This window comes from Microbulbifer sp. JSM ZJ756 (assembly GCF_044383805.1).
Lineage (GTDB): Bacteria > Pseudomonadota > Gammaproteobacteria > Pseudomonadales > Cellvibrionaceae > Microbulbifer > Microbulbifer zhoushanensis.
Genome location: NZ_JBISER010000004.1, coordinates 173,015 through 230,073, shown reverse-complemented (window position 1 = coordinate 230,073; position 57,059 = coordinate 173,015). Strand labels below are relative to the sequence as shown.

General features: G+C 62.6%; 50 protein-coding genes (2 of these 50 running past the window's edge). 27 read left to right on the top strand and 23 right to left on the bottom strand.

Annotated features, from left to right (window positions below; translation table 11 throughout):
• On the bottom strand, positions 1–342 hold the 5' portion of the coding sequence (locus ACH6CX_RS09130) for a hemerythrin domain-containing protein (protein ID WP_334078633.1). It extends 225 nt beyond the left edge of the window; 342 of the gene's 567 nt are visible here — the first part of the coding sequence; its start codon is at positions 340–342; its stop codon lies beyond the left edge, outside the window.
• Between the two features lie 404 nt (positions 343–746).
• Here ACH6CX_RS09130 and ACH6CX_RS09125 point away from each other — a divergent pair, with 404 nt between their 5' ends.
• The 13 genes from ACH6CX_RS09125 to ribA all read left to right on the top strand — a co-directional run bounded on the left by ACH6CX_RS09125 (position 747) and on the right by ribA (position 11,655).
• Positions 747–1,238: an outer membrane beta-barrel protein gene (locus ACH6CX_RS09125; protein WP_334078634.1), complete on the top strand. Its 492-nt coding sequence runs from the start codon at positions 747–749 to the stop codon at positions 1,236–1,238.
• A gap of 230 nt (positions 1,239–1,468) precedes the next feature.
• Positions 1,469–2,734: a serine hydroxymethyltransferase gene (gene glyA / locus ACH6CX_RS09120; RefSeq protein WP_233006346.1), complete on the top strand. Its 1,266-nt coding sequence runs from the start codon at positions 1,469–1,471 to the stop codon at positions 2,732–2,734.
• Positions 2,735–3,082: 348 nt separating this feature from the next.
• Entirely contained in the window at positions 3,083–4,183 is a 1,101-nt protein-coding gene (locus ACH6CX_RS09115; RefSeq protein ID WP_237062717.1) for an extracellular solute-binding protein, read from the top strand.
• Between the two features lie 100 nt (positions 4,184–4,283).
• Positions 4,284–4,748 (top strand): transcriptional regulator NrdR, encoded by a 465-nt coding sequence (gene nrdR, locus ACH6CX_RS09110; RefSeq protein WP_233006344.1) that lies wholly within the window; start codon positions 4,284–4,286, stop codon positions 4,746–4,748.
• On the top strand, positions 4,745–5,878 hold the full coding sequence (ribD, locus tag ACH6CX_RS09105) for a bifunctional diaminohydroxyphosphoribosylaminopyrimidine deaminase/5-amino-6-(5-phosphoribosylamino)uracil reductase RibD (protein WP_233006343.1): 1,134 nt from the start codon (positions 4,745–4,747) through the stop codon (positions 5,876–5,878). Before nrdR ends, ribD begins: the two co-directional genes overlap by 4 nt.
• Positions 5,879–5,904: 26 nt before the next feature.
• On the top strand, positions 5,905–6,567 hold the full coding sequence (locus ACH6CX_RS09100; protein WP_233006342.1) for a riboflavin synthase: 663 nt from the start codon (positions 5,905–5,907) through the stop codon (positions 6,565–6,567).
• Between the two features lie 59 nt (positions 6,568–6,626).
• Positions 6,627–7,739, top strand: coding sequence for a bifunctional 3,4-dihydroxy-2-butanone-4-phosphate synthase/GTP cyclohydrolase II (ribBA, locus tag ACH6CX_RS09095; protein WP_396675332.1), 1,113 nt, complete (start codon positions 6,627–6,629; stop codon positions 7,737–7,739).
• Between the two features lie 81 nt (positions 7,740–7,820).
• Complete coding sequence (ribE, locus tag ACH6CX_RS09090; protein WP_396675331.1) at positions 7,821–8,291, top strand: 6,7-dimethyl-8-ribityllumazine synthase; 471 nt, start codon at positions 7,821–7,823, stop codon at positions 8,289–8,291.
• Between the two features lie 126 nt (positions 8,292–8,417).
• Positions 8,418–8,861, top strand: a complete 444-nt coding sequence (gene nusB / locus ACH6CX_RS09085) for a transcription antitermination factor NusB (RefSeq protein WP_233006339.1) — start codon at positions 8,418–8,420, stop codon at positions 8,859–8,861.
• A gap of 11 nt (positions 8,862–8,872) precedes the next feature.
• Complete coding sequence (gene thiL, locus ACH6CX_RS09080) at positions 8,873–9,850, top strand: thiamine-phosphate kinase (RefSeq protein WP_233006338.1); 978 nt, start codon at positions 8,873–8,875, stop codon at positions 9,848–9,850.
• 3 nt (positions 9,851–9,853) lie between these two features.
• On the top strand, positions 9,854–10,348 hold the full coding sequence (locus tag ACH6CX_RS09075) for a phosphatidylglycerophosphatase A (RefSeq protein ID WP_233006337.1): 495 nt from the start codon (positions 9,854–9,856) through the stop codon (positions 10,346–10,348).
• 35 nt (positions 10,349–10,383) lie between these two features.
• The gene (locus ACH6CX_RS09070; protein WP_233006336.1) at positions 10,384–11,022 is read left to right on the top strand and encodes a TIGR02281 family clan AA aspartic protease; all 639 of its coding nucleotides are present in this window, start codon (positions 10,384–10,386) and stop codon (positions 11,020–11,022) included.
• Between the two features lie 15 nt (positions 11,023–11,037).
• Positions 11,038–11,655 carry a GTP cyclohydrolase II gene (gene ribA, locus ACH6CX_RS09065; protein WP_233006335.1) on the top strand — a complete coding sequence of 206 codons (618 nt, stop codon included), beginning with the start codon at positions 11,038–11,040 and terminating at the stop codon, positions 11,653–11,655.
• A gap of 164 nt (positions 11,656–11,819) precedes the next feature.
• Here ribA and ACH6CX_RS09060 read toward each other — a convergent pair whose 3' ends face one another.
• On the bottom strand, positions 11,820–12,893 hold the full coding sequence (locus ACH6CX_RS09060; protein WP_396675330.1) for an L-dopachrome tautomerase-related protein: 1,074 nt from the start codon (positions 12,891–12,893) through the stop codon (positions 11,820–11,822).
• A gap of 211 nt (positions 12,894–13,104) precedes the next feature.
• On the bottom strand, positions 13,105–16,458 hold the full coding sequence (gene pulA, locus ACH6CX_RS09055) for a pullulanase-type alpha-1,6-glucosidase (protein ID WP_396675329.1): 3,354 nt from the start codon (positions 16,456–16,458) through the stop codon (positions 13,105–13,107).
• Between the two features lie 695 nt (positions 16,459–17,153).
• Between pulA and rsgA the strand changes: the two genes are divergently transcribed.
• On the top strand, positions 17,154–18,299 hold the full coding sequence (rsgA, locus tag ACH6CX_RS09050) for a ribosome small subunit-dependent GTPase A (RefSeq protein ID WP_396675328.1): 1,146 nt from the start codon (positions 17,154–17,156) through the stop codon (positions 18,297–18,299).
• 312 nt (positions 18,300–18,611) lie between these two features.
• On the opposite strand, the gene ACH6CX_RS09045 is transcribed toward rsgA, so the two are convergent.
• The 5 genes from ACH6CX_RS09045 to ACH6CX_RS09025 all read right to left on the bottom strand — a co-directional run bounded on the left by ACH6CX_RS09045 (position 18,612) and on the right by ACH6CX_RS09025 (position 25,381).
• A complete protein-coding gene (locus ACH6CX_RS09045; RefSeq protein WP_396675327.1) occupies positions 18,612–20,471 on the bottom strand; it encodes a DUF885 domain-containing protein in 1,860 nt (619 codons plus the stop codon).
• 63 nt (positions 20,472–20,534) lie between these two features.
• The gene (dxs, locus tag ACH6CX_RS09040; RefSeq protein WP_396675326.1) at positions 20,535–22,448 is read right to left on the bottom strand and encodes a 1-deoxy-D-xylulose-5-phosphate synthase; all 1,914 of its coding nucleotides are present in this window, start codon (positions 22,446–22,448) and stop codon (positions 20,535–20,537) included.
• 163 nt (positions 22,449–22,611) lie between these two features.
• Positions 22,612–23,523, bottom strand: a complete 912-nt coding sequence (locus tag ACH6CX_RS09035) for a farnesyl diphosphate synthase (protein ID WP_237062699.1) — start codon at positions 23,521–23,523, stop codon at positions 22,612–22,614.
• Positions 23,524–23,787: an exodeoxyribonuclease VII small subunit gene (gene xseB / locus ACH6CX_RS09030; RefSeq protein WP_233006328.1), complete on the bottom strand. Its 264-nt coding sequence runs from the start codon at positions 23,785–23,787 to the stop codon at positions 23,524–23,526. It lies immediately after the preceding gene.
• Between the two features lie 88 nt (positions 23,788–23,875).
• Entirely contained in the window at positions 23,876–25,381 is a 1,506-nt protein-coding gene (locus ACH6CX_RS09025) for a PQQ-dependent sugar dehydrogenase (protein ID WP_396675325.1), read from the bottom strand.
• Between the two features lie 757 nt (positions 25,382–26,138).
• On the opposite strand from ACH6CX_RS09025, the gene ACH6CX_RS09020 reads away from it, so the two are divergent.
• Positions 26,139–26,705: an HNH endonuclease gene (locus ACH6CX_RS09020; protein ID WP_233006694.1), complete on the top strand. Its 567-nt coding sequence runs from the start codon at positions 26,139–26,141 to the stop codon at positions 26,703–26,705.
• 298 nt (positions 26,706–27,003) lie between these two features.
• On the opposite strand, the gene ACH6CX_RS09015 is transcribed toward ACH6CX_RS09020, so the two are convergent.
• From ACH6CX_RS09015 to ACH6CX_RS08995, 5 genes are read right to left on the bottom strand one after another with little or no spacing between them, the layout of a single operon-like run.
• Entirely contained in the window at positions 27,004–28,002 is a 999-nt protein-coding gene (locus ACH6CX_RS09015) for a D-alanine--D-alanine ligase (RefSeq protein WP_396675324.1), read from the bottom strand.
• Between the two features lie 37 nt (positions 28,003–28,039).
• A complete protein-coding gene (gene mepA, locus ACH6CX_RS09010; protein WP_233006325.1) occupies positions 28,040–28,906 on the bottom strand; it encodes a penicillin-insensitive murein endopeptidase in 867 nt (288 codons plus the stop codon).
• A gap of 44 nt (positions 28,907–28,950) precedes the next feature.
• Positions 28,951–30,045, bottom strand: a complete 1,095-nt coding sequence (hisC, locus tag ACH6CX_RS09005) for a histidinol-phosphate transaminase (RefSeq protein ID WP_233006324.1) — start codon at positions 30,043–30,045, stop codon at positions 28,951–28,953.
• Entirely contained in the window at positions 30,042–31,121 is a 1,080-nt protein-coding gene (locus tag ACH6CX_RS09000) for an FHA domain-containing protein (protein WP_233006323.1), read from the bottom strand. Before ACH6CX_RS09000 ends, hisC begins: the two co-directional genes overlap by 4 nt.
• Complete coding sequence (locus tag ACH6CX_RS08995) at positions 31,112–32,410, bottom strand: S1C family serine protease (RefSeq protein WP_396675323.1); 1,299 nt, start codon at positions 32,408–32,410, stop codon at positions 31,112–31,114. The genes ACH6CX_RS09000 and ACH6CX_RS08995 overlap by 10 nt, the downstream gene beginning before the upstream one ends.
• 1,107 nt (positions 32,411–33,517) lie before the next feature.
• On the opposite strand from ACH6CX_RS08995, the gene ACH6CX_RS08990 reads away from it, so the two are divergent.
• Positions 33,518–34,015, top strand: a complete 498-nt coding sequence (locus tag ACH6CX_RS08990) for a hypothetical protein (protein WP_233006321.1) — start codon at positions 33,518–33,520, stop codon at positions 34,013–34,015.
• Here ACH6CX_RS08990 and ACH6CX_RS08985 read toward each other — a convergent pair whose 3' ends face one another.
• The 4 genes from ACH6CX_RS08985 to ACH6CX_RS08970 form a co-directional block, all read right to left on the bottom strand.
• Positions 34,016–36,580: a serine/threonine-protein kinase gene (locus ACH6CX_RS08985; RefSeq protein ID WP_233006320.1), complete on the bottom strand. Its 2,565-nt coding sequence runs from the start codon at positions 36,578–36,580 to the stop codon at positions 34,016–34,018.
• Positions 36,581–36,767: 187 nt separating this feature from the next.
• The gene (locus ACH6CX_RS08980; RefSeq protein ID WP_237062683.1) at positions 36,768–39,389 is read right to left on the bottom strand and encodes a serine/threonine-protein kinase; all 2,622 of its coding nucleotides are present in this window, start codon (positions 39,387–39,389) and stop codon (positions 36,768–36,770) included.
• A gap of 112 nt (positions 39,390–39,501) precedes the next feature.
• Positions 39,502–40,482: an FHA domain-containing protein gene (locus ACH6CX_RS08975; RefSeq protein ID WP_396675322.1), complete on the bottom strand. Its 981-nt coding sequence runs from the start codon at positions 40,480–40,482 to the stop codon at positions 39,502–39,504.
• Positions 40,483–40,899: 417 nt separating this feature from the next.
• Positions 40,900–41,418 (bottom strand): MarR family winged helix-turn-helix transcriptional regulator, encoded by a 519-nt coding sequence (locus ACH6CX_RS08970; protein ID WP_233006693.1) that lies wholly within the window; start codon positions 41,416–41,418, stop codon positions 40,900–40,902.
• Between the two features lie 371 nt (positions 41,419–41,789).
• On the opposite strand from ACH6CX_RS08970, the gene ectA reads away from it, so the two are divergent.
• From ectA to ACH6CX_RS08940, 6 genes are all read left to right on the top strand, one after another.
• Positions 41,790–42,386 (top strand): diaminobutyrate acetyltransferase, encoded by a 597-nt coding sequence (gene ectA, locus ACH6CX_RS08965; protein ID WP_233006317.1) that lies wholly within the window; start codon positions 41,790–41,792, stop codon positions 42,384–42,386.
• Between the two features lie 88 nt (positions 42,387–42,474).
• Positions 42,475–43,809 carry a diaminobutyrate--2-oxoglutarate transaminase gene (ectB, locus tag ACH6CX_RS08960; RefSeq protein ID WP_233006316.1) on the top strand — a complete coding sequence of 445 codons (1,335 nt, stop codon included), beginning with the start codon at positions 42,475–42,477 and terminating at the stop codon, positions 43,807–43,809.
• 51 nt (positions 43,810–43,860) lie between these two features.
• Entirely contained in the window at positions 43,861–44,262 is a 402-nt protein-coding gene (locus ACH6CX_RS08955) for an ectoine synthase (protein WP_233006315.1), read from the top strand.
• An 87-nt stretch (positions 44,263–44,349) separates the two neighbouring features.
• The gene (locus tag ACH6CX_RS08950; protein ID WP_237062677.1) at positions 44,350–45,798 is read left to right on the top strand and encodes an aspartate kinase; all 1,449 of its coding nucleotides are present in this window, start codon (positions 44,350–44,352) and stop codon (positions 45,796–45,798) included.
• Complete coding sequence (locus ACH6CX_RS08945) at positions 45,786–46,739, top strand: TPR end-of-group domain-containing protein (RefSeq protein WP_233006313.1); 954 nt, start codon at positions 45,786–45,788, stop codon at positions 46,737–46,739. Before ACH6CX_RS08950 ends, ACH6CX_RS08945 begins: the two co-directional genes overlap by 13 nt.
• Positions 46,740–46,845: 106 nt before the next feature.
• A complete protein-coding gene (locus tag ACH6CX_RS08940) occupies positions 46,846–48,267 on the top strand; it encodes a sodium/proline symporter (RefSeq protein ID WP_233006312.1) in 1,422 nt (473 codons plus the stop codon).
• Positions 48,268–48,660: 393 nt separating this feature from the next.
• Here the strand turns inward: ACH6CX_RS08940 and ACH6CX_RS08935 are convergent, their stop codons facing one another.
• The 5 genes from ACH6CX_RS08935 to ACH6CX_RS08915 form a co-directional block, all read right to left on the bottom strand.
• Positions 48,661–49,227 carry a YceI family protein gene (locus ACH6CX_RS08935; protein ID WP_233006311.1) on the bottom strand — a complete coding sequence of 189 codons (567 nt, stop codon included), beginning with the start codon at positions 49,225–49,227 and terminating at the stop codon, positions 48,661–48,663.
• 38 nt (positions 49,228–49,265) lie between these two features.
• Positions 49,266–49,880: a cytochrome b gene (locus ACH6CX_RS08930; RefSeq protein ID WP_396675321.1), complete on the bottom strand. Its 615-nt coding sequence runs from the start codon at positions 49,878–49,880 to the stop codon at positions 49,266–49,268.
• A gap of 180 nt (positions 49,881–50,060) precedes the next feature.
• Positions 50,061–50,732 (bottom strand): hypothetical protein, encoded by a 672-nt coding sequence (locus tag ACH6CX_RS08925; protein ID WP_233006309.1) that lies wholly within the window; start codon positions 50,730–50,732, stop codon positions 50,061–50,063.
• Positions 50,733–50,840: 108 nt separating this feature from the next.
• On the bottom strand, positions 50,841–51,794 hold the full coding sequence (corA, locus tag ACH6CX_RS08920) for a magnesium/cobalt transporter CorA (RefSeq protein WP_237062672.1): 954 nt from the start codon (positions 51,792–51,794) through the stop codon (positions 50,841–50,843).
• A 125-nt stretch (positions 51,795–51,919) separates the two neighbouring features.
• Entirely contained in the window at positions 51,920–52,357 is a 438-nt protein-coding gene (locus ACH6CX_RS08915) for a host attachment protein (RefSeq protein WP_237062670.1), read from the bottom strand.
• Between the two features lie 295 nt (positions 52,358–52,652).
• Here ACH6CX_RS08915 and ACH6CX_RS08910 point away from each other — a divergent pair, with 295 nt between their 5' ends.
• From ACH6CX_RS08910 to ACH6CX_RS08900, 3 genes are all read left to right on the top strand, one after another.
• Positions 52,653–53,081: an Hsp20/alpha crystallin family protein gene (locus ACH6CX_RS08910; protein WP_233006306.1), complete on the top strand. Its 429-nt coding sequence runs from the start codon at positions 52,653–52,655 to the stop codon at positions 53,079–53,081.
• A gap of 95 nt (positions 53,082–53,176) precedes the next feature.
• Positions 53,177–53,596, top strand: coding sequence for a CBS domain-containing protein (locus tag ACH6CX_RS08905; protein WP_233006305.1), 420 nt, complete (start codon positions 53,177–53,179; stop codon positions 53,594–53,596).
• A gap of 291 nt (positions 53,597–53,887) precedes the next feature.
• A complete protein-coding gene (locus ACH6CX_RS08900) occupies positions 53,888–54,457 on the top strand; it encodes an alkylphosphonate utilization protein (protein WP_233006304.1) in 570 nt (189 codons plus the stop codon).
• On the opposite strand, the gene ACH6CX_RS08895 is transcribed toward ACH6CX_RS08900, so the two are convergent.
• Complete coding sequence (locus ACH6CX_RS08895) at positions 54,454–54,870, bottom strand: hypothetical protein (protein WP_233006303.1); 417 nt, start codon at positions 54,868–54,870, stop codon at positions 54,454–54,456. The genes ACH6CX_RS08900 and ACH6CX_RS08895 overlap by 4 nt on opposite strands.
• Before the next feature lie 343 nt (positions 54,871–55,213).
• Between ACH6CX_RS08895 and ACH6CX_RS08890 the strand changes: the two genes are divergently transcribed.
• Positions 55,214–56,224 (top strand): AraC family transcriptional regulator, encoded by a 1,011-nt coding sequence (locus ACH6CX_RS08890; protein WP_233006302.1) that lies wholly within the window; start codon positions 55,214–55,216, stop codon positions 56,222–56,224.
• A gap of 317 nt (positions 56,225–56,541) precedes the next feature.
• Positions 56,542–57,059: the 5' end (the start) of an S-(hydroxymethyl)glutathione dehydrogenase/class III alcohol dehydrogenase gene (locus tag ACH6CX_RS08885; protein ID WP_237062668.1), read on the top strand. Its footprint extends 613 nt past the window's final position; the window shows 518 of its 1,131 coding nt (coding positions 1–518); its start codon is at positions 56,542–56,544; its stop codon lies off the right edge, out of view.

Below are 57,059 nucleotides of genomic sequence, written 5' to 3'. Positions count from 1 at the left end.
GAGGTGGTCCCGTTCCACCGCGCAATCGTTGGCGACGGCATAAAACAACTCTTTCATCTTGCGGGTTTCCCGGGCCAGGCGGCGATGTTCTTCCCGGGCGCGCAGTATCGGTTCCGGCTCCACTCCCGGCTTGGCGAGCAGGATCTCGCAGGTGACATCCTCCACCGGGTGATGCCACTTTTCCGGGTAAATGGCGATGTAATCCAGTGCGTCGATAATCAGGTCGAGGGTTGACGGATCGCGGTCCTCTCGCGTCATTTCCGCCAGCAGCTGTTCGAGGGCATCGAGCACCTGCTGGATATTCCGGTGGTCCTGGCACAGTTGTGCAAAGATGCTGTCCATCGCTATCTCCGTCGCTTGATAGTGGGGCGTTAACGCATTGGGTCGCGCATTGTCATTGTCAGGATCTGTTCAGGTTCTGTTAATTACCGTTATTCATAATGCTGTGGTGGAAGGCTTCGGCGCCATGTCCAGCGATTGCGCCCGTGGGGCGGGTACAGTCTCAGAGCCAAGTTAATGTAGCAGTGAGTATGTCGCTGTATGTGGCTTATGGTGCCGACAGAGTCGGTATCAGGCGAATTGTGACTTTTTTCCGCAGCTGCGGAACGATTACTGCGACAGCCGGGTCTATTGCCGTCCTGGGACCTGTTCACTTTTTTACTGTGAACAGGGAGCTGGCCGGAACGGAGAAAGGCGGATAGAATCCGCGCAAATTTAACCAAGACAACAATTTGGGGATTTTTCCTATGCGTAAATTGGCGACGGGCCTGGCGGCCCTGGCACTGGTTTGTTCTTCTGCAGCGAACGCCGAGGGCGGCTACTGGGGCGCTACTGCCGGCCTGATGACCGTTGACGCGAACACCGTTGACGACCCGATCAACTTCGGCCTGCGCGGCGGTTACACCTTCTCCTCCGGCTGGGGCTTCGAGGGTGAGTTCACCGATTCCCTGATCAGCGGCGAGGCGGATGCCTTTGATGGTCGCGACATCGATGTGGATATCCAGACCCTGGGTGGTTACGCCACTTACCGCTCCTTCGGCGACGTCTACTTCAAGGGCCGCCTGGGCCTGATCTACGAAGACGTGAGCGTTGGTGGCTACAGCAGCGATGACACCGGTATCTCCGTCGGTGGTGGTATCGGCCTGAACCTGAGCCCGAACACCAATGTCGAGTTCGAGTACACCATGATCGAAGAGGACGTGAACTTCTGGTCCGGCACCATGATCCTGACCTTCTGATCCCCTTCGCGGCGCGGCCGGCCACGGCCGCGCCCATCCCTGCCAGCCCTCGCTGCATGCCAGCTGCCGGACCCCCCGGTCAAAAACACCGTTTATCCTCCCCGAAGCCGCATAAATTGGGGCGCAGACCACTTTTCCTTGGTGTACAATGCGCGCCTTTCTACAGTTGTGCTAATGGCTCCTGTGCCCATCGGTGCAGCGTCCACAGCCCGATTTATTGAGGGAAAACCATGTTTGATCCATCAGTCACACTCTCCTCTTACGACCCGGAAGTCTGGGAAGCCATCCAGGAAGAGGACCGCCGCCAGGAAGAGCATATCGAGCTGATCGCCTCCGAGAACTACACCAGCCCGATGGTGATGGAGGCGCAGGGCAGCACCATGACCAACAAGTACGCCGAGGGTTACCCGGGCAAGCGTTACTACGGCGGCTGTGAGTATGTGGACAAGGTGGAAGTGCTGGCGATCGAGCGCGCCAAGAAGCTGTTTGGTGCCGATTACGCCAACGTGCAGCCGCACTCCGGTTCCCAGGCCAACGCCGCGGTTTACCAGGCGCTGTGCGCGCCGGGCGACACCGTGCTGGGCATGAGCCTGGCCCACGGCGGTCACCTGACCCATGGCGCGCGGGTGAACTTCTCCGGCAAGATCTACAACGCGGTGCAGTACGGCCTGAACCCGGAAACCGGCGAGGTGGACTACGAGGAAGTCGAGCGCCTGGCACTGGAACACAAGCCGAAGATGATCGTTGGCGGTTTCTCCGCTTACAGCCGTGTCATGGACTGGGCGCGTTTCCGCGAGATCGCCGACAAGGTGGGTGCCTACCTGCTGGTGGACATGGCCCACGTGGCCGGCCTGGTGGCCGCGGGTGAGTACCCGTCACCGATCCCCCACGCCGACGTGGTGACCTCCACCACCCACAAGACCCTGCGCGGCCCGCGCGGCGGCATCATCCTGGCCAAGGCCAACGAGGAGATCGAGAAGAAACTGAACTCCGCGGTATTCCCGGGCGGCCAGGGCGGCCCGCTGATGCACGTGATCGCCGCCAAGGCAGTCTCCTTCAAGGAGGCCATGACCCCGGAGTACAAGCAGTACCAGAAAAAGGTGGTCGAGAACGCCCGCGCCATGGCCGATACCTTCCTCGACCGCGGCATCAACATCGTATCCGGTGGTACCGATGATCACCTGATGCTGGTGGACCTGATCGGCAAGGATTACACCGGTAAGGATGCGGACGAGGCGCTGGGCCGTGCCAATATCACCGTGAACAAGAATGCGGTGCCCAACGACCCGCGCTCACCGTTCATCACCTCCGGCCTGCGCGTCGGTACCCCGGCCATCACCACCCGCGGTTTTGGTGTGGAGGAAACAAAGCAGCTGACCCACTGGATCTGTGATGTGCTGGACGCACTGGAGCAGGGCGATGCGGAAGCCACCATCGGCGAAGTGAAGCAGAAGGTACTGGATATCTGCGCCAGCTTCCCGGTGTACAAGGGCTGAGCAGCCAAGAGGCGCGGGCGTCGATAGCGCCCGCCGGTGCAGTTCTTGCTAAAAGCGGCCTTTGGGCCGCTTTTTTTATGCTTTTTCCGCCTGATTGCAGACTTTTGTTCTGGAAGATGCAGTCCCCCGGCAATTCTGTTTTAATGGGCCCAATCCTAAAAGCCGAACTCTAATTCGGTTCTTCCCGGCGCACCGTTTGATTTGTGTGTCCGTCGTACTCCGCCCGGATTGGCGGAAGTTTTTTCTGGGGCCCACGCGGTATCGGGCACATGTCTCCGCCGGTGGCCGGACTGCCGTTGGGCGGGGGCCGGTCAATCCCGCAGCGTTGCTGCGATATTGGGGGAGAGTATGCGCACCATCCGACAAGTTTTCGGCGTCCTGTTGCTGGCCACTGGCCTGGTACAGGGCGCGGCCGCGCAGCAGGAGCTGCACCTGGCCAACTGGTCCGACTACATCGGTGAGAACACCATTACCCGTTTCGAGGCCGAGACCGGTATCCGGGTGCACTATTTCGAGTACGACGATATCGAGGAGCTGGAGGACGCCTGGATCAATGGCGGGCGGAAGTTCGACCTGATTGTTCCCAGTACCGAGAACCTCGCGGCCTACATCCAGGCCGGACTGCTCAGCCCGCTCGACAAGAGTCGCCTGTCCGGGCTGGAGAGCCAGGACCCGGAATTTATGCGGCGCCTGCGGGACTTCGACCCGGACAATCGCTACGCCCTGCCGTTTCTCTGGGGCACCGTGGGCATCGGCTACAACGTGGAAGCGGTCAGGGAGGCCTTTGACGGGCGCCTGCCCACCGACAGCTGGGACCTGCTGTTTGACCCCGTGCGCCTGCAGCGGCTGGATCACTGCGGCGTGACGCTGATGCGCTCGCCGGAAGAGATTTTCGATGTGGGGCTCAAGTACATCGGCAAGGACCCCAATAGCATGAGCACCGCGCACCAGCTGATGGTGGCCAACCTGCTGTCGAAAGTACGCCTGCACGTGACCGACTTCGATTCCGGCGAATATGTCGAGAACCTGGCCAGTGGCAGGCATTGCCTGGTACACGGCTGGAGCGGCGATATCCTGCAGGCGCAGGTGGATGCCCGGGAAGCGGGCAAGGAGTTTGAGATCCGCTACGTCACCCCCCGGGAAGGGTTCCCGCTGTGGATCGATACCATCGCCATGCCCGCCAGCGCCGCCAATCAGGATGCGGCCTACCAGTTCATGAATTACCTGCTGCGCCCGGAGGTGATCGCCGAGATCTCCAATGAGCTGCAGTATGCCAACGCCAATACCGCTTCCCGCGACCTGATGGACCCGGAGTTGCTGGCCAATCCCATCGTGTACCCGGACAGCTCCCAGTTGACCAATGCCTGGATGGCGCTGCCCACCGAGAGCCGGGTGCTGACCCTGCGCCATAAGCTCTGGCAGCGGATCATCGAGCGGGAGGACCTCTAGGGAACCGACTGGAGCCCAACCCCCCGGATCCGGCAGGTGGCGCCCCGCTGCGCCGCCTGTGTTAAACTGCCGCCCGTTTTTCTACAGGGCCGAATACCCCATGCACTGTCCTTTCTGCAGCGCGGAAGAAACCAAGGTCGTCGACTCGCGCCTGGTGGCGGAGGGCGACCAGGTGCGCCGGCGCCGCGAGTGCCTCGATTGCCACGAGCGCTTTACCACCTTTGAGACCGCCGAATTGCTCCTGCCCCGTGTCATCAAGCAGAACGGGCAGCGCGAACCCTTCAACGAAGACAAGCTGCGCGCCGGCATCCAGCGTGCGGTGGAGAAGCGGCCGGTCAGCACCGAGCGGGTCGAGTCCGCGGTGGCCCAGATCAAGCACGCCCTGCAGGCCACCGGTGAGCGCGAGTTGCCGGCCATGCGCGTCGGCGAGCTGGTGATGGAGCAGCTGCGGGAGCTGGACCAGGTGGCCTATGTACGCTTTGCCTCTGTATACCGCCGCTTCGAGGATGTCAGTGACTTCAGCCAGGAAATCGAGCGGCTGACAAAGCCGACGGAGCCGCAATGACCCATAGCCCCCAGGCCCTGATGAACCGCGCCGTGCAGCTGGCGGAGCGCGGTCTCTACACCACCATGCCCAACCCCCGTGTCGGCTGTGTGATAGTCGATGACAACGGCGCCATTGTGGGAGAGGGCTGGCACCGCCGCGCGGGCCTGCCCCACGCCGAGATCGAGGCGCTGCGGGACGCCGGCGACCGCGCCCGCGGTGCCACCGCCTACGTCACCCTGGAGCCCTGCAGCCATACCGGCAAGACCGGTCCCTGCGCCCAGGCGCTGGTGGAGGCGGGCGTGGCCCGGGTCGTCTACGGTATGGAAGACCCGAATCCCGCGGTCAGTGGCCAGGGGCTGCAGATATTGCGGGATGCCGGCATCGAGATCGAGGGCCCGCTGCTGGAAGTCGCCTGTCGCGCCCTGAACCCGGGCTTTATCAAGCGCATGACCCTGGGGCTGCCGCTGGTGCGCAGCAAGTCGGCGATGAGCCTCGACGGCCGTACGGGTATGGCCAGTGGCGAGTCGAAGTGGGTTACCGGCCCCGCGGCACGCGCCGATGTGCAGCGCCTGCGGGCGCGCAGCTGTGCGATCGTTACCGGCGTGGACACCGTGCGGTTCGACAACCCCAATATGAATGTCCGCGCCGATGAAATGGCGCTGGAGATGCTCGCCGCCGAGCAGGCGGCGGAAGTGCAGCCGCTGCGGGTAATCGTCGACAGTCACCTGCGCACCCCGGCGCGGGCCTTTATATTGCAGGGCGACGCCCCCACACTGGTGTGCACGACCGCACAGGCCGAGCCGGAGCGCCGTGAGCGGCTGGAAAAGGCCGGGGCCGAGGTGGTCGTCCTGCCGGCGGGCGGCGATGGCCGCGTGGACCTGCTGGCCCTGCTGCAGGAGCTGGCGCGCCGGGAGTGCAACGAGGTGCTGGTGGAGAGCGGTGCGACCCTCTCCGGCGAGTTCCTCTACCGCGGCCACGTGGACGAGATGATCGTCTATATGGCACCCAAACTACTGGGCAGCACCGCCCGGCCGCTGTTCGAGCTGCCCATCGAGCGGATGGGCTCGGTGTTGCCGATAACCATCACCGACATGCGCGCGGTGGGACACGACTGGCGCATTACCGCCACCACTGACATCGAGCGCTAGCGGCGCCCGACTGGAGATTTTCCCCGATGTTTACCGGTATTGTGGAAGCCGTAGGCGAGATCACCGAATTGAAACCCGTGGGCGGCGACCTGCGGGTGCGGGTAAAGAGCGGCAAGCTTGACCTGGGCGACGTGCAGCTGGGGGACAGTATCGCCACCAACGGCGTTTGCCTGACAGTGGTGGACCTGCCGGGCGATGGCTACTGGGCGGATGTTTCCGCCGAGACCATGGATGTCACCAGTGTCAGTAACTGGAAAAAGGGTGACCGGGTCAACCTGGAGAAAGCCCTGACGCCGCAGACCCGGCTGGGTGGCCATATTGTCAGCGGTCACGTGGACGGTATCGGTGAGGTGGTCTGGCGCAAACAGGAGGCCCGAGCCGAGCGCTTCCGCCTGCGCGCGCCGGCGCAGCTGGCAAAATATATCGCCCACAAGGGGTCGATCACGGTGGACGGCACCAGCCTCACCGTGAATGCGGTGGATGGCGCGGAATTCGAGCTGACCATCGTCCCCCACACTCTGCAGGAGACAGTGATGGGCGACTACCAGGCGGGCACCCGGGTCAACCTGGAGGTGGACCTGATCGCCCGCTACCTTGAGCGATTGCTGCTGGGGGACAAGGCCGCAGAGCCGGACAGCGATGGGCTGACCGTAGAGTTCCTGGCGAAACACGGTTTTTACCGGGGCTGAATACCGCGATCCCAGTGGGAAATTGATACCTGCTTGCAGGCGAACACGAAGAGAGATTTATGGAACTGAACACCGTTGAAGAACTGATCGACGATATCCGCCAGGGCAAAATGGTGATCCTGATGGACGACGAGGATCGGGAAAACGAGGGCGACCTGGTGATGGCGGCCGAGCAGGTGCGCGCCGAGGATATCAACTTCATGGCCACCCATGCCCGCGGCCTGATCTGCCTGCCCATGTCCCGGGAGCGCTGCGAGCAGCTGGACCTGCCGCTGATGTCACAGGACAACGGTGCCCAGTTCAGCACCAATTTCACGGTTTCCATCGAGGCTGCCGACGGTGTAACTACTGGCATCTCCGCCGCCGACCGCGCCCGCACCGTGCGCGCCGCGGTGGCGCGCAATGCGAAGCCGCGGGATATCGTCCAGCCGGGGCATATCTTCCCGATCATGGCCCAGCCCGGCGGCGTGCTGAGCCGCGCCGGCCACACTGAGGCCAGCTGTGACCTGGCGCGCCTGGCCGGGTTCGAGTCGGCGGCGGTGATCGTCGAGATCATGAATGAAGACGGCACCATGGCGCGGCGCCCGGACCTGGAGACCTTTGCCAAGGCCCACAACCTGAAAATCGGCACCATCGCCGACCTGATCAACTACCGCGCGCTGAACGAGACCACCGTGGAGTGCACCAACGAGCGCCAGGTGGAGACCGAGTACGGCAATTTCAGGCTGCGCACTTACCTGGACAAGGCGCGCCGCGAGCGCCACTTCGCCTTTATCAAGGGCGAGCCCAGCCCGGAGGAGCCGACGCTGGTGCGGGTCCATGTGGGCAACACCCTGCGCGACGTGCTTACCATCCGCCGCGGCGACGAAAAATACACCCCCTGGACCTTCCGCCGCGCCATGCAGCGGGTGGAAAAGGAGGGCAAGGGTGTGGTGGTACTGATCTGCCACAATGAGACCACCGAGGAGATCGAGGAGAGCATCGACTGGCTGATCAGCGGCAAGCAGCAGCGTCCCAGCCAGGACCTGGTCTACAAGCAGGTGGGCACCGGCTCGCAGATCCTGCGGGACCTCAAGGTGCGCAAAATGCGCCTGATGAGCGCACCTTTCCGTTTCAGCGCCATTTCCGGTTTCGACCTGGAAGTGGAAGAGTACCTGAACGCGGACGATTGATTTGAGCGCCCCCCCTGGGGGGCGAATTTTCGCCTGCGCGGCAGGCGCCTGTAAGACACAAGAACGTATCTGGAAACAACGATGAGCAAGATCAAGGTTATCGAAGGGGATTTCGTCGGCTGCCATGGCAAATATGCCCTGCTGGTGAGCCGCTGGAACAGCTTTGTGGTGGAAAGCCTGAAAGAAGGCGCCCTGGATACCCTGCGCCGCAAGGGCATCAAGGAAGAGGACATCACCATTTACTACGCGCCGGGTGCCTTCGAGTTCCCGCTGGCGGCCAAGAAGCTGGCGGCCAGCGGTCGCTATGACGCCATCATCGCGCTGGGCGCGGTTATCCGTGGCGGCACCCCGCACTTTGAGTATGTGGCGGGCGAGTGCACCAAGGGCCTGGCACAGGTTTCCCTCGACAGTGGCGTGCCGGTGACCTTCGGCGTGCTGACCGTGGACTCCATCGAGCAGGCCATCGAGCGCTCCGGCACCAAGGCCGGCAACAAGGGCTGCGAGGCGGCGGAAACCGCGCTCGAGATGGTGTCTCTACTGGGTAAAGTCTGAAGCCGGGTTACACCGGTTAGTGGATAATCTCGTAGGAGCGGCCCGTGGCCGCGACCGGTAGACGCTGGCATGGAACAGCAATCGCGGCCTGAGGCCGCTCCTACAGTTTTTGAATCGGAATTGATAATGACCGTTACCGCATCCGCGCGCCGCAAGGCGCGCCACTACGCCATGCAGGCGCTGTACCAGTGGCAGATGGCCGGCGCCAGCCTGAATGCCATCGAGGCCGAGTTTCACGCCGACAACGATATGAGCAAGACGGACGTGGCGTATTTCCGCGACCTTTTCCACGGTGTGGCCAAGAACCTCGACGAAGTCGAGGGAGCGTTCGGCCCGCACCTGGACCGCGGTATCGAGGCGCTGGACCCGGTGTCCCGTGCCTTGCTGCGTATGGCCACCTATGAATTGCAGAACCGTATCGACGTGCCCTACAAGGTGGTGATCAATGAGTCGGTGGCGCTGGCGAAGAAGTTCGGCCCCACCGATGCTTTCAAATATATCAACGGCATTCTCGACAAGACCGCCGCAGACGTGCGCGCGGCGGAAGTGAACGCCGACAAGCAGGGCTGAGCATCCTGGCCATGCGCACGCCCCCCGGCGAGTTCGAGATTATCCGCGAGTATTTCGCCGGCGCACCGCGCGGCGAGGGGGTGGTGCTGGGCATTGGCGATGACTGCGCATTGCTGCAACCGCCCGCCGGGGAGCAGCTGGCCACCAGTGTCGACACGCTGGTGGCCGGGCGCCATTTTCCCGACGGTGCTGACCCGGCCCTGCTGGCCGGGCGTGCGTTGCGGGTAAACCTGAGCGACCTGGCGGGAATGAACGCCCGCCCGCTCTGGTTTACCCTGGCGCTGACCCTGCCGGAGAGCGATCCGGACTGGCTCCGCGGCTTTGCCGATGGGCTGTTACAGACAGCGCAAGCCTACGGGATTTCCCTGGTGGGCGGCGATACCACCAAGGGCCCGTTGACGATTACCGTGCAGGTAACCGGCAGCACCTCGGCGCCGCTGCGCCGCGACGGGGCCCGGGCGGGAGACGCGGTGTTTGTCAGTGGGCCACTGGGTGCGGCTGCGGCAGCGCTGCCGGTGATTCTCGGCGAACGCGAGGTGGCCCCGGAGCTTTACCAGCGCGCCCAGCGCGCCTACTACTCGCCGGAGCCGCAGCTGCAGACCGCAGCGGCTGTCGCGGGGCTGGCCACCAGCGCCCTGGATATTTCCGATGGCCTGCTGGGGGACCTGGGCCATATCTGCGCCGCCAGTGACCTGGATGCGGAACTCGATATGGCGCGACTGCCGGTGGACCCCCTGGCCGCCGAGTTGGCGGGTGAGGGGGCACTGGAGCTGGCCGCCACCGGCGGCGACGATTACCAGCTCTGTTTTACTGCCCCGCCGTCGAGGGCGGGCGAGGTGGCAGAGCGCTGCGCCGCACACGGTGCCAGGCCAGTACGGATCGGCACCCTGGTGGCGCGGCCCCGGGGCACACAGGAACGGGCGCGAGTTCGCTGCCTGCTCGATGGCGAGGAGTGGCTGGCAAAACAGCCCGGATACCGGCACTTTTGAACTATGACAGATACCTCCATCCCCCAGCCCACCGCCGCCCAGCTACTGCGCAGTCCCACCATGCTGCTGGCATTTGGCTTCGGGTCCGGCCTGGCGCCTAAAGCCCCGGGTACCTTCGGAACCCTGATGGCGCTGCCATTCTGGTGGCTGCTGCAGCACCTGCCGCCGGTCCAGTACCTGGCGGTGGTGGTAATCAGTGCGGCGGTGGGCTGCTACCTCTGCGGTACCGCCTCGCGGGCCCTGGGGGTGCACGACCACGGCGGCATCGTCTGGGACGAGATGGTGGGCTACTGGCTGACCATGTTCCTGGCGCCGGCGGGATGGGGCTGGGCCCTGTACGGGTTCGTGCTGTTCCGCCTGTTCGATATCGCCAAGCCGCAGCCCATCGGCTGGGTGGACCGCCGGGTGCACGGTGGTGTGGGGATTATGCTCGACGATATACTGGCGGCCGGATACGCGGCGCTGGTGTTGCAGCTGACCGCGGCCTGGATGGGATAGACCGGTTTGCGGACCGGTGAAAGGGGATTGCCACCGTGAAACTTCGTCGCCTGCTTGCCTGTTGCCTCCTGCTCTGCTCGTCACCCCTGTGGGCGCAGCAGGTACAGCTGAAAGCGCTGTTCGGCACCAGCGCCATGCTCGAGGTGGACGGCAGGCAGCGACTGCTCAAGAGCGGCGAGACCTCTCCCGAGGGGGTACGCCTGCTGGAAGCGAATAGCGAATTCGCGCGGGTGAAGGTCGGTGACCGCGAGCAGAAACTGACCCTGGATGCCCCAGTGGCGGCGCGTTATGCGAAGAGCGAGCGGAAGGAAGTGCGCCTGGTGGCGGACAGCCGCGGCCATTTCAGCACCGATGCCTGGGTCAATGGGCTCAGGGTGCCGGTGCTGGTGGATACCGGCGCGACCAGCATCGCGTTCAACTTCCCTACCGCACAACGGCTGGGCCTGGACCTGGAGCGCGCCGAGCCGGTACGTGTGGCCACGGCCAATGGGGTCACCCGTGCCTACCGGGTAACACTTGCCAGCGTCACGGTGGGTAGTATCAAGCTGCACAATATCGAGGCGACAGTGCACGCCAACAACTTTCCCCATATCACCCTGCTGGGCAACAGTTTCCTGAGCCGGCTGGATATGGAACAGCAGCGCGGCATGCTGATCCTGCGCGCGCGCAATTGATGATGAGGTAAGAACTTGACCATTCGCTTTGTGGAATCCTCCAAGCTACCCACCCCCTGGGGCATGTTTGAGATGCACGGGTTCGAGGAGACCGACACCGGCAAGGAGCACCTGGTGCTCACCATGGGTGACCTGGATACCGATGAGCCGGTGCTGGCCCGGATTCACTCCGAGTGCCTTACCGGTGACGCCCTGTTCTCGCTGCGCTGTGACTGCGGTGCGCAGCTGCAGCATGCGCTGCACCGCATTGCGATGGAGGGGCGTGGGGCAGTGTTTTACCTGCGCCAGGAAGGGCGCGGCATCGGCCTGCTGAACAAGATCCGCGCCTACAAGCTGCAGGATTGCGGCGCCGATACGGTGGAGGCCAATGAGCAGCTGGGCTTCGGTGCGGATATGCGCGATTACTCGATCCTGAAGGCAATGCTGGACCACCTGCATATCGGCTCCATCCGCCTCATGACCAACAACCCGCGCAAGGTGAAAGCGCTGGAAGACCTGGGGGTGAAAGTAGTGGAGCGCCTGTCCCACCAGACCGGCCGCAACCCGCATAATATCAAGTACCTCTCCACCAAGCGGGGCAAGCTGGGCCACCTGCTCAACGACGAGGAAGAGGGGGATGGCCAAGAGTCCTGAGCCTTCCCACTGCCTGATGTTTCTGCCGTAGGGGCGGACCTTGTGTCCGCCCGCATCCCCCGCGCTGTAACCCCTGTCCTTGCAAACACTTTTCCGCGGCACTCGCCTGCAGGGCGGGTTTCCTCCCGGCGTTATATTCGCGGCAGCGGTGCTGCCTTCAGCGCTCAGAGGCCCGGCAGCGGCACCCGGTAGATACCGAACTCCATATCGTCGATGGGCCCGGTGACCTCGTGGATGCGGCTGTTGGTGTAATACAGCATACCGTCGTGAATGCTGAAGGTGTCGGCCCAGCGAACCCTGTCACCTTCCACCAGCACATGTGTCTCCCCGGCTGGATCGCGGTAGAGGATTTTATGGTTTTCCAGGTCGGCGAAATACAGGTTGCCCTGCTGGTCCAGGATCATGCCATCGGGGGCGCTGGTCCTCGCCACCCTGCGGACGTGGGCGGCGGCGTCCCCACTGTCTTCCAGGTAACGGGTATCGATTGCATACAGGGTGTAACCGGTCAGGGCGTGGAAATAGAGCACCTTGTCTTTGAGGTCGAGGGCAATACCGTCACTGTGCACCGTATTGTTCCAGCGCTTACCGTCGATGGTCAGGTAGTCCTGCTCCGCCCGTGTGCTCTTGTGATCGTCCAGCACCCGATAGCTCTTCCCCTTGTCCCCATTCTCTCCCTGGGCCAGCTCGTAAACCACCAGCCCCGGGTGGTTGGAATCCGTCATGTAGATGCGGCCCGCCGCCCTATCAATGCGCAGGTCATTGATGTAGGAATCGGGGTGATAGCCGGCATTGCTGAGTAAAAGCACGCGCTCCAGTTTGTTGCTGTCCAGGTCGAGAACGAAAATGCGTGGAGCATCTACCACACCCTGGAATTTCGGGTTGCGTGTATCGAGGACATAGAGTTTGTTGTCATGGGCCACCACGGACTGCACGGCCAGGAAGCAGTCATCCCGGGCAGTGCTGTCTGCCACGCAACGGTTCATGGCGCTATTGGGGTAGGGCAGGTACTCGCCAGTGTCCCGGTCGACCTCTGCGACGGCAAAGGGCACGCCATCCCGCCAGTTCGGTGCATTGGTGAAGATCCTGCCAGCGTCGGTAACGGTGATGCCGGTTGTCTGCACTCCCTGGATGGCACTGACCTTTTCCGCCTGTGTTGGGCCCGTATCGGCGGAGTGGCCATTGGCAGTAAATAGCAGAGTAAAAATGCTGACGGTCAGCAGTCTTCTGAGTAAGCTCATCCGTGATATCTCCGGGCTGTTATAGCGGGGAATCGGTTGGGAAACTGCCTGTCATTTACGGTGGCTTGTGCGCCACTGGATGACCCGGCGACAGCTGCAGCCTGTTGAAATTACAGCATAGCGTCACCCCCGGGCAGCAAAAAGCCCTTCAAGCGCGCAAGAAAAAGGCCGGCGCAATGCCGGCCCTGTGGGGTTGCTGCCTGTCAGTCGGTCAGTGCGAGCCGCGGTAATTGACCAGTACCGCGGTGGTCCGTCCCGGAATCGAGACACTGCCGGACCGGCGATCGAAATCCACCCCGCGCAGGCGCTGGTCTGCGGAGTGCCGCTGGTGTGGGTGCAGCACGAATGGCTTGCCCTGCAGTTCCTTGCTGGAAAACGCCACCGCTTCGTCATCACCGTTGAATAGCACCAGTATCTCCTTGTGGCGGCGATCGAACCGGCCTTCCTCATCCAGCAGCTGCATGGCGATCAGTCCCGGCACCTGGTCCGGTCCCATATTCAGGAACCGCACATGCTCCACCACGGCGTCGGCATCGGGCAGGCGGAACAGCCGCGAGCTGTTGCGAATCGCCAGCTGCTCACGGAACAGTGCAATGGTGTCGAGGCGATGCTTGCGCTGCGGTGCGATATCCGGGTTGGCCAGCAGCGGCGCCATCAACGGCCACTTGTCCTCATTCTTGTCCGCGATCGGCAGGCCCACACCCCAGTTACCGCTGCTGAAACTGAAATCCAGCGCGTTGAACCAGTCACCGGAGTTGTAGCTGTCACGGTCCATGGACTTGGAGCGCAGGAATTCCTGGCCGGCATGGATAAACGGCACTCCCTGGGCAAACAGCACCAGTGAATTGCTGAAGGCCTGCATGCGTACGCGCTCGTCAATAGTGGCGCTGCTGTTGGCCTTGATCTGGATGCCGTCGAACAGGGTTTCGTTGTCGTGGGCAGCGATATAGTTGATTGACTCCTGCGGGTCGCGGGTATAGCCGGTGGGCTGGCCGTTATAGACCAGCTCCGCGCCGGTAATCACGTTGCCGTAGGAATCGATCAGCGGGAAATCCGCCAGGTTGCCGGCCAGGGAAACCCGCACCTTGTCCGCCAGCGTCAACAGGGTGGCGCGTTCGTTGTCACCACCCCCTTCGCCATTGTTAAAGCGGCCATTGGAGTCGGTGTAGAGGCCGGTACCAAAGCCCTGCTCCTCGTAGCCGCCGAAGGGGTTACCGCCGCGCACACTGTCGCGCAGCCGGTCGTTGAAGGTGCCCACACCGGTTCCGGCCATATTCGACTGGCGCGCCTGCTTGAAGCGGGCATCGTTGGCCACCTCACCGAAGTTCCAGCCCTCACCGTAGAGGTAGATGCTGCCGCCGTCGACACCGTCCCGCTGCGGGGTCAGTGCGCCCAGCGCCTCCCTGGTGTTGAGGATATTGTCCAGGCTGTGGTGGCCCATCAGGTCGAAGCGGAAACCGTCCACCTTGTAGTCTCGGGCCCACACCAGCATGGAATCGATCATCAGTTTTTCCATCATGGCGTGTTCACTGGCCGTGTTGGCGCAGCAACTGCTCATTTCCACGCCGCCGTCGCCGTTGCGGCGGTGGTAATAGCCCGGGACGATCTTGTCCAGAACCGAATTCTGGTACTGGCCAAAGGAACTGGTGTGGTTGTAAACCACATCCATTACCAGGCGCAGGCCACTCTTGCCCAGCCCCTGCACCATTTCGCGGAACTCGCGAATCCGCGCGGCGCCATCGGGCGCAGTGCTGTAGCTGCCCTCGGGCACCGTAAAGTGGAGCGGGTCGTAGCCCCAGTTGAAGCCGTCGGCATCGCGGATCGCATTGACCGCCGCCTGTTGTTCCGGGCTATCGGGCGCGTACATGCTGAGGTCCGGTGTCGCCGCCCGCTGTGAGGGATCCTCGTTGACGGTGGCAAAATCAAACGCCGGCAGCAGGTGCACATGGGTCAGGCCGGACCTGGCCAGGCGGCGCAGGTGACGCATGCCATCACTGTTGCGCTGTGCGAATGCGCTGAAAGTGCCCCGCTGCTGTTCGGCAACGGATTCATCCTCGATACTGAAATCCCGCACGTGCAGCTCATAGACGGAGATATCCTCCGGCTGTGCCAGGGCGGGCTTGCGCAGCCGGTCCCAGCCGCGGGGTTTCAGGTCGGCATCGTCCAGGTTGATTACCTGGCTCTTGCCGCTGTTGACCGACAGGCTGAGGGAGTAGGGATCCGTTACCAGGTTGGTCTCGATGTCGCGGCTGAAGTAGGAATAGACCTCAACCTCGTAGAGATAGAACTTGCGGTCCCACTCACTGCTTACCTCGGCGGTCCACACGCCGGTTTCCGGGTCGCGCTGCATGGGGACCACCATGTCCGCGGAGTCCTGGCCGGAGGTGCTGAACAGCTGCAGGTTGAGGGAGCGCGCGGAGGGGGCCCAGAGGCGGAACACAACCCGGTCATCGAGCACCTCGGCGCCGAGCTTGCCGTCGTAAGTGAAGGCGTCATCGAGAGCGCCGGGTAGCTGGATACCAGTGGCATCGCGCAGCTTGCCCTCACTGTCGTACACCGCCAGCGCCAGCTGCTTCTGCACCAGGGATTCGATCGCGGGTGCATCTGCCGGCAGGGTCAGGGCGGTGTAACCGGACAGGTGGCGGAATTTCTCCTGTGCTGCCGCGGGCAGCCCGCCGGTCTGCTGGAGTGCGACGGCACCGTCTCCGCTGACCCCATCGGCACCCAGTACCAGCCCGGCGCTGTCACTGTAATGCAGCATGACGGTGTCACCTTCCCCGATGGAGATATTCCAGGCGAAGGTCTGGCTGTCGACCCAGTGCGCCTTGTCCAGGCCCAGGTCGCCACGGGGAATGCCGTCGGTGCTGACGGTGACCTGGCGGGTACTGGTATCGAAGGCGAAATAGATCTCGTCGCCGTCAGCGTCCACAGTAAAGGGCACATTGCCGCCGTTATTGCCGTAGCTCTCGCTCCAGTTCTCGTCCAGGGCCACCTTGAACTCGTAATTGCCGGCGGGGATCTCGGTGGAGAGGAAGGTGTAGATGCCATCGCCGTCGACATCCTGCATCCAGCTGCGCAGGCAGTCCGGCTGCCAGTCGCCGGGGCAACCGAGCTCGGACTGGAAATTGCCGGCCACGGTGGCGATGGTGCTGTTGACGCTGTCGGTAATCCAGTGGGTCTCGTGATCGTAATAGAACTTAACGTCACGGGGGCTATCCAGCTGCAGCGGGATATTGCCGCCGTTGCGGATGGCGCCCTGGCCATAGTTTTCATCCCAGCTGCTGTTCAGGGCCGTCTTGTATTCGTAGTAGCCGGCGGGCAATGGAAAGCTGCCCTGCCACTTGTTGTCGGCGCTGTCGTAACCCAGCATGCTGGCGGCACACTCCGGCTGCCAGTCACCGGGGCAGCCGATGGGGCCCTGGACAGTGCCGGGGATGTTCACGGCGGCGGGGGCCGGGGTGTCACTGGCATATGCCGGCAGGCTGGTGGCCAGCACACCGGCGGTGATTGCCAGGGCCAGGTGCGCGGGGCGCGCCGGTATCGGGAGGACTCTCGTGGATCGCATAGGTGTGGTTCCTCGGGTTTATTGTTATTGAGGCTTTGTCGTTCTGGATTGAGCGGGGAGTGTCAGGAACTTCCCCCTGTCCCCATTGAACCCCACCCAAACGGCGGCCTCCTCCCACCCCCGGGGGCGGAGGTAATAAGTGGGCCCTTTTGGCGTCTCGTCCCTCTTTTCAGGTGATCGCTGTCACATAATTTTTATAAAAGTGTCACAGGGCGGAAACGGGGTCAGGGGAATATTGTTTGCGAGTAAGGCATTGCATGAATTTCTCTTTGTCTATACTCAGTCCATCTGGTTGTGGCGAGTCGAGAAAGGTGATGCACTCGCTATAGCTGGGTATAAAGGCCGGCGTTTCGCCGGCTTTTTCGTTTCCGCTTCCCCTTCAGAGTTTTTTACGCCCGGCTGCAGGCTTGCGGGCGCCGGCCCCCGGTGCTAATTTCCCACAGGTTATTCCTGTCCACACTTTGCCACGGAGGATCCCAGATGATTGTCGTTACCCTCCGCCGGGCCGTGTAGCGCCAAATCCGTTCCCCGCGCATCCGGGCTGGTGCCTGCACCTGCCTCGCGCCGCGAACCCGCGCTTCCACCCGGCGACAAGTTTCCATCGATTCGCCGGGTTTCCCCTTACCGGAAATCCGCCCGCCACCTTTTCTGGTGTGGCTGACTCGCGCCTGTGCGCAAAAACCGGGTTTACTGCAATGAGCAAATCACTGATTTCACGCCGTCCGCCGATCCGTCACGGCGGTGCTGATAATGGGCGCGCCACGGCACCATCACTTTCCCCGCTGCAACTGCTGGGATGGAAGCCTTTCTTCCAGCAACAACTGGCTCTAGAGGAGCTGGAGGCCTGTGATCCGCTTCGGGTGATGGCCGTACACCGGGACCGGCTGTTGCTGGCCGGGGAGCAGGGCGAGGAAGTCCTGGCCCTGGGCGGCACATTTTTCAACGAGCCGGCGTCCGGTGATACCAGTGGGCAGCGTGTCACCGTGGGCGACTGGCTGCTGCTGGACCGGGAGTCGCGCCGGGCGCAGCGCTGCCTGGAACGGCAGAGCCTGTTCCAGCGCATGGCGCCCGGGGGGCAGCGCACCCAGTTGATCGCAGCCAATGTGGACACTGCGGTGGTGGTGTCCTCCTGCAATCACGACTTCAACCTGTCGCGTATCGAGCGTTACCTGGCGCTGGTACGGGCCACCGGCGCGCGGCCAGTGGTGGTGCTGACAAAAGCGGACCAGTGTGACGCCCCGGGGGATTACCTGGACCGGCTGCGGGAGCTGCCCGATATCCAGGCGCTGGCACTCAATGCCACTGACCCGGACAGCGTGGAGCCATTACGGGGCTGGTGCGGAGTGGGCGAAACAGTGGCTCTTCTGGGATCCTCCGGGGTGGGCAAGTCGACCCTGCTAAATACCCTGAGCGGCGAGCAACAAGCCGCCATTGCCGCTATCCGCGAGGACGACAGCAAGGGGCGCCATACCACCCGCCACCGGGAACTCTACCCGCTACCGGGGGGCGCCCTGCTGCTGGACAGCCCGGGTATGCGGGAGCTGGGGCTCGCCGGTGTGGAGGGGGGACTCGAGGAGGCGTTTGGAGATATCGGGGTACTCGCGTCGCAGTGCCGCTTTGCCGACTGCCGGCACCAGTCGGAACCGGGCTGCGCGGTAATCGCGGCGCTGGACAGCGGCGAGCTGGACGAGCGCAGACTGCACAACTGGCGCAAGCTGGAACGGGAAGTTGCCCGTAACAACCGCACGCTGGCAGAGCAACGCGCCGGTGATAAAGCCCTGGGGCAAATGTACCGGGCGGTGCAGGGGCATGCACGCAACCGCAAGCAGCGCGGGGACTGACAGTCTGCCGGCGCAGGCTCCGGAGCCAGGCCGGCGCAGGTGCGGGCGGATACAAGATCCGCCCCTATCGGTGAATCAGGATTGTAGGGGCGAACCTTGTGTTCGCCCGGTTGCGGCGCCCTCAGATGCTGATGCCCTGCGTCGCGGCCAGCGGCCGCTCCTACGGTCGCGCGGTGGGGTTCCCGGGTGCTACGGCGACCTCCGGGGCGCCCCGGCCCTCGCAGTCGGATACAGGTGAATCGTTGGGCGTAGGGGCGAACCTTGAGTTCGCCCGGGGAGGGGACGGGCGGGATGCCCGCCCCGGGAGGTGGGTTACAGGGAAGCGGCGGCCTGCCCGGCGCTGCTCTTGGTTGTCCCGTTGTTGGCGCGCTGTGAGGCCTGGCTTTCGATCCAGGCGGTCATGCGGTTTTCCAGCACATTCAGCGGTAGGGCACCGGCACCCAGCAGGTGGTCGTGGAAGGCGCGGATATCGAAACTGTTACCCAGCTCCTCTTCCGCCGCGGCCCGCAGCTCCTTGATTTTCAGCTGGCCCAGTTTGTAGGCCAGGGCCTGGCCCGGCCACACCAGGTAGCGGTCGATCTCCACGGTGACATCGTGCCGGGGCTTGGCACTGTTATTCATGAAGTACTCGATCGCCTGCTCGCGGCTCCAGCCCAGCTGGTGCATGCCGGTGTCCACTACCAGGCGCACGGCGCGCCACATGTCATAGGTCAGGGCGCCGAAGCGGCTGTAGGGATCCTGGTACATGCCCAGGTCGTGGCCCAGGCTCTCGGAATACAGGCCCCAGCCCTCGACGAAGGCGGTGTAGCCGCCCAGCCGACGCAGTGGGTGCACACCCTCCAGTTCCTGCGCCAGGGCGATCTGCAGGTGGTGGCCGGGCATCGCCTCATGCACGGTCAGGGCTTCCATCTCCCATTTCGGGCGGCTGTCCAGCGCGTAGGTGTTGGCGAAGAAGACCCCTGCACGGCCAGCCTCGATGGAGCCGGGCATGTAATAGGCGGTGGTCTGGGATTTCTCCGAGTACTCCGGGATTCGCTTCACACCATAGGGCAGGCGCGGCAGTTTGCCGAACAGCTTCGGCAGTTCCCCGTCGATGCGCTTGGCGATATCGCGGTAGTCCCGCATCAGCGCCTCGCGGCTGGTGTGGAAGAAGCGCGGGTCGGTACGCAGGAATTCGGTGAAGGCATCGAAATCGCCCTCGAACCCGGTCTCGGCGATGATCTTCTGCATCTCGCCGCGGATACGCTTTACCTCATTGAGGCCGATGCGGTGGATCTCCGCCGGGCTCAGTGCGGTGGTGGTGTTCTCACGCACCTTGTGGGCGTACCAGCGCAGGCCGTCGGGGCGGCTGGTAAAGGCGGTGTCGGTCACCGCACCGGGGATATAGTCCCGCTCCACAAATTCCGCCATCACGCGCCAGGCCGGTGCCAGCTCGTCGCGGTAGAGGGCGTGGGCGCGCTTTTTCAGGCGCCGCTGCTGGGCGGCGGGGATGCTCGCCGGCATCTCGTTGAACGGCTTCAGCAGCGGGCTCTCGTCCGGGTTCTCCGGGATCAGGGCGCGGATCTGGTCCGGCAGGTCACGCAGGGTGATCTGCGGCGGGGTGATGTTCTGTTCCAGGCCGCGGGCCATCAGCTCCCGCGTCTGCTGTACTAGTGCCGGCAGCTTTTCCAGGCGGGTGAGGATGTTCTCGTAGTCATCGGCATTGCCCCTGGCCATGGCGTTCAGGACCCCGGGCACATTGCGCTGGATGCCGCTCATATGGGTGACCGGCAACAGGTGGTCGCGGAACTGGAAACCCTTCACCTCGGTCAGCAGGTCCTGGTACAGCAGCTGGTAATCCAGTTGCAGTTCTTCCGGCAGCGCCTCCTCGTCGAGCTGGCGGCTGGCAGCGAGCATGCGACGGGTCTGCTCCTGGCGGCGCTTGATACCGTCCAGGGACGCATCGGTCCAGCGGTCGTCGACACCGGGGTAGCCCCGGTAAGTGGCACTCGCCGGGTAGCTCTCCATGATCCAGCGGTAGCGCAGGTCCTGCAGGCCCTTCAGCTGGGCTGCGGCGCCGTCGCCGGGCAGCTCGGCAAAGGCCTCGTCGAAAGCGCGTTCTTCCATGGCTGTGGCGCCGGCCGCGGCACACAGGCCGATGGCGGCAATCAGGGATTTGCGGAAAAGAGACATGGATACCTCGTTGGGAATAGGCGGTCTTGAATAATTATTCTGCGGGGCGGCAGGGACGGCGCACTAAAACGCCGCCGCCTGGCCCTTTATGTTTTTCTCATCGAGCTGTGCCAGCCGGCGGCGGATCTGTTCTTCCATACCATCCGCGTCCAGGCCCACAGCGGCCAGCAGGTCCTTGTGCTTGCCGTGTTCGATGGTCCGGTCCGGCAGGCCCAGCTGCGCCAGTGGCACCATAGTGCCGCGCGCGTTCAGGTACTCGGCCACGGCACTGCCGGCGCCGCCGGCAATGGTGTTTTCCTCCACGGTCACCAACAGCTCGTGTCCCGCTGCCAGTTCATCGATCAGGGCCTCGTCGAGGGGCTTCACCCAGCGCATATCGGCCACGGTCGCGTCCAGGCGTGCGGCCGCTTCCAGGGCCGGGGCCAGCAGGGTACCGAAGTTCAGGATCGCCACCCGGCGACCATCGCGCACCTGGCGCCCGCGGCCAATGGGCAGGGCCTGCATGGCCTCCTCGATACGGACGCCGGTGCCGGTGCCGCGCGGATAGCGCACGGCCGCGGGCCCTTCGTGCTGGTAGGCGGTGAAGAGCAGCTGGCGGCACTCGTTCTCGTCGCTGGGCGCGGCGATCACCATATTGGGCAGGCAGCGCATGAAGGTGAGGTCGAAGCTGCCGGCGTGGGTGGGGCCGTCCTCGCCCACCAGGCCGGCGCGGTCGATGGCGAAGGTGACATCCAGGTCCTGGATTGCCACGTCGTGCACCAGCTGGTCGTAGCCGCGCTGCAGGAAGGTGGAGTAAATGGCCACTACCGGTTTCTGGCCCTCGCAGGCCAGGCCGGCGCCCAGGGTCACCGCGTGCTGTTCGGCGATGGCCACGTCGTGGAACCGGTCCGGGAAGCGCTCGGCGAACTCCACCATCCCGGAGCCCTCACACATCGCCGGGGTGATGGCGACCAGCTTCTCGTCCTGCTCGGCCATATCGCACAGCCACTGGCCGAATACCTGCTGGTACTTGGGCAGCTTGCGCTCTCCGGGCACGGCCACCTGTACCTTGGGTTCCGGCTCCAGCTTGTTCAGCGCGTGGTAGCCCACGGGGTCTTCCTCGGCGGGCCCGAAGCCCTTGCCCTTGGTGGTGACGATATGCAGCAGCTGGGGGCCGCGCTGGCTGCGCAGGTTGCGCAGGGTATGCACCAGGTCGTGGAGGTTGTGGCCGTCCAGCGGGCCCACATAGTTGAAGCCCAGCTCCTCGAACAGGGTGCCGGGGGTGATCATGCCCTTCACGTGTTCCTCGGTACGCCGGGCCAGCTGCCAGGCCTTGGGGATCACGGACAGTATCTTACGGCTGCCCTCGCGCATGCTGAGGTAGGTCTTGCTGGCGAGGATACGGGCAAAGTAGGTGGCCAGGCCGCCGACATTCTTCGAGATGGACATGCGGTTGTCATTCAGCACCACCAGCATATCGCGACCCGTGTGGGCGGCGTGGTTCAGGGCCTCGAAGGCCATGCCGGCGGTCATGGCGCCGTCGCCGATCACGGCCACTACCTTGCGCTCCTCCGGGGAGCCCAGGGCCATGCCCAGTGCCGCGCTGATCGAGGTGCTGGAGTGGCCCACGCCGAAGGTGTCGTAGGGGCTCTCGCTGCGCTTGGGGAAGCCGGACAGGCCGCCCTGCTGGCGCATGGTGTGCATCTGCTCGCGGCGACCGGTAAGGATCTTGTGGGGGTAGGTCTGGTGGCCCACATCCCACACCAGCCGGTCCTCCGGCGTGTTGTAGATGTAGTGGAGGGCAATGGTCAGCTCTACCACACCCAGGCCGGCACCGAAGTGCCCGCCACTCTGGCCGACGCTGTACAGCAGGTACTCGCGCAGCTGGGAGGCGAGCTCCGGCAGCTGGCGCTCATCGAGGGCGCGCAATTGCGCCGGCTCGTCAATGGAATCCAGCAGCGGGGTGTGCGGGCGTGTACGGGGGATTTCGTCGAACATCGAGTGTCCTGTAACTACACCAGGGCGGGCGCGGCCGCGGGGCGGCGGGGACGGGCCTGGTATCAATTGCAACCAATTCAAACAGGGGATTGTATGCCTGTGGGGGGCAGATTGCATCCCGGTTGGCGGGGGCGCCAGGGGCTTCCGGCCGGCACCGGTAGCGTCAGTGACTGCGCTGGACGATAAAGTCAGCCAGTTGCTCAAGCAGGCGGCAGTCGCCGCCCAGCCCGGCCAGGTTCTCCAGGGCCTGGCGGTGCAGCGCGGCCAGTTTGCTGCGCGCGCCCTCCAGCCCCAGCAGGGAGACATAGGTGGGTTTGTTGCGCGCGGCATCGGCACCCTGGGTTTTGCCCAGGGTGGCGGTATCGGCGGTGACATCGAGGATGTCATCCTGCACCTGGAAGGCGAGGCCGATGGCATCGGCGTAGGTGGTCACCGCATCCAGGCGCTGTTGGTCGGCGCCGGCGATCAGGGCGCCGATTCGCGCACTGGCGCGGATCAGCGCGCCGGTCTTCAGCCGGTGCATGTGTTCCAGCTGGGCCAGGCCGGGCTGCCGGTTGACCGCCGCCAGGTCGATTGCCTGGCCTGCCACCATGCCGTGGGCGCCCGACGCCCGGGCCAGCTCCTGCAATAGCTGCAGGCGCAGCTCTGCGGGTGCATCGCAGTCAGCCAGCGACTCGAAGGCGCGGGTTTGCAGGGCGTCACCGGCGAGGATGGCGGTGGCTTCATCAAACTGGATATGGCAGGTGGGGCGTCCGCGGCGCAGGTCGTCGTCGTCCATGGCCGGCAGGTCGTCATGTACCAGCGAATAGGCGTGGATGCATTCCAGCGCCGCTGCGGCGGTGTCGCACAGTTCCGGCCGGACGGCGCGGCTGTCGATGGCGGCGGCACTGGCGTAGACCAGCGCCGGGCGCAGGCGCTTGCCCGGGCCCAGGGCCGCGTAACGCATGGCCTCGTGCAGGGTCTCGGCGCCGGGTTCGGGCCGGGCCAGGACGGTGTCCAGGTGGGCCTCGACCCGCTCAGCGCACTCCTGCAGGAAAGCCTGCAGCCCGGCAGCGGATTGTGCTGGCGTGGTCACTCAGTTGCCGTCCCCGCGCTCGTCGGTGTCATCACCGGCATCGAAGGGCTGCTCGCGAACCTCCCCGTTCTCCTCCATCAGCACCTTGACCTTCTGCTCGGCGCTGGCCAGCTTCTGCTGGCATTCGCGGGTCAGCTTCACCCCGCGCTCGAAATCTGCCAGGGCGTCCTCCAGCGGCAGGTCGCCCGCTTCCAGGCGCTCCACAAGCTGTTCCAGCTCTCCCAGAGCCTGCTCAAAAGTCGCGGGTTTCTCTTTTGCTGCCATAAGCCTGTTGCCTCAGCCTGGTGGTATATTGCGCCGCGGCAACCTTAGCCGCTGCCGCGCCCACGGTCAATCTCGCTGCCCGGGGCACTCAGGTGCCCGGAGACGTCTCCGGCAGGGCATTGCCCAGGTCCTGCTCCAGTGACATCAGGTAGTGTGCCAGCGCCCGCTTTTGCGGGCGGCTGAAATCGTAATCCGGCATCGGCGGTGTCGGGGCATCGAAATAGTCCGCCAGGGAGCGCAGGGTGTATTTCCCCGACAGGTTCTCCAGCACCACCTGCTCGGCATGGCATTGCGCACAATTGTGCCGCTGGTAGAGTTCGGCGCCGCGCTGGGCGGCGTCGCTGTCGATGGCTACCGGCTTGGGCGGGGCCTGGACCCGCGGCGCACCGCCGGCAGCGGTGACGGCTTCCCGCTGCTGGCCCCGGGTGACCCGGTAGATGGCCCCGGCGTAGTCGTCGGAGATGTAAATATTACCGGCTGCATCCTCGGCAATGGCCACCGGGCGGCCGTAGACCTCGTCCCGGTCCGGCCCCAGGAAGCCCCAGAGAAAGTCCCGCTGGCGAATCTCGCCACTGTCGTCCCAGTGCAGGGACACCACCTTGTAGCCATCTTTTACCGAGCGGTTCCAGGAGTCGTGCAGGGCCACCAGTGCCGCATCGCGGTATTCCCCGGGCTGGGCCGGGCTGCGCAGGAACCGGATGCCCAGCGGTGCATTGTGGGCCGGGAAGTTGTGCACCGGGGTGCGGGAGGCGGCGATCTTCTCCCGGATCGCGGCGCTGGCGTCGACGCCCAGGTCCGGGTCGGGTACCCGGTCGCCGTTGGCGTAGGGCCAGCCGTAGAAAGCGCCTTTCTCCACCAGGTTCAGTTCACAGGGCGGGAAATCATCACCGAGCCAGTCGCGGCCGTTGTCGGTGGCGTAGAGGGCGCCGTCGACCGGTGACCAGTCGAAACCGACGCTGTTGCGCAGGCCGGTGGCAAAAATTTCCAGCCCGCTGCCATCGGGGCGGAAGCGCATGATGGTGGCGCGCTGCGGGTCTTCTTCTTCGCACACATTGCAGGTGGAGCCGCTGCTCAGGTACAGCCAGCCGTCCGGGCCCATGCCGAGGGTCTTGGTCCAGTGGTTGCCACTGTCACCGAGGCCGGTGACGATGCGCTGGTAGCTGCCCGCCAGCCGCCCGTCGGAGTGATCGAAGGCCACCCGGCCCACGGCGTCGCTCTCGGCGATATAGAGCCAGTCCTCGTGCAGTAGCAGCCCGTGGGGGCGATTCAGGTCCTCGATCAGGATACGGCGTTCGTCGCTGCGCCCGTCGCGATCCTGGTCCGCGTGCAGCAGGGAGACCTGGCCGCGCTTGGGCTGGGAGACAATGATGTCGCCGCGGCGGGTCACCGCCAGCCAGCGCGCATTGGGCAGGTCGTCGGCAAACAGGTTGACGCGGTAGCCCTCCGCAGCGCGCAGCTGGCGCTGGACAGTCTGCTCATCGGTATCGCCGCCACCGGTCAGTTGTTTCCACGGGATATCCACGCCCGGGGTCAGGAATAACAGGGCCGCGAGTCCTGCGACCAGCGCAGCGACAAAAGTTAGCGCGTATTTCAACAAGTTGGTTATGCCTTTTCTTGATATTGTAATCGTTTGTAATAGAGTAACGCCCGGAGCAACGCTTCACGAAGCGGCTCTCCATACCTCCAGCCCCGGAATTCTCCCCATGGCTGTCGGGCCCGCGCCCGCCACGTGCGATATCTCATACGCTTGTGAGATATCTCGCACATGAAAATCAGCCGATCTCCCCTGTTAAATTTTCCCGCCCTGTCCATAATGTAATTGCAAGGACGCGAAAGGGACTGACCACAGCGGCAAGGGAACACGGAAAGGTGAGCCGCTCCGCCCACGGAATTGGGCACCATCCTGTGAGACGCACCGTTCGGGCGGGAAGCCCGAGCGGTGTTTTTAATTTGGGCGCCTGGTTTTTTTCACCGGGTGCCGCCGCAACTCGGTGCAGCGCCCAGGGAAAGTGACACCATCCGCATTAGTGTCGCCACTGTCATCCTGCGGCTTTCCTGTCTGGAAATTGAAACAATATTCCGCTTTAATCTCAACGAACCGGCCATTTTTTGATGCGGCCGGCGGAGGGTGAAGCATTCAGTAATTTAGTGCCAGAAACGTCCGCCATTCCTGTAGCCTCCTATATCCGGGCGGGCTCTCTCTCCCTCACTGTCGATTTTCAGCTAAAGCCCCGCCGGCTCGCCCGCGGGGCTTTTTGCTTTTTGCATTCTGTTGTTTTTGGCGCCCCGGTTGCGGGGGTCCCGGTGTCTTCAATCGGTTTTGGGTCGAATGGTGGAGTGGGGGTGTCATGATGGAAGCGAGAATCCTGCGTCTCAATCTTGCCGGGCAGCCGCTGGAGTGGCTGAACTGGCAGGAGGCCGCATGCCTTTATGTGCGCGAGCTGGTGACCTGGTCCCTGGGTGGCGTGGTGCAGCGGGTGCACGGTGGTATTAACCGCTTTGGCGAGCGCTCCAGCCTCGACCTGTCGGCGATCATCGCCTGTGGCGGCGAGCGCATGGCGCGCCCGCGCCGGCGCCCGCCACTCACCAATCGCGCGCTTTTCTACCGCGATCGCCATACCTGCCTCTACTGCGGCAGTGAGTTTCGCACCGGCGAACTGACCCGCGACCATGTGCACCCGGTGTCCCGGGGCGGTCGCGATGTGTGGGAGAACGTGGTCACCGCCTGCCGCCGCTGTAACCAGCACAAGGGCAACCGGCTGCTGGAGGATATCGAGCTGGACCTGCTGGCACTGCCGTTCTGCCCCAACGCCGCCGAGTACCTGGCACTGATCAACAGCGAGCGGATCCGCGGCGACCAGATGGAATTCCTGCGCGGGCAGTTTTCCAGTGGGCGCAAGGAAGGCTGGCTGGTTTAACGGAATTGTATTCGGCGGGTGATTCGGGCGGACACAAGGTCCGCCCCTACGGTCATTGGCGTTCTTCCCGGGGCACGTGGATGCCGGCCCGCGCCGGTGAGCCGGCCCAACGGAATGACGACCAGGTGGAATTCCTGCGGGTGCGGTTTTCCAGTGGGCGCAAGGAGGGCTGGCTGGTTTAACGGAATTGGATTCGGCGGGTGATTCGGGCGGACACGAGGTCCGCCCCTACGGGTACTGTGGTTGTTCCCGGCGCTTAATCACGTAGGGGCGGACCTTGTGTCCGCCCGGCCGGTAATCAGGACGCGGTGGCCGCTTTGATCAGGCCGTGCAGGTACTCGCCAAAATCGTGGCCGGCGTTTTCCATCATCTTCGGGAACATGGAAATCGGCGTCATGCCCGGGAAGGTATTCACCTCGTTCAGGTAGATATCGCCGTCGTCGGTGAGGAAGAAGTCGATGCGCGACAGGTCTTTCAGCTGCAGGCCGGTAAACGCCTTGCGGGAGGCCGCCTGGATCCAGCCCAGCTGTGCGTCGCTCAGGCCCTGTGCCTCCACATGGGTCACCGCCCGGCTGCCTTCGGCATACTTCTCCTCGTAGCTGTAGAAGGTGTCTGACGGCGCGCAGACCTCCCCGGGCGGCGTGACCACCAGCTTGCCTCCGTGGGTATAGGCCGCCACTTCCAGCTCACGCACCTTCAGGCACTTTTCCACCAGCACATAGGGCGACAACCCGAAGGCCTGTTCCAGTGCCTCCGCCAGTTCGTCCGCAGAGGTGACCTTGTAACAGCCCACCGACGAGCCCTGGTTGGACGCCTTGACGAAAATCTCCCCCCACTTCTCCAGTGCCATGGTGGCCTTGGCCACTTCCTCGGCATCGTTGCTGCACAGGAACTGGTAGGGGGTATTGTCGATCCCCAGTGCCGTCAGCCACAGCTTGGCGCTGATCTTGTTGAAGCAGGTCTTGCTGGCCTCGGGGCCACAGCCGAAGTAGGGGATGCCATAGAGCTCCAGCATCGACTGGAGGTCGCCGGTTTCCCCGGGATAGCCGTGGATGGCGGGAATCACGTAGTGGATTTCCGTGTCGTTGTCGCCGTCACCACCGCGCAGGTGGCGGTCCTGGCCCAGCTGGAAGACGCGCCCGGCAGTGTCCGCCAGGCGACCGTTGCCGTCCATCTCCACCGGGATAATGTTCAGGTCGTCGAATGCCTGCAGCTGGCGCTGGATAAATTCAGCGGTGCGCACCGACACTTCGTGTTCGCTGCCACCGCCACCGCATATCAGCAGGGTATTGATCATCGTTGTGGTCCCTGTTCCGCCCGGGTATCTCCCGCCCTCAGGGCGCGGTCAGCACCCGGGCGCACTGTTCCGGCATGGGCCGGGGTTTCTCCTTCGGTGCCGGCTCTTCCGGTGCCCGCAGCAGCGCGTAAAACTCGTCGCTGAACCACCAGTCCAGGTCGCTGCCGCAGGGCTCGCCGCGGGGTGGGCGCTGCGGCTTGCAGTCGGCTTCGCCGTCGGGGCATGCCAGCCGCACATGGAAATGGTAATTGTGGCCCCACCAGGGGCGCACCTTGCGCAGCCACTCGTTGTCGGAGCCGGCGCTGTCACACATTTTGCGCTTGATGGTGGGGTGGACAAAAATCCGCTCCACCCGTTCATCTTCCGCCGCTATCCGCAGGATAGACGGAATTCGCTCGTCCCAGTTTTTCTCGATCAGGCGATGCTGCTCGGTGTCGGCCATGGGGATGGCGGAGATATTGTCGCGCTCCCAGGCGGTGAGTGGCCGTTCCCCGGCACGCCTGTCCTGTGAGTACCAGATGTCGATGTCCAGGCCCACCTGGTGGCTGCGATGGCCGGAGGAAAAGGGCCCGCCGCGGGCCATGGACATATCGCCGATCTGCAGGCGGCCCAGGTCCTGCCGGGCCACCCGGCGGGAAAAGTCCTCCAGGAAGCTTACCGTCTCGGGATGGCCGTAGTGGCGGTCGCGACCGGTGCGCACCAGCTGGAAGCCCTCGCCGCGCAGGGGCATCTGCCGGGCGCCACTGAGGCAGCCATTGGTGTAGGTGCCGATACTGGCCGGGGACAGGCTGGCGGGTTGCCCCACCTCTTCCCAGGGATTGCCGCCGGCGGGACCGGCAGCCGCGGGGCCGGCGGCCGCGATGGCGGCGCCGAGCAACAGGGATGCCATTTTTCTGGTAAACATAAGCGCTCTACTGCTGACTCCAGAGCACATTATAGAGGCTCCGGTTATTGCGTCTGTGACTTGTCTTGTGTCGCCTGGATTTCCCGGCAGGCCTCCAGCAGCGCATCCATTTCGGCGTCGGTGCCGATGCTGATACGCAGGTAATCGCCGATGCGCGGCTTGTTGAAATAGCGCACCAGGATCTGCCGCTCGCGCAGCTGCAGGTACAGGGTTTCGGCGTCGATCGCGCGCGGGCGCGCCAGGACAAAATTGGCCAGCGACGGTACCACCTCGAAGTCGAGGGCCGCCAGGTCGGTGGTCACCCGCTCGCGGGTGGCGATGACCTTGGCACTGGTCTCCCGCAGCCAGGCGCTGTCGCCGATGGCCGCGGCGGCCAGGCGCTGGGCGACGCTGTCGATGGGGTAGGAGTTGAAGGAATTCTTGGTGCGCTGCAGCCCCTCCACCAGGTGCGGCTGCCCCAGTGCGTAGCCCAGGCGCAGGCCCGCCAGCGCGTGGGACTTGGACAGGGTGCGGATCACCAGCAGGTTGGGGTAGCGGTCGATCAGCTGTGCGGCGCTGTCGCCGCCGAAATCGATATAGGCCTCGTCGATCGCCACCACCCGTTCCGGCTGCAGCTGCAGCAGCTGCTCGATCTCCTCCAGGGGCAGGAAGCGGCCGGTGGGGGCGTTGGGATTGGGCAGGATCACCCCCGCCGCCGGGCCGGCATAATCCTCCACCGCAATACTGAAATCCTCCCGCAGTGCCGGCCGCCGGTGCGGGATGTCATACAGCTGGCAGTACACGGGGTAGAAGCTGTAGGTGATATCCGGGAACAGTAGCGGCTCGTCGGCGCCGCGGCGGAAGAAACTGTAAAAGGCGTGGGCCAACACCTCGTCGGAGCCGTTGCCCACGAACACCTGCGCCGGGTCCAGGCCTTCCTGCGCGGCGATGGCGGCGCAGAGCTCGGTGGATTCCGGGTCCGGGTAGCGGCGCAGGGCATCGGGCAACTGCGGGTCCGCCAGCACCTCCATGGCCCGGGCCGAGGGCGGGTAGGGGTTCTCGTTGGTGTTCAGCTTTACCAGCCGGGTGCCGCGGGGCTGTTCCCCGGGGACATAGGGTTCGAGTGCGGCCAGCGCCGGGCTCCAGAATGGATTGTTCATGCCTGCTCCTCCATGCCGGTTTCGTCAGCGCGTTCCTGCGGGGACTCCCCGTCGGTTGCCGGGGTTTCTTCCGGCGCCTGGTCCCCTGAGCCGCTGCCGGTCTCTTCCTCGGGAATCTCGATATCGTAGAGGCCGGAAGACTCGGCCAGGAACTCCTGCATGGGTTGCGGCTCGCGCAGCAGCAGGTCCTCGTACTTGAGGGTGGTGGATATCTGCGGGACACCGCTGAACTCGGCCATGCCGGCGATGTCCTCCGCCAGCCCCAGGCCCAGGAAGCCCAGTGGCAGCAGCAGCGATACCGCCCAGCGCCAGCCGCGGGAGATATTCAGCGCCAGGTAGCAGGCGCACCACAGCATGGTGGGCAGGATGATAGCCAGCACTGCAAAGTTCAGCAGCGGCATGGTCTTGCCGATGGCAAAATTGAAGTCCAGCAGGCCGCGAAACCATTCCCAGCTGGTGTAGGCCAGCGCCCCCAGCGCGGCGATTGACAGGTGGGCAAAGAAGCGGGTGTCGTGGCGCACCACGCGGCCGATAAACGCCCAGGCACCGGCGTACACCAGCAGGCCCACCAGGCTGCCGATGGCCAGGTTGATGACCGCGGTCCATTCCAGCCTACCGGCAAAATTCAGGTAGGCCAGCAGCAGCGTCAGCGCCGCCACCACCGCCAGCAGGCTGATGGCCTTGGCCGGGTGCGACAGCCGCTCGAGGATGCCCTCGAGGGAATGCAGGGGCACCGCGGGCGGCACCGCCGACTCCGAGTGGCTGATACGCAGGTGGGTGCGGCCCACCTGGATTTCGTCGCCGGACTCGATCAGGCGCCGGTCCACGTCCTCGCTCTTGATCGAGCTGTCGTACATATTGCGCACCAGCTGGGTGCCGTTGACGCTGTCCAGGTCGTGCAGCACAAAGCCGCCGTCCTCATCGCGCACGATCTCCGCATGGGCGGGGTCCGCGTGCACATCCTCGATAATCACGTCATTGCCGTAGCCGCGGCCCAGGGTCAGGCGCTCGCCGTCCATGCGGTAGCGCGCCTGCACATGGCGGGCGCGGTTCAGCTCCTCAATAATCAGTGCCATTGGATCTCGCTCGTAAACTTCTCGGTAAACGCCTCGGCGGATTCCCGGGTAAACCCGGACAGGGTGAAATGGCTCACCAGCGCGTTGTTCTTGCGGTCGACACTCAGGCTCAGGTAGAAGATGTCGTAGAGGTCGGGGAAATCCTTGTATCGGCGCACGCAGTAACTGGTGCGGGCGATCACCGGCGGCTTGTTGCTCTCGGCCTTGGGTACGCCCGGCTGGCGGTCGCGGGGCTGGGCCGTGAATGACTGCTTGCAGTTGAAGTTGGTGACATCCTCCTCGCCGGCGTCGTTGCCGGGGAAGAAGGTGCTCATCTGGCGCTCGTATTCACTGTAGAAACGCGCCGGCAGCAGGTCGTCGGCCTCGAACCAGAAGAATTCGTACTCCACCCGGCCGGTGTTGAAGTCGTCGGCGAGGAATACCACATCCTGGCCGGTGCAGCCCTTGTCGATGCGCTTGACCGGGTTGTCCTCGTCTTCCTCGGTGTTGCCCCAGCACTGGATGGCGGGAATGATCTCGCCCACCACCCTGGCCTCGCCCAGGGCACGCTTTTTCCACTCGGCGCTGAGGATGGCGTCAATAATGCGTTGCTGGTTCGCCTTGAGCTGCTGGGCGGTCACCTCATGCAGGTCGACGGAGTTGCCCTGCTTGCGGTAGTGGGACAGCAGCCGGGATAGTTTCCCCACCGGCACCAGGAAGCTGACCTGGTTGCCCGCCGTGGCCACGTTGATGCCCACCACCTCTCCGCGGGTATTGATGGCGGGGCCGCCACTCATGCCCGGGTTGATGGAGCCGGCAAAGTGGATGCGATCGTAAAAGCTGCCGGTGGCAATACCGTTATAGGTGCCGGGAATCAGGGTCATGCCCAGGTCCAGCGGGTTGCCCAGGGAGACGATGGTCTCGCCCCGTTTCGGCGTGTCGCTGGCCAGCTGCAGGTAGGACTTGCCGGGTTGCTCCAGGCGCAGGATCGCCAGGTCGTTGATCACGTCGATATCCAGCAGCTTGAGGCCGCCCTTGTCGCCGTCCACCGAGACAAACTCCAGCAGGTACTTGTCCGGGTCGCTGACCGCTTCCGCTACCACGTGGTAGTTGGTGGCCAGCAGGCCGTCGGCGGAAATCTGGAAGGCGGAGCCGATGGCGGCCTTGGAGTTGGATGATTTCTCGATCAGGCGGATCTGGTACAGCGTGTCGCGATAATCACTGTAAAGCTTCTCGTAGCTCTGCGCCGCGGCGAAACCGGAAAAACAGCACAACAGCAGGATCAATAGGCGCATGCAAAATGTGGACATTATGTCTGATTAAATTATGGGCAGAAGGCCGTGGATATTACGGAATATAAGATAGTGCAACAAACGGCGCCGCGTTGCACTTCCTGCGGTCAATAAGTTGACTGGCGCGGCTGCGGCGAACGTCGTTGGGTTGCCGTCATGTCACTGGCCGGCAGCCGAAGTTACCGCAGGATTCGCCCGGAAAGGCGGGTCTTTTGCCTTGCGGGGCGGACCTCGTGTCCGCCCGGACCGGCCGTGTCTCCGTGGATACAGGGCGGACACAAGGTCCGCCCCTACGGTTACGTGTGATTTCGCAGCGCTCGACCCGGTGTCGCCGTATAAAACTGGTGGGAAAACGGCCGTTTTTTTTTAAGAGCCAGGAAAAACACCACCCCGTAGGGGCGGACCTGGTGTCCGCCCGGTCCGCCGCGTCTCCGTGGATACAGGGCGGACACAAGGTCCGCTCCTACGGTTTTACGTAATTCCCCACGCCCCTCTACGAGGGCGCAGGGTTCGCCCCCTTGATACGAAAGAGGGCGCCCAGCCGGTGTGCAACCGTTCATGTAATTGCCTGTAATTCCCTGTGATCGACCTGTAATCCCGCGATCCGTAGAGTGGCTCTCAGGGTTCAGGGGCACATCTCCATTGCAGTGTGTGCGGGCAGGATGCCCATGCCCTGACCGCAGTATCCGATGGACCGGAGGCCGGGGAGACCCGGCACGGTACGGAAACCTATTCAGCGCAAGCTGGATCGTCAGGCCGGCCCCGGCTTTCACAGAGCCTTGGAGTGCCGGGGTTTGGGGAAGGGCCTGACGGGGGCAAGGAGGCTCCATTTCGCTCTTGATAGTGTTGTTGTAACCGTCGATGGCTGGGACCATCATTCGGACCGGCAGTAACCTGGTTGCTGCCGGTTTTTTTTATCTGTCACACTCGAAATGTGATGGAGTTCCGGTGCGGGTTGCGATTATTCTATGGGGCGCTGCACGAGTGTGGGCAGGGGTGAAAGCACCACACCGCGCGGTTTTAGGGGATGGCGCTGCGGGAAGTCCGGGCCACAGGTGACCTCAAGGGATTCCGGAACCGGGATCCCGCGGCCATTTGGATGAAATAAGAATACAGGAATTGGAAATGGAAAATTCAGAGATCAAGTGCGCGGACCTGAAAACCCTGGAATGGAACTTTCCGGAACAGGGACGGAAAATCGACCTGGTGCTGAAACCGATGCCGGCCAAGAATGGCGTGCCGCAGTACTGGCAGCTGAACGAGGCGGGCAACCTCGACCCGTCAGAGGCGTTCGGCAATATGGACTTCAAGATCAAGAGTGGACAGGGTGCACTGACCCTCAATGTGACCCTGGACAGCTCCGAGTTCGGTATTGACGACCTGCAGTTTATGGATTTCGAGAGCTGCAAGCAGCTGGACGGGATTATCCCCCTGAGCCCGGATTTCCGTCACCAGTTCCGTACCCGTGTGAAAAATAACAGTGGCGGCAAGGAGCTGAAGATCAAGATCTGGGATGTTGAGGAAGTTGCGGACGATTTCTCCTTCCTGTGGTTTTGCTACAGCCCTTCGCTGAATGTGCACTTTGTATCAGGTGACCCCAACGCTCTGATTGATCCGCTTTAATCAGTCACAGATAGCGGAAGAAACTTCTTCTGATGTCTCGGGTTGGGTGCAGAGTTGCTGGAACGCCGGCAGGTTAAACCACTCTGCACTCATTCCCTGCTCTAGTAGCTGCTCCATATAATAGTTTGCTGAGCGCCATTCTCCTGCCAGAGAGTAAACTTGTACGGCATTGTATTTTATGTCGGTGTCTTCAGGGGCTTCCCGAAGCAGATTCATGGTTAATGCGATTGATGAGGAGGTTTGGTTCAAATTGGCTTGAGCGATAGCCTGATACATTCGTGATTCCAAGTCATCTTTCCTTTCAGTTAATTGCAGTAGCTGCATGAAAGACGCTTTGGCACTATCTGCGTTATTGAGCATCAGGTGTGTCTCGGCGATTTGCCCGATTGTGGGGATGTTGTTCGGTGCCCTGGATAGTACTTGCTGGAAGGTTTGCAATGCATCTGTGTATTTCTGCTGTAAGAAATAAACACTCCCAAGATTGGACTTCGTCCGCCAGCTGCGTAGCTCCTCCGGGATGGCCGTGATGGCTGCTTCCGCTTCTGGCAGGTTGCCACCCTCCAGTTCGATTACCCCCAGAAGTGAATAGGAGGACCAATGTTCCGGATAGCTATCAGTCAGTCGCTCGAGTGTTGAACGCGCAGCACTATAGTCGCCGCTTGCAGTCTGGTTGATGGCAATTAGATACAGATTATCGGCCGAAGGGTTGAGTTGAGCTGCTTCTATTGCCTCCTGCAGACCATCCTCATACTTTCCGCTTCGGTAAAAATAACGGGCCCGTCTGTTTCTCAGTTCGGCGATCGGATAATTCGATGATTCCAGCTTGGAAGAGAGGGCTTCAAACTGCTCCTGATAATCCCCCAGGCTGTAAAGGAAAAGCTTGAGTTCATCGACAGTGGTTTCCTCGATCCCGAACTCTTTTGCCTCATTGAGTTTCGATAAAGCCGAGTCGAGGTAGAGTTTGTCCCCTGTGAGCACGTGTAGTATTGCGGAGACATTGACTAGCGTGTGATAGACCATCCTGCTTTCCGGGTGGATACTACGCAGTCGATTGAGGGTGGCCAGGTCTTCCTCCGCTACATCCTTGCTGTCCAGGCGGCTGACGATATCGAGGTAATCGGTGTAGTCCGACTGTGACATCAGTACCTGTTGGCTGGCAGACTTGGCATAGCCATCAGGGAATAGCGCTGCTGCACTATTCCCGATTCTATACTCCGCCTCCTGCCGCTTATCCACCAGAAACGCAAACCCCGCCTGCTCCTTTACCACCTCATCCGCTGGCCCAATCCGCTGCAGTTCAATCTCACACCGCACCCGTGCACATTCCAGCCGCGCAAACAGCGCATCGGTGACGCCCTTGTCCCGCAATGCCTGCAGCTGGGCATCAAAGTCCTGCCCGTCTTTCGGGGTAAAACTCACCAGTGCACTGGCCTTCAGCTGCGAGACCGAGTTCATCAGTGCCTGGCGCACCATGGTTGCGGTGAGGGATCTGGCGTTGTCCTCGCCGCGCACTTCGCCATGGATCTCCACCGGCATCACGGCGATATATTGCGGTTCCAGGCGGGTGGCGTATTCCCAGCCGAGGTAGCCGGCGACGGTGAAGGCGCCCAGGGCGGCGGCATAGCCGAGCCGTTTGTACAGCTTGCGGCGCTGGCTGGGGGGCTTGCGCAGCAGGGCGGTGACGGTGGCGGAGAATTCGTCGCTGTCGGTGTCGGCGGCCTGGTGCTGGTGCAGGAAGGCCAGCGCCTCGTAGACCTGCTGGGCGGATTCCGGGCGTGCCCCGGGCTGCTTGGCCAGCAGGCGGTCGAGCAGGGCGGCCAGGGGCTCCGGCAGTTCGGGGCTGGCCTGCTGCGGCGGGATATGCGGTTCGTGAATTACCTTGTGGGCCAGTGCCAGGCTGCCGCCGTCGCCCTTGTCGAACGGGCGGGCGTTGCACAGCAGCTGGTAGGCGATGGCGCCCAGGCTGAACAGGTCGCTGCGCGGGCACAGGGGCTGGCCCTGCAGTTGCTCCGGGGACATGGCGTCCACGGTGCCGGCCACATGGTCCTCGCGGGTGATATCGGTACTTTCCTGCTGCAGCGACTTGGCGATGCCAAAATCGGTGATCTTGGCAGTGACCCCGCCGGTGCCGATGGCCAGCAGAATATTGTCCGGCTTCAGGTCGCGGTGGACGATGCCCAGGCTGTGGGCCTCGGACAGACCGCGGCAGATCTGCATCAGCAGGTCCAGCTTCTCCCGCAGGGTGGGGGTGCGCTCGCGCATCCATTCCTTGAGGGTGGTGCCCTCCACGTACTCCATTACCAGCGCGATATCGCCATCGCGCTCGATCACGTCGTACAGCTGGACAATATTGGGGTGGTTGAGCTGGGCCAGCAGGCGGGCCTCGGAGCGGATGCGGGCGCCGGCGGACTCGGTGGTGGCGTCGGCGCGCAGCTGCTTGATGGCCACCGGGCGGTGCAGCTGGGTGTCGCGGGCCAGGTACACCACGCCCATACCGCCGGCGCCGAGCGCGCGCTCGACCCGGTAGCGACCGAGCAGGGACTGTGGTGGTTCGGCGATTTCCATGGCCATTTATTCTTGTTGGAGACGACAGGTCCGTTACATCTCCGCCCGTCCGGGCAGTGATCCTGGTTGCCTGCGGGCGATTGGGCGCAAGTTTACCGCTTTTAGGGTGGCGGTACTAATTCATGGTTCAAGGATGCTTCCCGGCCGGTCCCGTCGGTCTCTGTTTCTATTTCACGGCGCTCTGGCCCTATCCCTCGTCCCCGGCGGATTGGCCCTGCGCCATGCGGGTGGGTTCCTGCTGCCGGGACTGGCACAGTCCCGGGTGTTCCCGGCGCAACTGTGCGAATTTGTCACTGGAGCAGATGGGGGCGAAGCGCGCGGTGTTGAACCAGATTGGGGAAACGCCCAGCTCCAGGGTTTTTTCCACATGTGCCCGGGTGGACACCAGGTCGCCGCTGGCGATATAGACCTGGGCGCGGGTGTAATTGACGTAGAGATCGTCCGGGGCGGTACGGCGTATCCGGATCAGCGTACTGATCGCCCTGTCCGGCTGGCCCAGTTCGGCATAGGCGCGGGCGCGCATCAGCAACCCTTCCCAGTCGTCGCGCCCCTCTGTCACCGACAGGGCCCGCTCCGCCAGCTGGTGCGCCTGCTCCGTTTTGCCCCGGGCGCGCGCAATCTCCGACTGGTATAGCAGGATATCGGCATCCTTTGGTGCCCGTTCCGATGCGCCGGCAAAGCAGGACTGGGCCTGCTCGAACTGTTTCTCGATGTAGTAGGCCAGGCACAGGTTGTAGGTGTCCATCGTGCGCAGCTTTTCCACAGGGGCATTCTGCAGCAGGCGGATGGTCTCTTCCGGGTGGCCTCTGTCGAGTTCGTTGGCGGCCAGCACGGAGATCACCATCATGTTGTCCTTGTCGATCTCCAGGGCCTCTATCAGCAGGGGCCGGGCGGCTTCCATATCGCCCCGGGTGCTCAGGGTGACAGCCTTCTGCAGCAGGTAGCGGTGGCTGGTGCGCAGTTCCAGGGCGTTGTTAATGGCGGCAAGGGCCTTGTCGTAATTGCCGCTTTCCTGATGGTAGAAATGGAGCAATTGGTAGTAGGTGGCGCGGTCCGGGAGGCTCATCCTGAGCTGGTCCAGCAGGGCCTCGGCACGGCTGGAATTACCATCCACAATGGCCAGGCGCACTTCTGCCAGCAGCAGGTCCGGGTGGTTCCTGACTTTGTGTGGCGCCAGGGCGAGGAATTCCCGCAGCCGGTCGAGGGCATCGGTATGGCGCGTGTTGAAGCGCTGGTCGATCACCAGTTCGCTGTAGAGTTCATAGAACGGGGTAAAGGCCGGTGTACGCCGCTGCATTGCTTCGAGGGCTTCCATTGCCTGCTCCCGGTCGGTACTACCGGAGTTTTTATCGTCGTAAATGGCCAGGTAGCGCTGGTAGTCCGTTTCGGAGATATTTGCCTGGGCAGCGCCATCGCGGGTCGGGAAATCCCGCAGCAGGTAGTTCAACTGCTGCATGGTGCGCGCCCGTGTTTCCAGCCCCTCGTTGATATTGAGGGTCGTGGTGCGGTTGCTGATCACGGCCAGGTTATCGGCCTCGATCAGCTCCAGGGACACCTCGCACTGCTGTCCCTCACAGGAGAGTGACGGGTGCAACAGCAGGTCGGCATTCAGGGCCTCGACCTGGTCCTGCAGTCTCTCACCGGCCAGTTGCCGGGATTCAGAGTAGGGCACCAGTAGCAGGCCCTGGCGGTTGGACAGTCCCTGCTTGAGGGCGCTGAGGATGTTGTTGCCCAGCAGGCGCATTTCCCGGCTGCCGAGGTTTTTCTCGTGTGGCGCCAGGATAGCGAGGTACTTGCCCTTCGGTTTTTCCGTTGTGGGAATCAGGGTGGCGAGGGAGGCCAGGGTGACGGCGGCGGCCACGGCAATAGCCGCACCGGCCAGCAGGGGCTTGCGCTGCTTCTGGCGGCGTCGTGCCTGGGCGTGGAAACTCTCGGCGGTAACGGTGACCGTGCGGCTGGTGGTGGAAACCGCGGTCTTCGCGTCCAGTGCGGCGCGAATGTTGTGCAGTTCCTCGGCCACCGCCCTGGCGCTGAGAGGGCGTTTGTTGGGATCTTTCTCCAGCAACCGGTCGAGCAGGTGCGACAGCGGCGCGGGCAGCTCGGGGTTGAGTTTCTGCGCCGGCGGGTGCCCGCTGTTGACGATACGGTCCACAATGACAAAGGCGCTGTCGTGATCGCCGAACGGGCCCTGCCCGGTCAGCAGGCGGTAGGCGAGCACGCCCAGGGCAAAGAGGTCGCAGCGGTTGTCCAGCGGACGCCCCAGCGCCTGCTCCGGGGACATCGCCCCCCAGCTGCCGGCCACATGCTGTTCCCGGGTGAGGTCACTCTCTTCTCGCCAGTTCTTGGCGATGCCGAAATCGGTGATCTTGGCAGTGTTGTCCTGGTTCACCAGGATATTGTCGGCCTTCAGGTCCCGGTGGATGATGCCGATGCTGTGGGCACGGGCCAGTCCGGCACACACCTGGTCGAGGATATCGAGCTTTTGTGCGAGACCGGGATTGCGCTCCCGTTGCCACTGGGACAGGGTACAGCCGTCGACAAACTCCATTACCAGCGCCATTTTGCCGGCTTCTTCCACTACATCGTAAATCTGCACGATGTTGCTGTGGTTGAGCTGCGCCAGCAGTTTGGCCTCCTGGCGGATGCGCAGGTGTGCTGTGTCGCTGGACGGGTTGCTGATGAGTCGCTTGATCGCCACCCGGCGCTGGAGGTGCTCGTCGATAGCGAGATACACCACGCCCATACCACCGGCGCCAAGTTGCCCGGTGATTTTGTAGCGTCCGATCTGTTCTGGTTGTTCTTCTGACATCAATATTCCGGGGAATGGCCCTGTTGCTGCTCCCTGCCTTCCCTGACGAAGTCTGTTTGTCCGTGATTATCCGGGCGTCCCGCTTCCCTTCCCCCAGGGGTGCCCGTATTGATCAGCCGGGCTCGGTAATGTAGCCGGCCCGGGACTCGCGCTGTGAGCCCTTGTAAATCTCGAAGTTGCTGCACCCCAGGCGAATCTCCCAGGAGCGCCGCTCTACCAGTCCCGAGGTATCGATAGCGTCCGGCAGCGCCTCGGCAATCTGCTTGCGGGCGCGGAAGATCTGGGTGTTGAGGTGGTTGACGGTAATGCCCAGCTCGCGAGTGGCAACCTGGATGGACACCCAGCTCTGGGAGTCCGGATCGGCACCGCGTTCGATATCCTCCATACGGGCCCGGGCCAGGTACAGCAGCAGGTAGTGGTGGATGCGCGCGGGCAGGGCCACCTGCAGGTCCGGGCGACGCAGTTGCAGCTGCACATGCTCTTCATGGTGGCTGACCGAAAAGCGCAGGTCGAATTCGCAGATGGTCATCTGCTGCATGGAGAGTTCCTTGGTTGCCCCCTGGTTGTCGGGCAGGAACAGCTCCCAGCTGTAATGGCCGCAGTCAATCCGCTCGCCATGGCCGACGGCGATGGCGCTGTCACTGCCACTGGAGCTGCCAGTGAGTTCGTACAGCCACTGGCCGGAGATCGGGTTGAAATGCAGGCTGGCGAGGGGCTCGCGCTCATCCGGCAGCAGGTGGTACTGCTCCAGGGAGAGGGCGTCACCCGACTTCAGGTCGATCAGCAGGTTTTCCGGCTCGTCGAGGTTCTCCACCACCCACGCCGGGTTGGTGGCACGGCCAAAACAGACTTTGTCACCCTGCTCCAGCTCATAATTCCTGGCGGGCACGAGCTGCTGGCCGTTGAGCCAGGTCCCGTTACGGCTCAGGTCGCGGATATTCCAGTGGGTACCGGTCCATTGGATGGCCGCGTGGATACCGGAAATCTCGGCACTGGCGATGCGGGTGTCCACGGCGCCAAGGCGACGGCCCACAGTGTGGTGGGCCATCAGGTATTCGGGGTGCTCCCTATCCGGGTGCTGCAAACAAGCCATCTTATTGTCCCTTGATCCCTGCGGGGTGTTTGCTTTCAGGCGTTATCAGGACAGGCAGAACTGTGGCCTGGCGGGGAGCCCGGTCCGTGGGATGGACTGATTTCGCCAGGCGCATAGGGGAGTCGCACCAGCACACATGCCTGCCCGGTTGCCGTTCTCCGGCAGGCCGTGCAGTGGCGGTGGGTTTTGCGACAAGTCCCTGGTTTTCTAGTTGTTACGCCATGTCTTGAGTAAGTGGGCGCTAACTCAAAAGTGTCGCGCCACCTTAGTGTTGTGGCTTCATTTATACCGATCTGCGGTGTAAATGCAATGATTGCGTGCCATCGTGGCAACTCTCGCCCATGGATTGCGCGAAGGCGGGGGAGTCCGCCTGAGAAAGCGGCGGAAATGGCGCCCGATGACGATCGTGGCGGGCGCTTAGTAGTCGCTTTTGTCGCCTTTTTCCCCGGATTGGTTGCGGCTCACCTTGCGGTCCAGGTCGCCGATGTCGAGTACCGGAGAGGCATCGATATGTTCCGCGTCCATCATCAGTGCCACTCGCTGGAGGGAGGAGATGATCATGGACTGCTCCCAGTCGCGCAGGTCGCGGAACTGGCGCACGAAGTGCTCCTGCAGTGGCGTGGGCGCGTCGCGGATAAAGTCCATGCCCTTGTCGGTGAGGTAGGCGTGCACCTTGCGCTTATCCTCTGATGAGCGCTCGCGGTAAACCAGCCCGCGTTTTTCCAGGCGGTCTAAAATAGTGGTTACCGTGGCCTGGCTGAGGCTGATTTCCTTGGCCAGCGCGCCGATCGTTACCTGGCCTTTTTCACGGATGGCCTGGAGCAACAGTAGTTGCGGCGCGGTCAGGCCGGCGGTCTTGACCAGTTGTTTCGAGTGCAGGTCGGTGGCGCGGATCAGGCGGCGCAGGGTGATCAGTACTTCTTCAATCTTGTCCATCAGTAGCAGGCTCTGCAGTTCTCGGCGGGACATCCGCTCGCGTCCGACTTTATGCGCCGGTGGCGTTTTGTCAATCCTGCCGTGCACGCGCTCGCCCTGCGCTCGGGCGCGCCGGTCATATTTGTGCTCACTGGGCTGGCCGGGGTCCCTTTCCGTGCTCTCTACCAGCTCCTGGTTGGGCAGATTTTGTTCAGTCTCCATGGGTTTGGTCTTGCGGTTGCGTGTTTGTTTAGAGTACTATGCAAAAAATTGTTTAGAGCAGTAAACAATTAATTAGACAAAAGGTCAAATTTGGCCTTTAAGGCCTAAATTGCGTGCCAGCGCAGGGATTCCGGGCCTTTTAATACAATTTGATGACTAAAGGTATTGATTTGAGCGCCACAAGCGTAGCCAACAATCAGGGCGGGGGTTCGGAAGGCAAAGCCGAAGAGTCCCCGGAAGACAAGGTAGAGGCGCGGCAGGATTCCGCCAGGAAGGAAGCCCTGCTGCGCCAGCCGGTCAGTGAAGACGGTGCCGATGTGCATCGCTTGATCCAGCGCTGCCCTCCACTGGATGAAAATTCCGTTTACTGCAACCTGTTGCAGACCAGCCATTTCGCCGACACCAGTGTCGCCGCGGAGGTTGCCGGGAAACTCGCCGGCTTCGTCTCCGGGTACCTGGTCCCGTCGCGTCCCGACACTCTCTTTATCTGGCAGGTAGCCGTGGCCGAGGAAGGCCGCGGACAGGGCCTCGCCGGCCGCATGATCCGCGAGATCCTCGGTCGCCCGAACTGTGCGCAAGTGCGTTACCTGGAGACCACCATTACGCCGGACAACGAGGCCTCCTGGGCCCTGTTCCGCGGCCTTGCCCGCAAGCTGGGCACTGAGTGCAATGAATCGGTGATGTTTGACCGGGAGCGCCACTTCCAGGGTCAGCATGACAGCGAGATGTTGCTGCGTATCGGTCCCTTTACCCAGGCCGGCAGCTGAGGTTGCGACGGCATGTCATATATGCCGGGTAAGAATTGAGTTTTCCTGAATCCTGAAATCAGACATTAACCAATCAAAGGTTGACAACATGAAAGTTTTTGACGAAATCGAATCGGAAGTCCAGAGCTATGCGCGCGCTTTCCCCCGGGTTTTCAACAAGGCCCAGGGCGAGTACCTGTATGACGAGGAAGGCAACCAGTACCTGGACTTCCTCGGCGGTGCCGGCACCCTGAACTACGGCCATAACAACCCGGTCTTCAAGGAAGCCCTGCTGGAGTATATCCAGGCTGATGGCATCACCCACGGCCTGGACTTGCACACCAAGGCCAAGCGCGAGTTCATGGAGAGCTTTGCCGAGAAGATCCTGCAGCCGCGCGGCATGGAATATGTCATGCAGTTCACCGGCCCGACCGGCACCAATGCCGTGGAAGCGGCAATGAAGATCGCGCGCAAGCTGAAGGGCCGCGAGAACATCATCTCCTTCACCAACGGTTTCCATGGCTGCAGCCTGGGCGCCCTTGCCGCCACCGGTAACTCCCACCACCGCGGCGCCGCCGGCGTGAGCATGAGCGGTATTACCCGCATGCCCTACGAGGGTTACCTGGGCGACGACATCGACACCACCGCCTACCTGGACAAGGTGCTGTCCGACTCCTCCTCCGGCGTGGACCACCCGGCTGCGGTAATGGTCGAGACCGTGCAGGGTGAGGGCGGTATCAACGCCTGCAGCATGGAATGGCTGCGTAACCTCGAGGCGGTATGTAAGAAGCACGACATGCTGCTGATCGTCGACGACATCCAGGCGGGTTGTGGCCGTACCGGTGCCTTCTTCAGCTTCGAGGAAGCCGGAATCTCGCCGGACATCGTCACCCTGTCCAAGTCCCTGAGTGGTTACGGCCTGCCGTTCGCGGTAGTGCTGATGCGCCCGGAACTGGACCAGTGGAAGCCGGGTGAGCACAACGGTACTTTCCGTGGCAACAACCTGGCCTTCGTTACCGCCAAGGCGGCCATCGACCACTTCTGGAGCGACGACAAGTTCGCCAAAGAAGTGCAGCGCAAGGGTGAGTACATCGAGCAGCGGATGTCTGCCATCGTCGAGAAGTACGGTGACGGCAACATGACCACCCGCGGTCGCGGCATGATGCGTGGCCTGAACTGCATCAGCGGTGAGCTGGCCGACCAGATTACCAGCGAAGCGTTCAAGCACGGCCTGGTGATCGAAACCAGCGGTGCAGACGACCAGGTGGTAAAAACCCTGTGCCCGCTGACCATCAGTGATGAAAACCTGAAGCGTGGCCTGGATATCGTCGAAGCGGCGGTACAGAAAGTCCTGAAGGGCCAGGACGTGCCGGAAGAGCACGATTTCTTCGCCGAGGAAACCGACGCGGAAAAGGGTAAGGAATCCCTGGCTGGCGCCGCCTGATCGGCGCCCGTGAAAATTTAGTCCTTAAACTAATTTGATGAGAGACCAGTAATGATTGTCAGACAGCTGCAAGAAGCAGAGAAAAGCGACCGACGTATTGTTTCCGAGGGCTGGGAGAGCACTCGCCTGTTGTTGAAGGGCGACAACATGGGCTTTTCCTTCCATATCACCACCATTTATGAGGGTGCCAACCTGAACCTGCACTACCAGAATCACCTGGAGTCTGTGTACTGCATGTCCGGTGAGGGTGAAGTGGAAACTGTTGCCGATGGCAAGGTCTACCCGATCACCCCGGGTACCATCTATATCCTGGACAAGAACGACAAGCACATCCTGCGCGCCAAGAAAGAAATGAAAATGGCCTGTGTTTTCAATCCGCCGCTGCACGGCAAGGAAGTGCACAACGCGGAAGGCGCGTACGAACTGGATGCGGAAGAGGTATCCGACAAATAAAGATGTTGCGAGGTTCGCACCGGCGCCGCCGATAGGATCGGGGGCGCCGGTTCACATACATCCAGACACAACATCTACAGGAAGACCATGAAAGAACACACGGTGGAAAAGATTGGCGGCACGTCCATGAGCGACTATGCCGCGGTACGCGACAATATTGTTCTCAAGAACCGCAAGGCCGCGATGGAAGGTGTGTACCAGCGCATCTTTGTGGTATCCGCTTACGGCGGTATCACCGACCTGCTGCTGGAGCACAAGAAGTCCGGGCGTCCGGGCATTTTCGCTCTCTTCGCCGACGCCAATGAGGACCGCAGCTGGTCCGAGGCCATCGAGGGGCTGCGCGAGCGCGTCAGGGAAATCAACGCATCACTGTTCAAGGATCCGGAACTGCTGGCGAAGGCCAATGACTTTATCGGGGAGCGCCTGGAAGATGCCGAGCGCTGCCTGGGGGACCTGGAGCGGGTATGCCAGCACGGCCACTTCGCGCTGGAAGGCCACCTCAATACTGTGAGCGAAATGCTCGCCAGCCTGGGTGAGGCGCACAGCGCCTGGAACACCGCCGCGCTGTTGCGTGAGGAAGAAGGCATCAATGCCCGCTTTGTCGACCTGACCGGCTGGCAGGACAGCGACCACCTCACCCTGGACCAGCGCATCGAGCGCGCGTTCAAGGATATCGACATGGCGACGGAACTGCCGATCGTCACCGGCTATGCCCACACCGCCGAGGGCCTGATGAATACCTTCGCGCGTGGCTACAGCGAGATGACCTTCAGTCGTATCGCGGTAATTACCGAGGCACGCGAGGCCATCATTCACAAGGAATATCACCTGAGCAGTGCCGACCCGCGCCTGGTAGGCGAGGAGCAGGCAGTGCCGATCGGCCGCACCAACTACGATGTGGCGGACCAGCTGGCGAACCTGGGTATGGAGGCAATCCACCCGCGTGCGGCGAAGGGCCTGCGCCAGCAGGAAATCCCCCTGCGCGTGATGAACACCTTCGAGCCCGAGCACCGCGGCACCCTGGTGACCGGTGACTATGTCAGCGAAACCCCCTGTGTCGAGATTATCGCCGGCCGCAAGAACATATACGCGGTGGAGTGTTTCGACCAGGACATGATGGGCCTGATGACCAGCTACGATCGTTCCATCAACGATATCATCGCGCGCTTCAAGGGCAGCGTGGTAACCAAGGACATCAACGCCAATACCATCACCCACTTTATTGCCAATAACCTGAAAACGGTGAAGCGTATCCGCAGCGCCATCTGCGAGAAGTACCCGGATTGTGATATCCAGGTACGCAAGGTGGCCGTGGTATCCGCCATCGGTAGCGACATGAAAGTGCCGGGCATGCTGTCCCGCGCTGTTGCCGCGCTGGCCCGCTCCGGTATCAGCGTGCTGGCGGTCCACCAGTCCATGCGCCAGGTGGATATGCAGTTCGTGATCAACGAGACGGACTACGAGGAAGCGGTGAAGAGCCTGCACCACGCACTGGTCGAGGTCTATGACCACGGCGAGGCGATATGCGCGGCCTGAGTGCATGGCTGATGCTGGCGGCGGCATTACTGCTGCCGCTGGCAGCCAGCGCCCAGCAGGAAGCGCAAACAAGGCAGGAAGAAGAAAAGCAGCAGGCGGCCGAGGAGCATGTCAATAAGCTCCAGGAGCCCCTGTACACGCCGTTTGTCGAGCGCTACGTGCTGGATGAGCTCAAGCAGCTGCGCAAGGAAATGGCGGAGCAGCGGGTGGCGATTACACAGGAAGTGGTGGACCGGCAGATTAACGCCGCCGACAAGGCCATCACCTATGCCACCGACACGGTGACCTATTTCTTTTACCTGATTGCCGGCGTCAGCTCGATGCTGGTAATTGTCGGCTGGACTTCCATCCGGGATATCAAGGAAAAGGTACATAGCCTCGCTACGGATGAAGTGAACAAACTGGTCACACAGTACGAGGAGCGCCTGCGCAGTATCGAGGAGCAGCTCAGTGAAAAGACGCGACATATCGAGCACAACCGCGATGAGATTGAGCTGACCCAGGAAATCCAGTCGCTGTGGTTGCGAGCCGGTCGCGAGCATACTCCCGCGGGCAAGATTGCCGTCTACGACCAGATCCTGGGGTTGCGCCGGGACGATGGCGAGGCGCTGACTTACAAGGCCGACGCCGTGCTGGAACTGGGTGAGCCGCAGTGGGCGATCAACCTGTGCCTGCAGGCGCTGGAAATCGACCCGGAAAACGGCAACGCCTACTACCAGCTGGCCTGTGCTCACGCGAGCCAGGAACAGTGGGAAGAGGCAGTGGCCAACCTGGCGCGGGCGCTGGATATCTCCAGTGCCTACCGGGATGAGGCGATGGATGACCCGGCGCTGGACGGACTGGTTGAGTTTCCACCCTTTGCCGAGCTGATGGGTATCCAGAGTGTCAGTGCCCAGCCCGCGGATACCAGTGCAGCCGCGGCCCGCTCCAGCAGCGCCTGATTGCGATATACGCCCGGTCGATCCACACTGGTCTACCGGGTTTCGCCTCCCGCCCAGGGCCGGGGGCTGATCACCTGACAATAATAACGACCGCAAGGAGTGGCCCGTGTTACTGAGTTTCCTGTTCTTCCTCGCCCTGTTTGCCGCCGTTGGTATCAGCTCATACCTGCGCAGCCGCGGCACCAAACATGACTATTACCTCGCCAGCAGTGACGTGCCGCCATTCCTGGTGGGGCTTTCCGCCGTGGCCACCAATAACAGCGGCTACATGTTTATCGGTGTGATTGGCTACACCTACGCCACCGGCCTCGCCTCAATCTGGCTGATGGTGGGCTGGATCCTGGGCGACTTTCTCGGCTCCATGTGGGTACACCGCTCCCTGTGCCGCGCCACACGCGAGACCGGCGAGAGCAGCTATGCCGGCGTGATCAGCAAGTGGGGCGGCTCCCGTTTCGCCACCTGGCAGCGCCTTGCCGGAGTGCTGGCGCTGATGTTCCTGCTGGCCTACGCCAGTGCCCAGCTGGTGGCCGGCAGCAAGGCGCTGTACGTGCTGCTGGACCTGCCCATCTGGAGTGGTGCGGTGATCGGCGGGGTGATTGTGGCGGCCTACTGCCTGGCGGGTGGTATCCGTGCCTCGATCTGGACCGACGCCGCGCAGTCGATCGTGATGATCGTGGCCATGGGAATCCTGTTGTACGCCGCCACCCAGTCGGTCGGTGGCCTGGGCGCCGCCTGGGACCAGATGGGGCAGGTCGAGGGGTTCCTGAACTGGTATCCGGAAGATATGTTGCTGCCGGGCCTTGCCGGTGGTGTGGTGTTTGCGATCGGCTGGCTGTTTGCAGGCCTGTCGGTAATCGGCCAGCCCCATGTGATGGTGCGGTTTATGGCGCTGCAGGATGAGAACCGCATGGTGCACGCGCGCTGCTGGTATTACCTGTGGTTCACCGCGTTCTATTTCATGGCTACCGGCGTGGGCATGCTGGCGCGGATCATGCTGAGCGACCCGGGCGGCTTCGACGCCGAGCTGGCGCTGCCGATGATGGCCCAGGAACTGCTGCACCCGGTGTTGGTAGGGCTGATCCTGGCGGGTGTGTTCGCAGCCACCATGTCCACCGCAGATTCCCTGGTACTGAGCTGCTCCGCCGCACTCACCCACGACATCATCCCGCACCGGGTCGAGCGCACCTGGATGCTCAAGGCCGCCACCCTGGCAATCACCGTGGCTGCGGTGGGCTGGGCGCTGCTGAACAAGCAGAGTGTGTTCAGCCTGGTGGTGATGTCCTGGTCGGCGCTGGCCTCGGCATTTGCGCCGCTGTTGATCGTGCTGGCCCTCGGCGGACGGCCGTCGCAGCGCGTGTACATTGTCATGAGTGTGGTGGGCCTGGCCACGGCCCTGCTGTGGCGCTATGGGCTGGGCTGGCACAGCCATATCTACGAGGGCATGCCGGGCATCCTCGCCGGCCTTGCGGTCTACGGCGGCAGCCGCCTGCTGGAGCGGGCACCCCTGGCGAGTGAGGCGCGGGCCTGACCGCAAACCGAAGAGCGATGTCCTGAAAGCCCGGCCTGTGCCGGGCTTTTTCGTTTTTGTGTCCTGCCAATCCGGCGTCCCCATGCGTTCGCCAGTACAACGACGGACACGGTGTCCCCTTACCGCGAGGTTCTGCGAGATAGAGTGCAATCCTGCCAGTCCACAGGGTGCACCGAGGGGGCGTTGGGCAGCGCCCCGGGTTCTTTCCCGTCGTCCTGTATCCCTATGAATACCCTGGCGGTTAGCCGTAGGGGCGGACCTTGTGTCCGCCCATGTATCAGCGGGCACAGGAGGTGCTGGGTGCAGAACCCTGCCGGCAGGCGCATATGCCGCGCACAAAAAAGCCCGGCATGTGCCGGGCTTTCGGGTAATGGATGTAAGCCGTTATCAGATTCAGATACGGATACCTTCCACGTCCAGGATCATCTCCACGGTCTGGGAAGCCGGGCCCAGGTCGTACATGATGCCGAAGTCTTTCAGGGCAAATTCGGTGGTGCCGGTGAAGCCCTGGCGATAGCCGCCCCATGGGTCCTGGCCGCCGCCGACGTGCTCAACGTCGATCACGATCGGCTTGGTCACGCCGTGCAGGGTCAGTTCGCCGCTGAGCTTGCCCTTGCCCTCGCCCACGGGCTCGTAGCTGGTGCTCTTGAAGGTGGCGGTGGGGTATTTTTCCACATGCAGGAAGTCCTCGCCGCGCAGGTGCTTGTCGCGCTCGGCGTGGTTGCTGTCGATGCTGGCCACATCGATTTCCACATTGATGGAGGAGTCAGCGGGTTTCTTTTCGTCGTACTCGAAAGAACCGCTGAACTCATCAAAGCGGCCATAGAGCCAGCTGTAGCCCAGGTGCTTGATGCGGAACTGGATAAAGGCGTGGGCGCCCTTGGTGTCGATCTTGTACTCGGCCGCCTGGGCGGTGGCGCCTATCAGGGCGGCGAACAGGAAAATGGCGATTTTCTTCATTGTCGTTCCTCGGTCTTCAGTGATTGGTGGAGTGGTGATTATTTAGTCAGTTCGGCGGTTTCGTTCATACCTGACTCGTTACGGCGCCCGACCGGCGCTGGATTACCGCGCAGGCCCAGCATACGGCGCAGGGTGGCGTCGCGGTCTACAAAGTGATGCTTGAGGGCGGCCAGGGCATGCAGGGCCACCAGCCCCATCAGGGTCCACGCCAGCACCTCGTGTATTTCCCCGGCCAGGTCTTCCTGGTTGGCCTGTCCCTGCAGGGTGGCGGGAACCTCGAACCAGCCAAATACGCTGATGGCACGGCCATCCGCAGTGGAGATCAGGTAGCCGGAAACCATGATGGCCAGCAGCAGCAGGTAGAGACCGCCGTGCGCCGCCCGTGCCGCCAGCGCCTGCCAGCGCGGTGTGCCCGGCACATCCTGGGGGTGCGGATTCATGGCCTTCCACACCAGGCGCAGCAGCAACAGTGCCAGCAGCAGGATGCCAATGCCCTTATGGATCTCCGGGCCCTGGCGATACCAGGGGTCGTAGTAGGACAGCTGGCGCATCCACCAGCCCAGCGCAAACATGCCGATAATTGCCGGGGCCATCAGCCAGTGCAGGGCGATGGCCATCCAGCCGTATTGCTGTTTGCTGTTCCTGGCCGCCACAGGTCTCCTCCCGTTTTACTGGATTTTCTATGGCGTCGGGCGGTTACCGCTTACGGAACCGCACACCAGCCCTGGATGATGAAGGGAGTGTAAATAAATTGCGACGATGCCTTCCAGCGAAAAAAGGCGGAGTAACCTTTCGATTTATTAGAAATGGCTGCTGGCCGGTGTTTGCGGCACTTAGTGTGGCGTACCGCGGAGCCCCTCGCGCTGGGCGGCGTCCAGGACCCGCTCCAGGTCAGCGCGATCCACGCCGGGTGATCGACGCGCCAGCTGGTCTGCCAGCCAGGCGGTGGAATGGTGGTCGCCATCCAGTGCCAGCTGCTCTAGCTGCCAGATGACCCGCAGCAGCAGTGGGGTTTCCAGCACGTGGGTGCCGGCGGCTTCCTGGCCGGAAAAGAGATGGGGTTCCAGCTGCTCCAGGTCTTCCCGGCGCACCACCAGCTCCGCCAGGGTGGGATACCAGCGGCTGCTGAAGGGTTCGGGCCTGTGGCGACGGTCAAAAGTGATGCGCAGGCGGTCGCCGTTGGCGTCTTCCAGCAGTGGGGTGTCCTGTTCGAATGCGGGCAGTGCTGGGTGGTGGCGCAGGATATCGGCAATTGCGTGCCAGTCGCTGTGGTCTTCCCCGCACAGTCGCAGTGGGGTGTCGAGGGTGGTCACTTCCGGGCGCCCCATATAGGCCACCTGCTGGCCGGGGCGGTACCAGTACAGGTCCAGCTGGTGCTCCTCGGCCAGGTCGGCCAGGTCGGCGCCGCTGAGCGGCTCCTCCGAGAGGGCGCTCAGGTGATCGACGGCCTGCTGCACGCTGAGCCAGCGCTTGCGGTGAAAATTCTTGTGGGTCGGTGTCACCATTTTCTTCTCCGGTTGCTGTGTACCGGTGCGCGAAATCTTGCTGCAGGACAAAGAATTCTAGCAGCTGGGCGGCACATCCTGCCGTAGTAAAAGGCGCCAGAGGGGCCGTTACAGCCAGCCCTTTATCTTGAAATACAGGTAAGGTGCCACCCCGGCGAGGACCATCAGGCCCAGCGCGAAGGGGTAGCCCAGTTCCCAGTCCACCTCCGGCATGAACTCAAAATTCATGCCGTAGATACTGGCCACCATTGTCGGGGGCAGGAACACCACCGCGGCGATAGAGAAAATCTTGATGATCTGGTTCTGTTCGATGTTGATGAAGCCCTGGGTGGAGTCCATCAGGAAGTTGATCTTGTCGAACAGGAAGCTGGTATGGGCGGAGAGCGTGTCGATATCGCGGATGACATCCCGAAACCGCTCCTGCTGATCGCCATCGATCTGTATATGTCGTTGCAGGAAGGTGATGGAGCGGCGTGTATCCATCAGGCACAACAGGACTTTGCCGTTGCTGTCCTCCACCTTGGCCAGCTGGTCGATGGCATCTTCCAGTTCTGCGGACTCATCCTCCAGAACCATGTAGCTGACTTCCCCCAGCTTCAGGTGGATATCCTCCAGCGCGTCAGCCAGGTTTTCCGCCTTCTGCTCGAACACCTCGACGACCAGCTCCTGCGCACTACGGGCCTCCACGCCGCCACGGCGGGCCCGCATACGCAGCAGGCGAAAATCTGCCAGTTCAGTGTCGCGGACAGTAATCAGCCGGTCCGGCTGCAGGATGAAGGCCACGGTGGACGTGTCGTGGCGACCCTCGCTCTGGGTGAGGAACAGCGAGTGAATGTGCACGCCCGCGGCGTCGATAAAGTAGCGCGCCGAGGCCTCGATTTCCTCCACATCCTCTGATTCCGGCAGTTCAGTCCGCAGCAGCTCCTCCAGCAGCTCCCGCTCCTGTTCTTCCGGCTCCTGGATATCAATCCAGACAGCCTCGGCCAACTGCTTCGGTTCCGGCGGGGTGGCAGCCGCTGCTTCGCTGATTCTGCCGCGCCTGATATCGAAAAGTCTCAGCATTGCCTTGTCCGTGTGGCGATCGGGTTGGAACCATAGTAAAGCAGACTGTCGGGGGGAGCTAACCGCAAGCTGGATACGGTAAGGGCACGGTCTGGAGCCGTGCCCGGTAGCGTCTGTGGTGAGGTTCAGAGCAAGTGGGGAAGTTGTGAGCGTATTTCCTCTGGTGCGCAATGGACCACGTTTTTGCCTGACTCACCGGCGATGGTAGCCCGTGTCGGTGGGTCCAGTTCATCGCGCAGGTTCCCTACCATTTGCGGCTCGGCAATGATGTAGAGTTTCTCATAGCGCCCCTCCTGGCGACCCCGCTCGAGCGCATGGGCCAGCTCCTTTGCGAACCTGCTGCCCGCCCGGTTATGGAGCTCGCGCGGGTTACCCATCCCATGACGCCCTTCGCCCCCGCTGTCGAATGACCGCCCGGGGCCGTCTGAGTAAAGTTCAGTGCCCTTCATGCGTGCTTCCGGGTAGATCATGCCTTCTACTTCGTGGAGGTTCCCCGTGGCATTGGTTGCCTCAAAGAGTCGGGCGTGGGACTGGTTTGCTACGAGCACCCAGGAAATGGCCATGGCAAGTTCCTCGCTAACAGTGTCTTATGCCATTTTAGTTGAACGCGGCGCCATCCAGCTGGGAATAAAAGTATATTCGGAGCGCTCTTTAGACCTCCCCGGCATAGAAGATCCATGTTTTTGGCCTGCAGGAAAGGCCATCCTGTCCCGCTGTTGCCCACGCTGCCGATCAGTTCCTGCAGCCCTACCAATCAATGCCGCTCTCCCTACAATTCGGGCGCAGGGGAGCCTTGCCGGGGTTTTTCCCCGAGAGCGGGTTTCCACCTACCGGCGCAAGTTTGCGGAGGAACTGTTTATGAGCTTGATACCGAGGGGATCACTACTGGATCTCGACAATATATTTGACCAGTGGATGTCTACGGGACGCGCTGGCGGCGAGGGGAAGGAAGGCTTCTTTTCTCCCCGAATCGATATCAGGGAAACCGAGGATAGTTATGAAATCAGTGCAGAAGTGCCCGGGGTGAACAAGGATGATATCAGCGTCACGCTGGAAAATGGCGTGCTCACCATCGAGGCGGAAGTGCACCAGGAAGACAAGGAGGAAAAAGAGGGGCGCGTGATCCGCCAGGAGCGACGCTACGGTAAGTACATGCGCAGTTTCAACCTGGGCACGGATATCAGTGAAGAGGAAATTGATGCGAGTTTCAAGGACGGGGTGCTGACGCTTACGGCGCCCAAGCGCAAGGAGCCCGAGCCCCGTCACCACCGGATTGAAATTCACTAAAGCAAGCGCCGCCCCGCGGCGCTGACTAATCCTGCATATTAACCAGGGGCTGTCGTCCGGTTGTCAATCGGGGGGCGCCCGGGGAGGAGGTTCCCATGAACGTAAAAGAGGCAATGCACGAGGGTGTCACCTGGTGTTCACCGGATACCCCGCTATCAGAAGTGGCAAAAATTCTCCGCGACGAGGATATTGGTGCTGTTCCCATCGGCGAGAATGATCACCTCATTGGTATGGTCACCGACCGGGATATCACGTGCCGGGGCGTGGTGGAGGGTAGCGAGCTTTCCTCGATGACTGCCCGTGACGTGATGACGGAGGGTATCGAGTGGTGCTGGGAAGACGATGATATGCACGAAGCCCTCCACAAAATGGAGTCACTGCAGCTACGCCGGATGCCGGTGATGAACAGCGAGAAGCGTTTGGTCGGCATCCTGAGCCTGGGGGACATTTCCCACTCCCTGGCGCAGAATGAAATCGGTGAGTTTGCAGCGAGCGTATCCGCCCATCACGGCTAGGAGCGCCTGGAACCACATTGCCGGAGCGGCGCTATATGGCCCCAGGATGGATTTAGGGCCGATGAGCGCTCGACTCCGGTGGATTGCATTTAGCGGAGATAGATCGATACCTGCCCCGGCCGGCGAATGTCGCCACCGGGGCGTGTTTTATCCGCTTTTGCCAGCCTTGTGCCCAGTACCGCAACCCGGCCGCCCGGGGCATCGGCTTGGCAGTCGCCGGCTGGCGGGTATAATGCGCGCCGCTTCCGACCGGCTACCCGGCCGGGCGGAATAAATGAGGGACCCTATAAGATGAATGAACAGCAGCTCCGCCAGCGCAGTGGCGAAAAATGTGAGCTATGCGGTGATGGCAGCGAGCTGGGCGTATACAGCGTGCCGCACTCCGAGGGGCGCAGCGACACCGAAATCCTTGTCTGTGGCCGCTGCCGGTCACAGCTGGAGGGGGAGCAGCCCCTCGACAGTGATCACTGGCGCTGCCTGGGCGACAGTATGTGGAGCCAGGTGCCGGCGGTGCAGGTGCAGGCCTGGCGATTGCTGAAGCGGCTCAGCGGCGAAACCTGGGCCCAGGACCTGCTGGATATGCTTTACCTCGATGACGACCTGCGCCACTGGGCCGAGGCGGGCGCTACTGTGGCCGAAAGCGAGCGGGTGGTACAGCGTGACTGTAATGGCGTCGAGCTGCGGGCCGGGGATACGGTCACTGTCATCAAGGACCTGGATGTAAAAGGCACCAGCATTGTTGCCAAGCGCGGCACGGCAGTGCGCGGCATCAGCCTGACCGATAACCCGGAGCAGATCGAGGGGCGCGTCAATGGCCAGCGTATTGTCATCCTGACCAGGTTTGTCAAAAAGACCGGCTAGTGCTCGCGGCTGGATTGTCCGGGGCGGTGATGGGCCTCCTCCAGCACTACCTGCCCCCGGTACATTTTTTTCCGCTGCTGCCGCCGGGGTTGGGACGCATCGTGCAGGGATAGTTCGTCACCATAGATCATGGCGTAAATGTCCCGGTTTTCCTGCAGGATTGGCTGGCCGCGATACAGGCGGGGGGCCGGTTCATCGCCAGTACTAAAAGGCGCGCCGCGCAGTTTTTCCAGTTGCGCAATCATATGCCGCGTGTCCCCGTCCACGGTCTTGTGCTTTGCCCGGGCGAGGTGCTGCTCAAAAGCATATTCTGAGAAGCGGAGGCTGATATCGAATTCCGCCTGCAGCCGTTTGCGCAACTTGCGCAGCAGCGTGAGCGCCTCTGCGCTCATCAACCAGTGATGATTGTCCATAGAGGCTGTCCCTTTGGTTGCTGTTGAATATAGTGCGTTCACCCTGAGCTGGAGCAAGTTTCAGGCCAGCATCTGCGCCGTTGCAGCAGTTACAGGAGACTGTGGCCGCTCGCGAACTGATGCGCCCGGCACCCGCACGCTTCAGTACCTGCAGCGACGCTGTGGGTTTATCCAATGGCTCCCTGGAGTGCACCACTGTGGCACAGGCAGCCTGGCGAAGGCGTTAAGTTGTGCACGCATCATTAGTGATTGAATTTACTTCGCCACCGGCACAGTGGTTGCAAGCCCGGGGAGGGCTGTGCCACCGGGTCGGTAAGCGAGAAAAGGACCCCCAGAAGAATCGATGAAACCGAATTACGAAATTCGCAGTGGCGCCCTGGCGGGATTCAACCAGCTGGTGCCCCATCTTGGCGGCGATCCGTCCGTGCTGTTGGCCCGGGTGGGCCTGCCGGAAGACTGTATGCGGCGCCCGGACCTGCTGGTGCCGATTGCCACCCTGTGCCGGTTGCTGAATATCTGCGCGGAAGAGTTGCAGTGCCGGGACTTCGGTGTACGGCTGGCTGCCATGCAGGGGATGCGGATGCTCGGGGCGCTGGGCCAGCTGCTCGATAATGTCGACCTGGAAACCGCACTGTCGGTGACCCAGCGCTATATGGCATTGCACAACCAGGCGGAGCACTGGCGTATGCGGGTCGAGGGGGAGCAGCTGATTGCCGAGCGCTACGACCACTTCGAGGGACCCATCGATGCGCGCCAGTACCGGGAGCTCTCCATGGCGGCCTGCTACCGCCTGATGCTGGACCTTGCCGGCAAGGACGTGCGTCCCCGCATGGTGACCTTCCGCCAGCAGCCCGTGGCCGACCCGCAACGGCTCCGGGACTTCTTCCACACGGAGGTATTTTTCGGCCAGGAGCACGACTGCCTGGTGTTTGATGCCGCTATTGCCCGCCGCCCGGTGTGCCCCCCCAGTGGCAGCCTGCTACGGTATTTCCAGGAGTTCACGAGCCAGCTGCTGGCGGAACACCAGGAAAGTGTGGCGGCACAGGTGGAGACGCTGATTCTGCAGACCCTTGGCGCGCAGCGCCACAGCCTGGCCCAGGTGGCCGGCCTGATGGGGATGCCGGCCCGGACCCTGCAGCGGCGGCTCAGTGCCGAGGGCACTTCCTTCAAGCAGCTGGTGCAGGATGCGCGCATGCAGACCGCCCGCTGGCACCTGCGCTCTTCCAGTATCGACATCAACCTGCTGTCTGCCACGCTGGGTTACACCGATATCAGTGCCTTCTCCAAGGCATTTCGCGCCATTCACGGCAAGTCACCGTTACAGTGGCGCAAGCAGCAGCGCGAGTCGGGTTGAATCTGTCGCTCCAGAACCTCAACCATTGCCGGAATGGCGCGCCAAGTCACACGCAGCAAGGGCACAAACGCTTATCGTTATTACCCCGGCAATGAGATATTGTCGGGGTAATGCTGCACATGGATGTGCAGCCGCCGAGCGTAGCGCGGGCGCAAGCCCCTGAAATACAAGAAGATCCACGCATCTTCGCCAGTATTTCATGGGCGCCAAACAAATATTTCAGGACGAAATATTTGTTTGCCAGAATAATAGCTACCCTACCGGTGCGGCAGGTTCCCGCACCGGGGCACCAACTGATAATCACTGCAGGAGCACTCATGAGCGCAGAGCCGATCCAATGCAAGGCCGCCGTGGCCTGGAAGGCGGGGGAGCCGCTTTCCATCGAGACCGTCGAAGTGATGCCGCCGCAAAAGGGCGAGGTCCGCATCAAGCTGGTAGCTACGGGTGTCTGTCATACCGATGCCTTCACGCTTTCCGGCGAGGACCCGGAGGGGAATTTCCCCGCGATTCTCGGTCATGAAGGCGGCGGTATCGTCGAGTCCGTTGGTGAGGGGGTGACCAGTGTGGCGGTCGGGGATCATGTAATCCCGCTCTACACACCGGAATGCGGCGAATGCAAGTTCTGTAAGTCGGGAAAGACCAACCTGTGCCAGAAGATCCGTGATACCCAGGGCAAGGGGCTGATGCCCGATGGTACCTCGCGCTTTTCTGTCGACGGAAAGCCCATCTACCACTACATGGGCACGTCCACTTTTTCCGAGTACACGGTACTGCCGGAAATTGCCCTGGCGAAGGTGAACCCGGAAGCGCCGCTGGAGGAAGTCTGCCTGCTGGG

Excerpts from the sequence above, each read along its gene's own strand:
- dxs (WP_396675326.1), bottom strand. The coding sequence starts at position 22,448 with ATGTTCGACGAAATCCCCCGTACACGCCCGCACACCCCGCTGCTGGAT.
- ACH6CX_RS08945 (WP_233006313.1), top strand. The coding sequence starts at position 45,786 with ATGCGCGGCCTGAGTGCATGGCTGATGCTGGCGGCGGCATTACTGCTG.
- rsgA (WP_396675328.1), top strand. The coding sequence starts at position 17,154 with ATGAGCAAATCACTGATTTCACGCCGTCCGCCGATCCGTCACGGCGGT.
- ACH6CX_RS08995 (WP_396675323.1), bottom strand. The coding sequence starts at position 32,410 with ATGTCCACATTTTGCATGCGCCTATTGATCCTGCTGTTGTGCTGTTTT.
- ACH6CX_RS08950 (WP_237062677.1), top strand. The coding sequence starts at position 44,350 with ATGAAAGAACACACGGTGGAAAAGATTGGCGGCACGTCCATGAGCGAC.
- ribD (WP_233006343.1), top strand. The coding sequence starts at position 4,745 with ATGACCCATAGCCCCCAGGCCCTGATGAACCGCGCCGTGCAGCTGGCG.
- nrdR (WP_233006344.1), top strand. The coding sequence starts at position 4,284 with ATGCACTGTCCTTTCTGCAGCGCGGAAGAAACCAAGGTCGTCGACTCG.
- ACH6CX_RS08910 (WP_233006306.1), top strand. The coding sequence starts at position 52,653 with ATGAGCTTGATACCGAGGGGATCACTACTGGATCTCGACAATATATTT.
- ACH6CX_RS08935 (WP_233006311.1), bottom strand. The coding sequence starts at position 49,227 with ATGAAGAAAATCGCCATTTTCCTGTTCGCCGCCCTGATAGGCGCCACC.
- ACH6CX_RS09075 (WP_233006337.1), top strand. The coding sequence starts at position 9,854 with ATGACAGATACCTCCATCCCCCAGCCCACCGCCGCCCAGCTACTGCGC.
- ACH6CX_RS09020 (WP_233006694.1), top strand. The coding sequence starts at position 26,139 with ATGGAAGCGAGAATCCTGCGTCTCAATCTTGCCGGGCAGCCGCTGGAG.
- xseB (WP_233006328.1), bottom strand. The coding sequence starts at position 23,787 with ATGGCAGCAAAAGAGAAACCCGCGACTTTTGAGCAGGCTCTGGGAGAG.
- glyA (WP_233006346.1), top strand. The coding sequence starts at position 1,469 with ATGTTTGATCCATCAGTCACACTCTCCTCTTACGACCCGGAAGTCTGG.
- ectB (WP_233006316.1), top strand. The coding sequence starts at position 42,475 with ATGAAAGTTTTTGACGAAATCGAATCGGAAGTCCAGAGCTATGCGCGC.
- nusB (WP_233006339.1), top strand. The coding sequence starts at position 8,418 with ATGACCGTTACCGCATCCGCGCGCCGCAAGGCGCGCCACTACGCCATG.
- ACH6CX_RS09060 (WP_396675330.1), bottom strand. The coding sequence starts at position 12,893 with ATGAGCTTACTCAGAAGACTGCTGACCGTCAGCATTTTTACTCTGCTA.
- pulA (WP_396675329.1), bottom strand. The coding sequence starts at position 16,458 with ATGCGATCCACGAGAGTCCTCCCGATACCGGCGCGCCCCGCGCACCTG.
- ACH6CX_RS08985 (WP_233006320.1), bottom strand. The coding sequence starts at position 36,580 with ATGGAAATCGCCGAACCACCACAGTCCCTGCTCGGTCGCTACCGGGTC.
- ACH6CX_RS09100 (WP_233006342.1), top strand. The coding sequence starts at position 5,905 with ATGTTTACCGGTATTGTGGAAGCCGTAGGCGAGATCACCGAATTGAAA.
- hisC (WP_233006324.1), bottom strand. The coding sequence starts at position 30,045 with ATGAACAATCCATTCTGGAGCCCGGCGCTGGCCGCACTCGAACCCTAT.
- ACH6CX_RS09015 (WP_396675324.1), bottom strand. The coding sequence starts at position 28,002 with ATGATCAATACCCTGCTGATATGCGGTGGCGGTGGCAGCGAACACGAA.
- thiL (WP_233006338.1), top strand. The coding sequence starts at position 8,873 with ATGCGCACGCCCCCCGGCGAGTTCGAGATTATCCGCGAGTATTTCGCC.
- ACH6CX_RS08925 (WP_233006309.1), bottom strand. The coding sequence starts at position 50,732 with ATGGTGACACCGACCCACAAGAATTTTCACCGCAAGCGCTGGCTCAGC.
- ACH6CX_RS08990 (WP_233006321.1), top strand. The coding sequence starts at position 33,518 with ATGGAAAATTCAGAGATCAAGTGCGCGGACCTGAAAACCCTGGAATGG.
- ACH6CX_RS08980 (WP_237062683.1), bottom strand. The coding sequence starts at position 39,389 with ATGTCAGAAGAACAACCAGAACAGATCGGACGCTACAAAATCACCGGG.
- ribBA (WP_396675332.1), top strand. The coding sequence starts at position 6,627 with ATGGAACTGAACACCGTTGAAGAACTGATCGACGATATCCGCCAGGGC.
- mepA (WP_233006325.1), bottom strand. The coding sequence starts at position 28,906 with ATGTTTACCAGAAAAATGGCATCCCTGTTGCTCGGCGCCGCCATCGCG.
- ACH6CX_RS08915 (WP_237062670.1), bottom strand. The coding sequence starts at position 52,357 with ATGGCCATTTCCTGGGTGCTCGTAGCAAACCAGTCCCACGCCCGACTC.
- ACH6CX_RS09045 (WP_396675327.1), bottom strand. The coding sequence starts at position 20,471 with ATGTCTCTTTTCCGCAAATCCCTGATTGCCGCCATCGGCCTGTGTGCC.
- ribE (WP_396675331.1), top strand. The coding sequence starts at position 7,821 with ATGAGCAAGATCAAGGTTATCGAAGGGGATTTCGTCGGCTGCCATGGC.
- ACH6CX_RS08975 (WP_396675322.1), bottom strand. The coding sequence starts at position 40,482 with ATGGCTTGTTTGCAGCACCCGGATAGGGAGCACCCCGAATACCTGATG.
- ACH6CX_RS09000 (WP_233006323.1), bottom strand. The coding sequence starts at position 31,121 with ATGGCACTGATTATTGAGGAGCTGAACCGCGCCCGCCATGTGCAGGCG.
- ACH6CX_RS08895 (WP_233006303.1), bottom strand. The coding sequence starts at position 54,870 with ATGGACAATCATCACTGGTTGATGAGCGCAGAGGCGCTCACGCTGCTG.
- ACH6CX_RS08970 (WP_233006693.1), bottom strand. The coding sequence starts at position 41,418 with ATGGACAAGATTGAAGAAGTACTGATCACCCTGCGCCGCCTGATCCGC.
- corA (WP_237062672.1), bottom strand. The coding sequence starts at position 51,794 with ATGCTGAGACTTTTCGATATCAGGCGCGGCAGAATCAGCGAAGCAGCG.
- ACH6CX_RS08900 (WP_233006304.1), top strand. The coding sequence starts at position 53,888 with ATGAATGAACAGCAGCTCCGCCAGCGCAGTGGCGAAAAATGTGAGCTA.
- ACH6CX_RS09115 (WP_237062717.1), top strand. The coding sequence starts at position 3,083 with ATGCGCACCATCCGACAAGTTTTCGGCGTCCTGTTGCTGGCCACTGGC.
- ACH6CX_RS08955 (WP_233006315.1), top strand. The coding sequence starts at position 43,861 with ATGATTGTCAGACAGCTGCAAGAAGCAGAGAAAAGCGACCGACGTATT.
- ACH6CX_RS08890 (WP_233006302.1), top strand. The coding sequence starts at position 55,214 with ATGAAACCGAATTACGAAATTCGCAGTGGCGCCCTGGCGGGATTCAAC.
- ACH6CX_RS08905 (WP_233006305.1), top strand. The coding sequence starts at position 53,177 with ATGAACGTAAAAGAGGCAATGCACGAGGGTGTCACCTGGTGTTCACCG.
- ACH6CX_RS09125 (WP_334078634.1), top strand. The coding sequence starts at position 747 with ATGCGTAAATTGGCGACGGGCCTGGCGGCCCTGGCACTGGTTTGTTCT.